The 55,934-nt window shown below is 65.5% G+C and carries 56 protein-coding genes, 1 tRNA gene and 1 pseudogene (1 of these 58 running past the window's edge); 25 read left to right on the plus strand and 33 right to left on the minus strand.

The features are described from left to right. Together AX729_RS29630 and mobB are read right to left on the minus strand one after the other, a co-directional pair. Positions 1-605: molybdopterin molybdotransferase MoeA (locus AX729_RS29630; protein ID WP_502686927.1), on the minus strand; the 605-nt coding region annotated here is incomplete at its 3' end. A gap of 9 nt (positions 606-614) precedes the next feature. Continuing rightward, positions 615-1,142, minus strand: a complete 528-nt coding sequence (gene mobB, locus AX729_RS29635; protein ID WP_061027726.1) for a molybdopterin-guanine dinucleotide biosynthesis protein B — start codon at positions 1,140-1,142, stop codon at positions 615-617. Between the two features lie 207 nt (positions 1,143-1,349). Between mobB and AX729_RS29640 the strand changes: the two genes are divergently transcribed. Both AX729_RS29640 and mobA read left to right on the plus strand, forming a co-directional pair. Next, positions 1,350-2,240, plus strand: a complete 891-nt coding sequence (locus AX729_RS29640) for a formate dehydrogenase accessory sulfurtransferase FdhD (protein WP_061027727.1) — start codon at positions 1,350-1,352, stop codon at positions 2,238-2,240. Then, positions 2,221-2,877 carry a molybdenum cofactor guanylyltransferase MobA gene (mobA, locus tag AX729_RS29645; protein ID WP_156457284.1) on the plus strand — a complete coding sequence of 219 codons (657 nt, stop codon included), beginning with the start codon at positions 2,221-2,223 and terminating at the stop codon, positions 2,875-2,877. Before AX729_RS29640 ends, mobA begins: the two co-directional genes overlap by 20 nt. 5 nt (positions 2,878-2,882) lie before the next feature. Here the strand turns inward: mobA and AX729_RS29650 are convergent, their stop codons facing one another. After that, on the minus strand, positions 2,883-3,182 hold the full coding sequence (locus AX729_RS29650) for a hypothetical protein (RefSeq protein WP_061027778.1): 300 nt from the start codon (positions 3,180-3,182) through the stop codon (positions 2,883-2,885). A gap of 108 nt (positions 3,183-3,290) precedes the next feature. Here AX729_RS29650 and AX729_RS29655 point away from each other — a divergent pair, with 108 nt between their 5' ends. Continuing rightward, a complete protein-coding gene (locus AX729_RS29655) occupies positions 3,291-3,515 on the plus strand; it encodes a hypothetical protein (protein ID WP_061027728.1) in 225 nt (74 codons plus the stop codon). 121 nt (positions 3,516-3,636) lie between these two features. Here the strand turns inward: AX729_RS29655 and AX729_RS41885 are convergent. The 3 genes and pseudogenes from AX729_RS41885 to AX729_RS29670 all read right to left on the minus strand — a co-directional run bounded on the left by AX729_RS41885 (position 3,637) and on the right by AX729_RS29670 (position 7,541). Continuing rightward, positions 3,637-5,539 (minus strand): annotated as a pseudogene (locus AX729_RS41885) (molybdopterin biosynthesis protein). A 13-nt stretch (positions 5,540-5,552) separates the two neighbouring features. Then, the gene (locus AX729_RS29665) at positions 5,553-6,659 is read right to left on the minus strand and encodes a molybdopterin-binding protein (RefSeq protein WP_061027729.1); all 1,107 of its coding nucleotides are present in this window, start codon (positions 6,657-6,659) and stop codon (positions 5,553-5,555) included. 54 nt (positions 6,660-6,713) lie between these two features. Next, the gene (locus AX729_RS29670) at positions 6,714-7,541 is read right to left on the minus strand and encodes an ABC transporter substrate-binding protein (RefSeq protein ID WP_061027730.1); all 828 of its coding nucleotides are present in this window, start codon (positions 7,539-7,541) and stop codon (positions 6,714-6,716) included. 284 nt (positions 7,542-7,825) lie between these two features. Here AX729_RS29670 and AX729_RS29675 point away from each other — a divergent pair, with 284 nt between their 5' ends. After that, positions 7,826-8,719 (plus strand): substrate-binding domain-containing protein, encoded by an 894-nt coding sequence (locus AX729_RS29675; RefSeq protein WP_061027731.1) that lies wholly within the window; start codon positions 7,826-7,828, stop codon positions 8,717-8,719. 97 nt (positions 8,720-8,816) lie between these two features. Then, entirely contained in the window at positions 8,817-10,031 is a 1,215-nt protein-coding gene (locus tag AX729_RS29680; protein ID WP_061027732.1) for an ABC transporter substrate-binding protein, read from the plus strand. Between the two features lie 179 nt (positions 10,032-10,210). On the opposite strand, the gene AX729_RS29685 is transcribed toward AX729_RS29680, so the two are convergent. Beyond that, the gene (locus tag AX729_RS29685; RefSeq protein ID WP_061027733.1) at positions 10,211-11,188 is read right to left on the minus strand and encodes a TAXI family TRAP transporter solute-binding subunit; all 978 of its coding nucleotides are present in this window, start codon (positions 11,186-11,188) and stop codon (positions 10,211-10,213) included. 105 nt (positions 11,189-11,293) lie between these two features. Here AX729_RS29685 and AX729_RS29690 point away from each other — a divergent pair, with 105 nt between their 5' ends. Together AX729_RS29690 and AX729_RS29695 are read left to right on the plus strand one after the other, a co-directional pair. Next, the gene (locus AX729_RS29690; protein ID WP_061027734.1) at positions 11,294-12,268 is read left to right on the plus strand and encodes a Bug family tripartite tricarboxylate transporter substrate binding protein; all 975 of its coding nucleotides are present in this window, start codon (positions 11,294-11,296) and stop codon (positions 12,266-12,268) included. A gap of 415 nt (positions 12,269-12,683) precedes the next feature. Then, positions 12,684-12,759 (plus strand) — tRNA-Ile (locus AX729_RS29695). A 175-nt stretch (positions 12,760-12,934) separates the two neighbouring features. Here the strand turns inward: AX729_RS29695 and AX729_RS29700 are convergent. The 10 genes from AX729_RS29700 to AX729_RS29745 form a co-directional block, all read right to left on the minus strand. Then, positions 12,935-14,254 (minus strand): amidase family protein, encoded by a 1,320-nt coding sequence (locus AX729_RS29700; RefSeq protein ID WP_063817309.1) that lies wholly within the window; start codon positions 14,252-14,254, stop codon positions 12,935-12,937. A gap of 34 nt (positions 14,255-14,288) precedes the next feature. Next, positions 14,289-14,972 (minus strand): DUF2848 domain-containing protein, encoded by a 684-nt coding sequence (locus AX729_RS29705; RefSeq protein WP_061027736.1) that lies wholly within the window; start codon positions 14,970-14,972, stop codon positions 14,289-14,291. Beyond that, positions 14,956-15,648: an ABC transporter ATP-binding protein gene (locus AX729_RS29710; protein WP_061027737.1), complete on the minus strand. Its 693-nt coding sequence runs from the start codon at positions 15,646-15,648 to the stop codon at positions 14,956-14,958. The genes AX729_RS29705 and AX729_RS29710 overlap by 17 nt, the downstream gene beginning before the upstream one ends. After that, the gene (locus AX729_RS29715; RefSeq protein ID WP_061027738.1) at positions 15,648-16,394 is read right to left on the minus strand and encodes an ABC transporter ATP-binding protein; all 747 of its coding nucleotides are present in this window, start codon (positions 16,392-16,394) and stop codon (positions 15,648-15,650) included. The genes AX729_RS29710 and AX729_RS29715 overlap by 1 nt, the downstream gene beginning before the upstream one ends. Beyond that, complete coding sequence (locus tag AX729_RS29720; RefSeq protein WP_061027779.1) at positions 16,391-17,314, minus strand: branched-chain amino acid ABC transporter permease; 924 nt, start codon at positions 17,312-17,314, stop codon at positions 16,391-16,393. Before AX729_RS29720 ends, AX729_RS29715 begins: the two co-directional genes overlap by 4 nt. Continuing rightward, positions 17,314-18,213 (minus strand): branched-chain amino acid ABC transporter permease, encoded by a 900-nt coding sequence (locus AX729_RS29725; RefSeq protein WP_061027739.1) that lies wholly within the window; start codon positions 18,211-18,213, stop codon positions 17,314-17,316. Before AX729_RS29725 ends, AX729_RS29720 begins: the two co-directional genes overlap by 1 nt. Positions 18,214-18,259: 46 nt before the next feature. Beyond that, positions 18,260-19,546, minus strand: a complete 1,287-nt coding sequence (locus AX729_RS29730) for an ABC transporter substrate-binding protein (RefSeq protein ID WP_061027780.1) — start codon at positions 19,544-19,546, stop codon at positions 18,260-18,262. 155 nt (positions 19,547-19,701) lie between these two features. Then, positions 19,702-20,082: a hypothetical protein gene (locus AX729_RS29735; protein WP_061027740.1), complete on the minus strand. Its 381-nt coding sequence runs from the start codon at positions 20,080-20,082 to the stop codon at positions 19,702-19,704. Positions 20,083-20,097: 15 nt separating this feature from the next. Further along, on the minus strand, positions 20,098-21,567 hold the full coding sequence (locus AX729_RS29740) for a 4-hydroxyphenylacetate 3-hydroxylase family protein (protein ID WP_061027741.1): 1,470 nt from the start codon (positions 21,565-21,567) through the stop codon (positions 20,098-20,100). Positions 21,568-21,587: 20 nt separating this feature from the next. Beyond that, a complete protein-coding gene (locus AX729_RS29745) occupies positions 21,588-22,106 on the minus strand; it encodes a flavin reductase family protein (protein ID WP_061027742.1) in 519 nt (172 codons plus the stop codon). A gap of 147 nt (positions 22,107-22,253) precedes the next feature. Here AX729_RS29745 and AX729_RS29750 point away from each other — a divergent pair, with 147 nt between their 5' ends. The 3 genes from AX729_RS29750 (at position 22,254) to AX729_RS29755 (ending at position 24,490) form a co-directional block, all read left to right on the plus strand. Continuing rightward, positions 22,254-22,865 carry a MarR family winged helix-turn-helix transcriptional regulator gene (locus AX729_RS29750; protein WP_061027781.1) on the plus strand — a complete coding sequence of 204 codons (612 nt, stop codon included), beginning with the start codon at positions 22,254-22,256 and terminating at the stop codon, positions 22,863-22,865. A gap of 521 nt (positions 22,866-23,386) precedes the next feature. Continuing rightward, positions 23,387-23,629, plus strand: a complete 243-nt coding sequence (locus AX729_RS39080; RefSeq protein ID WP_082770573.1) for a hypothetical protein — start codon at positions 23,387-23,389, stop codon at positions 23,627-23,629. Positions 23,630-24,007: 378 nt separating this feature from the next. Then, positions 24,008-24,490, plus strand: a complete 483-nt coding sequence (locus tag AX729_RS29755; protein ID WP_245325456.1) for a hypothetical protein — start codon at positions 24,008-24,010, stop codon at positions 24,488-24,490. Between the two features lie 58 nt (positions 24,491-24,548). On the opposite strand, the gene AX729_RS29760 is transcribed toward AX729_RS29755, so the two are convergent. The 5 genes from AX729_RS29760 to AX729_RS29780 form a co-directional block, all read right to left on the minus strand. Further along, positions 24,549-25,841 (minus strand): efflux RND transporter periplasmic adaptor subunit, encoded by a 1,293-nt coding sequence (locus tag AX729_RS29760; RefSeq protein ID WP_061027743.1) that lies wholly within the window; start codon positions 25,839-25,841, stop codon positions 24,549-24,551. Further along, the gene (locus tag AX729_RS29765; RefSeq protein WP_061027782.1) at positions 25,838-29,020 is read right to left on the minus strand and encodes an efflux RND transporter permease subunit; all 3,183 of its coding nucleotides are present in this window, start codon (positions 29,018-29,020) and stop codon (positions 25,838-25,840) included. The genes AX729_RS29760 and AX729_RS29765 overlap by 4 nt, the downstream gene beginning before the upstream one ends. A 140-nt stretch (positions 29,021-29,160) precedes the next feature. Beyond that, complete coding sequence (gene rpoH, locus AX729_RS29770) at positions 29,161-30,126, minus strand: RNA polymerase sigma factor RpoH (RefSeq protein WP_061027784.1); 966 nt, start codon at positions 30,124-30,126, stop codon at positions 29,161-29,163. Positions 30,127-30,377: 251 nt separating this feature from the next. Continuing rightward, positions 30,378-31,724, minus strand: a complete 1,347-nt coding sequence (locus tag AX729_RS29775) for a sensor histidine kinase (RefSeq protein ID WP_245325457.1) — start codon at positions 31,722-31,724, stop codon at positions 30,378-30,380. Positions 31,725-31,749: 25 nt separating this feature from the next. Further along, entirely contained in the window at positions 31,750-32,427 is a 678-nt protein-coding gene (locus AX729_RS29780; protein WP_061027745.1) for a response regulator transcription factor, read from the minus strand. 466 nt (positions 32,428-32,893) lie between these two features. Between AX729_RS29780 and AX729_RS29785 the strand changes: the two genes are divergently transcribed. The 3 genes from AX729_RS29785 to AX729_RS41890 all read left to right on the plus strand — a co-directional run bounded on the left by AX729_RS29785 (position 32,894) and on the right by AX729_RS41890 (position 34,415). After that, complete coding sequence (locus tag AX729_RS29785; RefSeq protein WP_061027746.1) at positions 32,894-33,139, plus strand: hypothetical protein; 246 nt, start codon at positions 32,894-32,896, stop codon at positions 33,137-33,139. A 261-nt stretch (positions 33,140-33,400) separates the two neighbouring features. Then, entirely contained in the window at positions 33,401-33,781 is a 381-nt protein-coding gene (locus AX729_RS29790) for a hypothetical protein (protein ID WP_061027747.1), read from the plus strand. A 52-nt stretch (positions 33,782-33,833) separates the two neighbouring features. Next, positions 33,834-34,415 (plus strand): helix-turn-helix domain-containing protein, encoded by a 582-nt coding sequence (locus tag AX729_RS41890; protein WP_061027748.1) that lies wholly within the window; start codon positions 33,834-33,836, stop codon positions 34,413-34,415. 96 nt (positions 34,416-34,511) lie between these two features. Here the strand turns inward: AX729_RS41890 and AX729_RS29800 are convergent, their stop codons facing one another. Continuing rightward, positions 34,512-35,309, minus strand: a complete 798-nt coding sequence (locus tag AX729_RS29800) for an adenylate/guanylate cyclase domain-containing protein (RefSeq protein ID WP_061027749.1) — start codon at positions 35,307-35,309, stop codon at positions 34,512-34,514. Between the two features lie 167 nt (positions 35,310-35,476). Between AX729_RS29800 and AX729_RS29805 the strand changes: the two genes are divergently transcribed. Together AX729_RS29805 and AX729_RS29810 are read left to right on the plus strand one after the other, a co-directional pair. After that, complete coding sequence (locus tag AX729_RS29805) at positions 35,477-35,845, plus strand: rhodanese-like domain-containing protein (protein ID WP_061027750.1); 369 nt, start codon at positions 35,477-35,479, stop codon at positions 35,843-35,845. 229 nt (positions 35,846-36,074) lie between these two features. Continuing rightward, a complete protein-coding gene (locus tag AX729_RS29810; protein ID WP_061027751.1) occupies positions 36,075-36,254 on the plus strand; it encodes a hypothetical protein in 180 nt (59 codons plus the stop codon). 228 nt (positions 36,255-36,482) lie between these two features. On the opposite strand, the gene AX729_RS29815 is transcribed toward AX729_RS29810, so the two are convergent. The 5 genes from AX729_RS29815 to AX729_RS29835 form a co-directional block, all read right to left on the minus strand. Continuing rightward, complete coding sequence (locus tag AX729_RS29815) at positions 36,483-37,673, minus strand: adenylate/guanylate cyclase domain-containing protein (protein WP_061027752.1); 1,191 nt, start codon at positions 37,671-37,673, stop codon at positions 36,483-36,485. A gap of 116 nt (positions 37,674-37,789) precedes the next feature. Further along, entirely contained in the window at positions 37,790-38,374 is a 585-nt protein-coding gene (locus AX729_RS29820) for a HutD/Ves family protein (protein ID WP_061027753.1), read from the minus strand. After that, entirely contained in the window at positions 38,349-39,305 is a 957-nt protein-coding gene (locus AX729_RS29825; RefSeq protein ID WP_063817310.1) for an alpha/beta fold hydrolase, read from the minus strand. Before AX729_RS29825 ends, AX729_RS29820 begins: the two co-directional genes overlap by 26 nt. Beyond that, positions 39,302-39,871 carry a DUF2087 domain-containing protein gene (locus tag AX729_RS29830; RefSeq protein ID WP_061027754.1) on the minus strand — a complete coding sequence of 190 codons (570 nt, stop codon included), beginning with the start codon at positions 39,869-39,871 and terminating at the stop codon, positions 39,302-39,304. The genes AX729_RS29825 and AX729_RS29830 overlap by 4 nt, the downstream gene beginning before the upstream one ends. A 243-nt stretch (positions 39,872-40,114) precedes the next feature. Then, positions 40,115-42,211 (minus strand): adenylate/guanylate cyclase domain-containing protein, encoded by a 2,097-nt coding sequence (locus tag AX729_RS29835; protein WP_061027755.1) that lies wholly within the window; start codon positions 42,209-42,211, stop codon positions 40,115-40,117. 305 nt (positions 42,212-42,516) lie between these two features. Between AX729_RS29835 and AX729_RS29840 the strand changes: the two genes are divergently transcribed. From AX729_RS29840 to AX729_RS29855, 4 genes are read left to right on the plus strand one after another with little or no spacing between them, the layout of a single operon-like run. Continuing rightward, complete coding sequence (locus AX729_RS29840; protein ID WP_061027785.1) at positions 42,517-42,822, plus strand: BufA1 family periplasmic bufferin-type metallophore; 306 nt, start codon at positions 42,517-42,519, stop codon at positions 42,820-42,822. 43 nt (positions 42,823-42,865) lie between these two features. After that, entirely contained in the window at positions 42,866-43,783 is a 918-nt protein-coding gene (gene bufB, locus AX729_RS29845; RefSeq protein ID WP_061027756.1) for an MNIO family bufferin maturase, read from the plus strand. Next, a complete protein-coding gene (locus tag AX729_RS29850) occupies positions 43,773-44,555 on the plus strand; it encodes an HvfC/BufC N-terminal domain-containing protein (protein WP_061027757.1) in 783 nt (260 codons plus the stop codon). The genes bufB and AX729_RS29850 overlap by 11 nt, the downstream gene beginning before the upstream one ends. Then, entirely contained in the window at positions 44,552-45,061 is a 510-nt protein-coding gene (locus AX729_RS29855; protein ID WP_061027758.1) for a DoxX family protein, read from the plus strand. Before AX729_RS29850 ends, AX729_RS29855 begins: the two co-directional genes overlap by 4 nt. Before the next feature lie 63 nt (positions 45,062-45,124). On the opposite strand, the gene AX729_RS29860 is transcribed toward AX729_RS29855, so the two are convergent. Genes AX729_RS29860 through AX729_RS29870 form a run of 3 tightly spaced genes read right to left on the minus strand, consistent with a single transcriptional unit; the run spans position 45,125 to position 47,205 of the window. After that, a complete protein-coding gene (locus AX729_RS29860) occupies positions 45,125-45,970 on the minus strand; it encodes an SDR family NAD(P)-dependent oxidoreductase (RefSeq protein ID WP_061027759.1) in 846 nt (281 codons plus the stop codon). Between the two features lies 1 nt (position 45,971). After that, positions 45,972-46,532, minus strand: a complete 561-nt coding sequence (locus tag AX729_RS29865) for a carboxymuconolactone decarboxylase family protein (protein ID WP_061027760.1) — start codon at positions 46,530-46,532, stop codon at positions 45,972-45,974. Beyond that, positions 46,510-47,205: a TetR/AcrR family transcriptional regulator gene (locus AX729_RS29870; RefSeq protein WP_061027761.1), complete on the minus strand. Its 696-nt coding sequence runs from the start codon at positions 47,203-47,205 to the stop codon at positions 46,510-46,512. Before AX729_RS29870 ends, AX729_RS29865 begins: the two co-directional genes overlap by 23 nt. 167 nt (positions 47,206-47,372) lie before the next feature. On the opposite strand from AX729_RS29870, the gene AX729_RS29875 reads away from it, so the two are divergent. The 5 genes from AX729_RS29875 (at position 47,373) to AX729_RS29895 (ending at position 52,090) form a co-directional block, all read left to right on the plus strand. Next, entirely contained in the window at positions 47,373-48,584 is a 1,212-nt protein-coding gene (locus AX729_RS29875) for an ABC transporter substrate-binding protein (RefSeq protein ID WP_061027762.1), read from the plus strand. Positions 48,585-48,586: 2 nt separating this feature from the next. Continuing rightward, entirely contained in the window at positions 48,587-49,480 is an 894-nt protein-coding gene (locus AX729_RS29880) for an MBL fold metallo-hydrolase (protein ID WP_061027763.1), read from the plus strand. A 120-nt stretch (positions 49,481-49,600) separates the two neighbouring features. Beyond that, positions 49,601-50,569, plus strand: coding sequence for a Bug family tripartite tricarboxylate transporter substrate binding protein (locus AX729_RS29885; protein ID WP_061027764.1), 969 nt, complete (start codon positions 49,601-49,603; stop codon positions 50,567-50,569). 25 nt (positions 50,570-50,594) lie between these two features. Continuing rightward, complete coding sequence (locus AX729_RS29890) at positions 50,595-51,134, plus strand: VOC family protein (protein ID WP_061027765.1); 540 nt, start codon at positions 50,595-50,597, stop codon at positions 51,132-51,134. Between the two features lie 143 nt (positions 51,135-51,277). After that, positions 51,278-52,090 carry a class I SAM-dependent methyltransferase gene (locus AX729_RS29895; RefSeq protein WP_061027766.1) on the plus strand — a complete coding sequence of 271 codons (813 nt, stop codon included), beginning with the start codon at positions 51,278-51,280 and terminating at the stop codon, positions 52,088-52,090. Positions 52,091-52,117: 27 nt separating this feature from the next. Here the strand turns inward: AX729_RS29895 and AX729_RS29900 are convergent, their stop codons facing one another. Both AX729_RS29900 and AX729_RS29905 read right to left on the minus strand, forming a co-directional pair. Further along, on the minus strand, positions 52,118-53,671 hold the full coding sequence (locus AX729_RS29900) for a L,D-transpeptidase (RefSeq protein ID WP_061027767.1): 1,554 nt from the start codon (positions 53,669-53,671) through the stop codon (positions 52,118-52,120). Positions 53,672-53,948: 277 nt separating this feature from the next. Next, positions 53,949-55,385: a lipopolysaccharide biosynthesis protein gene (locus AX729_RS29905; RefSeq protein ID WP_061027768.1), complete on the minus strand. Its 1,437-nt coding sequence runs from the start codon at positions 55,383-55,385 to the stop codon at positions 53,949-53,951. Between the two features lie 263 nt (positions 55,386-55,648). Between AX729_RS29905 and AX729_RS29910 the strand changes: the two genes are divergently transcribed. After that, positions 55,649-55,934 carry the 5' portion of a glycosyltransferase family protein gene (locus AX729_RS29910; RefSeq protein ID WP_061027769.1) on the plus strand. 803 nt of this gene lie beyond the right edge of the window, so 286 of the gene's 1,089 nt are visible here — the first part of the coding sequence; the start codon lies at positions 55,649-55,651; the stop codon falls past the right edge of the window.

The following is a 55,934-nucleotide window of genomic DNA, read 5'->3' on the forward strand; positions in this document are numbered from 1 at the left end:
GACGCCAATTCGTCGCCGGTCGAGAACACGGCGACACGGATGCGCCTGACGACGTCGAGCCCCGTCAGGCCGAATGCCGCGGCAAGGGCGACATGCTGCGGCCGCAAGCGTTGGCCGGCGCGGAGCGCGACATGGCCTTGCGGAATGTCCTCGCCCGCGGGACGGACATTGGCGCCGGGTTTCAGGCCCGGCGGCAACACGATCTTGCCGGAATCATCGATGCGGACGTCCTCCTGCATGAAGACGGTCCCGGCGCCCGGCGGCATCGGCGCGCCGGTGAAGATGCGCGCGGTGTGACCGGGCTTGATTGGCGCTTGCGCAAGGCCGCCGGCCTGGATGCGGCCGTCGAGCGGGAATGCCTGTTCGGCGCTTGCCGGAAGGTCGGCGTTGCGCACGGCGTAGCCGTCGACGGCGGAGTTGGTGAACGGCGGCAGCGGCAAAGGTGCGGCCACATCGCGCGCCAGCACGCGGCCGTCCGCATCGACCAGCGCCACGGTTTCGAGATCGGCGATCGCATTGACGCGCGTCGTGATGAGACCAACGGCTTCGTCGACCGACATCATCGGGCCGCCGAAGGCAAAGCAATCGTCCGATAGTTGCGCCATGGTGCCTCGTCAGCGTATCGCGGCGCTCTTTGCCACCGCTTCCTCGACCGGCATCGCCGCACGCAGCATCAATGCCGCGGCAGCCGCGATATCGTCGAGATGGACGGTCGGCAGCCGGGTTTCAACCGCAACGTCGGTTGCGATACCGGCAATCCCGGGATCGTCGGGAAACAGCAGCGGCTTGCCGTTGCCGGCACGATGCACCTCGATCTTGCGATGCGGCTCGCGCTTGAACCCCTCGACCACGACGAGATCGACGGCGGAGAGCTTGCTCAGCAGTTCCGGGAGCCGCGGCTCCGCCGCGCCGCGGAGCTCGTGCATCAAGGCCCAGCGCTTCGACGACGCGACCAGGACCTCGGCCGCCCCCGCCTCGCGATGCCGCCAGGAATCCTTGCCGGGAACGTCGACGTCGAACTGGTGATGCGCATGCTTGATGACGGAGACGCACAGGCCTTGCGCGTTGAAATGCGGGATCAGCCGCGTCAACAACGTGGTCTTTCCCGCACCGCTCCAGCCTGCAAGGCCGATGACTTTCATAACCGTTCGATCTCCGCCAACGGCTCGCTGGCCGATGGAACCTCCGGCCTCTCCCGTCATTGCGAGCGCAGCGAAGCAATCCAGACTGCCTCCGTGGAAAGATCCTGGATTGCTTCGCTACGCTCGCAATGACGAACGCAGGCATTTTGTCCATTCCCCGCCATGCATATATCGGCCTGACCCGAATGTCATGCTAACCTCGCCACCATGATGAAGATCGACAAAGCCCCGGTGCCCCTGATCGTCCCCAATCCGGACGACCCGCGCCTGACCCAGAGCGTGACCGGCACGGACCAGACCGGCGCCAGGGTCGAGATCAAGGTGCCGATGGAGCGGCCGCTGACGCTCTACCTGAATTCCCAGGAGATCGTCACCATGATGACGATCGGCGACTATCCGGAATATCTGGCGCTCGGCTACCTGCTGAACCAGAACATGCTGAAATATGACGACGCGGTCACCGAGGTCGAATACGACGACGACCTCCAGGTCGTCGTCGTGCGCACCGAACACCACACCAATTTCGAGGCCAAGCTGAAGAAGCGCACGCAGACCTCGGGCTGCGCGCAAGGAACCGCCTTCGGTGATCTGCTGGAGGCCGTCGAGAGCGTCGCATTGCCCAAAGCCGAGCTGCGCACCTCCTGGCTCTACCAGATGACGCAAACCATCAACACGATGCCCTCGCTCTATCTCGAAGCCGGCGCGATCCATGGCTGCGTGCTGTGCAAGGAAGGCGCCCCGCTCTGCTACACGGAGGACGTCGGCCGCCACAACGCCGTCGACAAGATCGCGGGCTGGATGTACCGCCACGGCGTCGATCCCGGCGACAAGATCCTCTACACCACCGGGCGTCTCACCTCGGAGATGGTGATCAAGACCGTCCGCATGGGCATTCCGATCCTGGTGTCGCGCTCCGGCTTCACCGCATGGGGCGTCGATCTCGCAAGGCAGGTCGGGCTGACGCTGGTGGGACGCACCCGCGGCAAGCGATTCATCGCGCTCGCCGGCGAAGAGCGCATCGTCTACGACCAGAACCTCGCTTACGTCGAGGAGGAGTCGGCCAGGCACAAGCGCAAGGGTGAAGGTGGTGACGACTGACATTTCCGCGGCGAGTGTTCCGTCGACTCTCGGCGTGCTGCTGGCGGGCGGCCTGGCACGGCGCATGGGCGGCGGCGACAAGCCGATGCGCACCATCGGCGGCCGCACCATCCTGGAGCGCGTGATCGCGCGGTTGACGCCGCAATGTAGCGGACTGATTCTCAACGCCAACGGCGACCCCGCACGCTTTGCTGGATTCGGCTTGCAAGTCGTCGCCGACGACGTGCCCGGCTTCCCCGGCCCCCTTGCCGGCATCCTCGCTGCGCTCGACTGGACCGCGGCGAACCGGCCGGAGACCGAATGGGTGCTCAGCGCCGCCGGCGATTGCCCGTTCCTGCCGCGCGATCTCGTCGCCCGCCTGCATGAGGCCCGCGAGCGCAGCAACGCACAGCTTGCGGTTGCCGCATCAGGCGATCAGTCGCATCCGGTGATCGGGCTGTGGCGCGTCGCCTTGCGCGGCGAATTGCGCCACGCCCTGGTCGTCGAGGACCTCCGCAAGATCGACCGCTGGACCGCGCGTTATCCGCTCGCGACGGTGACATGGCCCACGGAGCCGCTCGATCCGTTTTTCAATGCCAACACGGTCGAGGACGTTGCCGAGGCCGAGCGGCTGGCGGCGCTGGATGATGCGCCCTAGCGGCTCTACGATTTCGGAAACTCGTTGAGAAGCTGCGCCCAGATGATCGCGAAGGCGATCAGGCCGCATAGGCCCAGGGCAGTGGTAAATCGCGGCAGACGGCCGATCGCAACCAGCAGCCAGGCCGGCAGGAAGAACGCCCCGAAGACCATGCCTAGCGGAAACACCGCGAGCCATTGAAAGCCGCTGCGGTCTCCCTGCGGGACATTCGCGATGTGATAGAAGGTGTAGAGCCAGAACAACGTTCCGGCCGTCGCGATGAGTGTAGCAAGCTTGCGGAAATTGAAGGGCGTCGGCGCGGTCATGACTTGGCTCATATTCCTTAGTCGTAACGGCGGCCATCCAAGTTCATGACGTCCTGAACCGGACCGGGCACGGGAGCGACCACTGACCGAATCTTACCCGGATGAGCCATGACCGACTCGCTCTTGGATGCCGTATTCGAAGTTGTTGATTTCGCACTCGATCTCTCCGGGACGATCGATTGCACGAGACAGCCAAGCAAGCCGGACAACGTCGACGCCCCACCCGGCCCGAAGCCGTTGCCGCGCGCGGCGCAGCGCATGCCTGCCAAGACCGAGGAGGGCACACGCGAGCAGACCGATCAAGCCGCCAGCGGCTCCGACCGGGCATCCTGACCCGGCTCACGCAGAACGTTCATCGCGGTGCAGCCGAGCGGGACGCCGGCGCCGACGATTCGCAACCGAAAGCGCGCTTGCCATTCTCCTCCACATCGCGCGGCTTGAGCCCCGCGTCTGTCTACGCCGGCCGGAAACCCGCTCGCTCGAGCGCCGCGCGCACGTCATGCGAGCCGAGTGCGTCGAGAAAGGCCTGGACCGCCGGCCGCGCTTTGCGCGCAGTCACCAGCGCGAAATCATAATGCTCCTCTGCGAGCGGAATGAAGCCGAGGCCGGCCGCATGCGCGACCGGCGCAATGGTCATCCCCCAGTCGGCGCGATGCTGAGCGACGGCCGCCGCGACCGCATTATGCGAGCGCGGCTGGTTCCAGTAGCCATCAGGCCGCGCACCGCCGAGCAGGCGATCGATCAGGATACGCGTGCCGGCGCCCTGGTTGCGGTTGACCATGATGCAGGCGGGCCTTCGAAACGCTTGTCGCCTTTGCGGAAGACGATGCCCTGCATCCGCCGCCAGCCCGGCACGAGTTCGAGCCCCTCGACGAGATAGGGCGTGTTGTAGGTCTCGCTTCGATCGTCGAACAGATGGATCGGCGCGAGATCGCATTCGCCACGCTTGGCCGCGGCAAGCCCGCCAAGGCTGCCAACCGCAATCGAGCGCACGGTCAGGCCGGCATGCCCTAGCCGTGCGGTGACGAGATCGAGCCCGGTGCAATGACTGCCGACGACGACGAGATCGGGCACGCGCACATGCGGCGTGAACAACGTCACTTCGGCCTCATTCCCGGCCGGCAGCTGGTCCGCCAGCGCATCGATGCGCAGGAAGCCGTCAGCCTGCGCAAATGACGTGATTGCGCCAGAGCCTTTGCCGGAGGGATAGGCGATCAGGCCGCCCCTGCCCTCGACCAGCGAGACCATGACGAATTCGGTGCGACCGAGCTCGGAGGCGATACGCACCGGCACGGTTGCGTTGACCTTCGCATCGGAACGCGGCGGCAGGCCGGCCATCCTGCGCAGCACCGGCACGATCATGTCATGGAAGGTGAACATCGCCGAGGTCGGAAAGCCCGGCAGGATCACCACCGGCTTGCCATCGCACACCGCAAGGCACAGCGGCTTGCCGGGCTTGAGCGCAACGCCATGCGCGATGATGCCGGGCTGACCGAGCCGGCCGATGATGCGGTGGGAGAGATCGCCCGCGCCTTTCGACGTACCGCCGGACAGAACCAGCATGTCGAACTCCGCAAGCGCGCGGCGCATGGCCGCTTCGAGCCTGGCTTCATCGTCGGGAATGGCACCGAGGAAGACGGCCTCGCCGCCATTCTCGCCGACCGCGGCCGCGACGATGGCGCCGTTGGTGTCGTAGATTTCGGCTGGCCCGAGCGGCTGGCCCGGCTGAACCAGTTCGTCGCCGGTGGAGATCACGGCAACCCGCGGCTTGCGCGCGACACTCACCTCGGCAACGCCGCCAGCATGCCGATCTCGCGCGAGCCGATCAGGGTGCCGGCGCGCAACAGCACCTCGCCGCGCGCGATGTCGGATCCGGCGTACGAGACGAACTGCCCCGGCAGAACGGCGCGACGGACATCGATCGCATCGAGACCTGCCGGCTGGGTGTGCTCGACCATGACCACGGCATCGGCGCCGCGCGGCAGCGGACCGCCGGTAGCGATCGGCGTCGCGGTTCCCGCCACCACCTGCAGCGTCGGCGCGGTGCCGCAATGAATGATCTCGCCATTCAGCGCGAGGCGCACGGGCGCGCCCTCGCCGGCCGGCGCAAGATCCGCGGAGCGCACGGCAAAGCCGTCGACGTTGGACCGGTCGAACGGCGGCACGTCGACCGACGCGACGACGTCTTCGGCGAGTGCCGCGCCGAGCGCAGCGGCGAGCTTGCGCGCTTCGCTCAGAATCCCGCGCGGAAACAACGCCGCCTCGAAGCGCGCCAGTGCCTCCTCGCGCGAGAGGATCTCGAGGAACTGCTCCTGTTCGAGCGCGCTGCGGTCTGGTGATTTCGTCATCATCGTCATGCCAGGACCCATGTCATTCCCGCAACAGATGGGCATCAACCTGCGTCCCTACCGCAAATCCCTCGTGACTGGCGGGAATGAGCAGCCATGCGTCGGCACGGGCGATGGCCTGAAGCGGCCATTCGCCCACGGCAAGCGGCGCCCAGGCGCGATGTTCCTCGGCCAGCAAGGCAATCTCGGCGATGCCGACGCTGGATGCGACCTTCCGTGCGAGCGGCAATGTCACTTGCCGGCGCGGCCGACGCGCCGACAGACAGTCGACGAGCGGCAGCACGAGCGCGAGCCAGACCGCAAGCGCATGATCGGGTGAGCCGGGCAAGGCGACGACGGGAACGTGTCCGAGCCGTCCGACCGCGGCGGTGCGTCCGGGCTGGAGCGCAAGGCCATGCGCCAGCACCTCGCCGCGCCGGGCCAGCGCGGCGACGGCTGCGTCCCGGCGTCCGACGCCGCTGCCGCCGACCGTCAGCAAGAGATCGCAGCAGGACGCATCGAGCGCATCGGCAATCGATGCTTCGTCGCGCGCGCCGGCCTCATGCGTCTCCACATCCAGTCCCGCTGCGTGCGCGAGCGCGGCGATCATCTGCGCCGATGCCGATGCGCCCGGCACGTTGACGATACGCAATCGGGGCCGCCGCACGCCGAGTTTCTGCACGCCCGCAACGCGCGCGATCAGCAGGTCCGCCGCGCCGACGGGATGGCCCGCGATCCCGGCGGTAATGCGCGCGGCGACGTCGGTTCCGGCGCGCCTGACGCCCTGCCCAGGCACGCCCTCTGCCAGCACCTGGGCGAGCGGGCCCGTTAGCTCGACTGCGCCGGCATCGAGCACGCAGTCGCATCCCGCCGGCATCGCGTCACCGGCATCGACCCATGCGGGCGACATTGCCAACGGCAGCGGGGCGTAAGCGGACGCACCGACGAGATCGTTGGCGGACAGCGCCCAGCCGTCTGCGGACGCAGTGTCGCGCGAAGGATAGGCGGCAAACAGGGGAGTGCCTGCCGCAATGCAGCCGATCGTTTCCGCCGCCAGCACCTCCTCCGGCGCGACGGGACCAACGCCTCGCAGCAACGCGGCGAGCGCGGTGTCGAGCGGCGTGAGCGAGGACGGCAGGCGCTGGGTCATGCGCCAAGATGGACCATGCATCGTCCGCTTTGGCAACCGCTGGCGATGCCGGCCTCAGCCGCCCGACCTGTCCGAATTGGGGAAGAACAGCTGCTGCTCGTCGACCTTGTAACCGGCGATCGCCGTCTGCCCCTCCGGCGACGTCAGCCAGTCGATGAAGGTCTGCGCGAGATCCTTCTTCACGTTCGGAAACTTCGCAGGGTTCACCAGCATGACGCCGTACTGATTGAGCAGCCGCCTGTCGCCTTCGACGACGATGTCGAGATCGCCGCGATCCTTGAAGGCGATCCAGCTGCCGCGGTCCGACAGCACATAGGCGTTTGACGCGCGCGCGGTCTCCAGCGCCGCGTCCATGCCCTGCTTGGCCTCGCGATACCAGGGGCCCTTGGCGCTCGCGATATCGATGCCCGCGACGATCCAGAGCGCGAGTTCCGCGGCGTGGGTACCGGATCGATCGCCACGCGTCACGAACGGCGCGCCCTTGGCCTCGATCGCCTTCAGCGCCGTCGCGATGTCCTTGCCCTTCACGCCCGCAGGATCGCTCTTCGGCCCGATCAGCACATAGTCGTTGTACATCACGTCGTAGCGCTTCACGCCGAAACCCTCGGCCACGAATTTCTCCTCCTGAGGCCGCGCATGCATCAGCACGACGTCGACCTCGCCCCGTCGCGGCCCGTCGAGCACCTCGTCGGCGCGCCGCGCGATCACGGTGACCTCGATGCCGGTCTTGTCGCGGAAGATCGGCAGCAAATGATCGAGCAGGCCGGATTCCTGCGTCGCCGTCGTCGAGGCGAGGACGATGCCGCGGTCCTCGGCGGATGATGCCGCAACGCCCGCGGCAAGGCCGCAGACAAGCGCAAATGCGAAGGACAGGCGGGCCATGATCGTGGTTCCCTTGGCTATGACGCCACCATCATGATGATCGATTGCGCCGCACTCGTGACGCGGTTTCGCGCTGCTCCGCCGGGATATTTCGGCAACGCCGCCGAGGTGCCATCACGCGAGCGACCGATCCAGATCGTTCACCAAAGCAGAAATCGCGCGTGCGGACGTGTTGCAAAGCGGCGAGATGATCGGGCATTGTTCCCGCGGACAGAAATGTGAAATGCAGAATTCCACCTGCGTGGGACGTCAAAAAGAAGCAAGAATTTGCATAGGAATGCAGGATGGAATTCCTGACGACCAGCGAGGCCGCCGACTATCTTCGGCTCGGCGAACGCAAGCTCTACGAACTCGTCACCACCGGCGCGATCCCCTGCAGCAAGGTGACCGGGAAATGGCTCTTCCCCCGGCACGAACTCGACCTCTGGGTCCTGTCAGGCCTCGCGCGTCCGGCCGGCATGTTGATCGCCGAGCCGCCGCCGGTCGTCGGCGGCAGCCAGGACGAGCTGCTGGATTGGAGCCTGCGCGAATCCGGCTCTGGCCTGGGATCGATGAGCGAAGGCAGCGCGCGCGGGCTCGAGCGCTTGCAACGCAACGAGGTGATGGCTGCGGCCGTTCACTTCCACGCTCTCGACGCCTCCGACAATCTCGCCAGCGATGCCAACATCGAAGCCCTGCGGGCTGCGCCGGACCTGCACGATACGGTGCTGATCGCATTCGTGCGTCGCGAAGCGGGTCTCGTGCTGCCGCACGGCAATCCCAAGCGGCTGCACGGCCTGACCGACGTGCTCGCGCTCGGCGCCCGGATGGCGATGCGGCAACAGGGAACGGGCGCGCAGATGCTGCTCGACTTGCTCCTGAAGCGCGCTGGCGCCTCGACGCGGGATCTGCGCCGCATCGAAACGCCAGCGCTGACCGGCCCTGATCTCGCCGAACTGGTCCGCGCCGGCCAGGCCGATTGCGGCATCGCGACGCGCGCCGCGGCGCGCTCGGCCGGCCTCGATTTCGTGCCGCTGGTCTGGGAGAACCTCGACCTCGCGATGCGGCAGCGCAGCTATTTCCGCCCCGCCATGCAGTCCCTGCTCCGCTTTCTGAATGAAAGGCGGCTGCGCCAGCGTGCCGAGGAACTGACCGGCTACGATCCCTCGCCCGCAGGACAGATCCGCTTTTCGGCCTGACGTTGACGCCTGCCCCCGAATAGTTGCAAAAGAAACCAATTCAGCCGGGCATACCCGGGCAACGCCGGCCAAAGAGCCGGATCAGGGGAGGACAAGCGTGAATCCAATCAGATTTGGACTGCCGGTCGCGGCCGCCTTGGTGGCGGCATTGCTGCCGGGTGCCGCAATGGCGCAGGTCTCCGACGACGTCGTCAAGATCGGCGTGCTCACCGACATGAACGGCCCCGCCTCCGCGCCGACCGGCCAGGGCTCGGTGACCGCGGCGCAGATGGCGATCGACGATTTCGGCGGCACCGTGCTCGGCAAGCCGATCAGCATCGTGATCGGCGACCACCAGCTCAAGGCCGATATCGGCGCCTCGCTCGCGCGGCGCTGGTACGACATCGAGCAGGTCGACCTGATCGTCGACGTGCCGGTCTCCGCGGTCGGGCTCGCGGTGCAGAACATCGCCAACGAGAAGAAGCGGCTGTTCATCACCCACTCCACCGGCACCGCGGATTTCCACGGCAAGTTCTGCTCGCCCTACGCGATCCAATGGGTGTTCGACACCCGCGCGCTCGCGGTCGGAACCGCGGACGCTGTGGTCAAGCGCGGCGGCGACAGCTGGTTCTTCATCACCGACGACTACGCCTTCGGTCATTCGCTGGAGCGCGACGCCTCCGCCGTCGTCACCGCCAATGGCGGCAAGGTGCTGGGCTCGGTGCGGCCGCCGCTGGCAACGCCCGACCTCTCCTCCTTCGTGCTGCAGGCCCAGGCCTCCAAGGCCAAGATCATCGGCATTGCCGCCGGTCCCCCCAACAACATGAACGAGATCAAGACCGGCGCCGAGTTCGGCGTGTTCAAGGGCGGCCAGCAGATGGCAGCGCTCCTGGCGCTGATCACCGACATCCACGGGCTCGGCCTGCAGGCCGCGCAAGGCCTGCTCCTGACCACGTCGTTCTACTGGGACATGGACGACAAGACCCGCGAATGGTCCAAGCGCTATTTCGCCAAGATGAACAAGATGCCGTCGATGTGGCAAGCCGGCGTCTATTCCAGTGTGATGCACTATCTCAACGCCATCAAGGAGACCGGCACCGACGATCCGCTCAAGGTGGCCGCGAAGATGCGCGAGAAGCCGATCGAGGATTTCTTCGCCCGCAACGGCAAACTGCGCGAGGACAATCTGATGGTGCACGACCTCTGGCTCGTGCAGGTGAAGACGCCGGAGGAGAGCAAATATCCGTGGGACTATTACAAGATCCTCACGACGATCTCGGGCGACAAGGCGTTCGGTCCGCCGGACCCGGCCTGTGCGCTGGTGAAGAAGTGACGGTGTAGCTGCGCTGACGATCCACCCTCGCCCCTTGTGGGAGAGGGTGGCTGCGCGAAGCGCAGCCGGGTGAGGGGTTCTCTCCGCGAGTCGAACTCTCAATTTGTACGCGCGGAGAGAACCCCTCATCCGGCGCTTCGCGCCACTTTCTCCCACAGGGGGAGAAGGAAGTAAGCTCGCTATTTCACCACGCCGATCTCGCGGAAATACTTCATCACGCCCGGATGGATCAGCTCTGGCCTTGGCGCCGCCGCGACCGTGTTCGACGCGGTCGTCTCGCAGGCCTGGGTAAGCTTCCTGCAGAATGTCGCCTCGACGCCGTGCAGCGTCTTGGCAAGCCGATAGGCGACATCGTCGGGCAGATCCTCGCGCGTCAGCACGAAGCTCCACGACCCAAGCGAGGCGATCGGCGCGGTCTGGTTCGGATAGCTGCCAGCCGGCACGAGCAGCGGCTTGAGGAACGCATGCTTGGCGCGGATGCGCGTCATCTCTTCGACATCAGGCGCGATGAAGCGCGCGCCTGACGCGCTCGAGGCGACCGCGGCAAAGCCGGGCCAGCCGATGCCGGCGCCCCACAGCGCGGCAACGCGGCCATCCTCGACCATCGCCGGGCCGTCGCCGGCGCGGTCGAGATAGACCGCCCTGAAGTCCTCGTCCTGCTTCAGGCCGAGCCCGTCCAGCACGTAGCGCGACAGGATCGGCAGGCCCGAGCCCTTCGCGCCGAACGCGACGGGCTGACCGACGAGATCGCGGATCGTCCTGTAGGGACTGTCCGCACGCACCACGAACATGCCGGGGTTGGAATAGATCGCGGTGAGGATCTTCAGCCGCACGGGTGCGCGGCCGATGCCGGCAAAGGCCTCATAGGCCGGCTCGCCCGCGACCAGTGCGAGATCGAGCTCGCCCTTCTCCAGCAGCGGGATGTTCTCGCTGCTGCCCTTGGTGTTGCGGGGTGCGATCGACATTTGCGGATCGGCCGCGTTCATCACCTCGGCAAAGGCGTTGCCATAGAGCGGGAAGCCGCCGCCCGGCGTCGCGGTGCCCAGGCTGATCGTGGGGCTGATCGTTGGGGTCGGAATGGCCGTGCCTCCGGTTTGCGCGGCGGCGGGGCTCGAGAGCAACGCCGCCCCGATGAGGATGGGAATCGCTAATTTCATGATCGCTCCCGATGACCTGCGTCAACACCGACTTGCGACGATGTAGGCAGCGCCCCGATTTTGTGAAAGCATGCAGCCAACGACAATAAATCAACGGGAGGCATCATGTTGCGGACTTTGCGTAACGGTTTGTTCGGGCTCGCAGTTCTCTTTGGTCTTTTCAGCGCCACACCACCCGCCTCCGCCGCCTATCCCGACCGCCCCATACATTGGCTGATCGGCTTCTCCGCCGGAGGCCCGGTCGACATCGTTGCGCGGATCATGGCGCAGTGGCTGTCGGAGCGGCTCGGGCAGCAGGTCATCGTCGAGAACCGCACCGGCTCCGGCGGCAACATCGCCGCCGCCGCCGCGATCTCCTCGCCGCCGGACGGCTACACGCTGCTGTTCGTCGCGCCCAACAACGCGATCTCGACCTCGCTCTACAAGAAGCTGCCGTTCGACTTCCTGCGCGACACCGTGCCGGTCGCGAGCATCATGCAGCTCACCAACATGCTGGTCGTCTCCAACGCGTTTCCCCCCAAGACGGTTCAGGAGTTCATCGACTATTGCAAGGCCAATCCCGGCAAGATCTCCTTTGCCTCGTCCGGCAACGGCACCTCGGTGCACATGTCGGCCGAGCTGTTCAAGGTGATGACGAAGTGCGACATGGTGCACGTGCCCTATCGTGGCTCGGCCGTCGCCTTCCCCGACATCATCTCCAACAAGGTGCAGCTGATTTTCGACAACCTGCCTTCCGCCATGGAGCAGGTGAAAGGCGGCAATGTCCGCGCGCTCGGCGTGACCTCGCCGCAGCGCTGGCCGAGCGTGCCCGACGTGCCCGCGATCGCCGAGACTGTGCCGGGCTTCGAGTCGGTCGGCTTCTACGGCATCTCCGCGCCGAAGGGCACGCCGCCCGAGGTGATCGAGACCCTCAACAAGGCCGTCGGCGAAGCGCTGAAGGATCCCAAGCTGGTGGCAAAGCTCGCCGAGACCGGCGGCATCCCCAAGCCGATGACCCCGGCCGAGTTCGGCAAGCTGGTCGCGAGCGAGACCGAGAAGTGGCGCAAGGTGGTCGAGTTCGCCGGGGTCTCGGTGGACTAGGCAGCGGCCCCTCGGCGGCGGCTGGCGCTCGCCGGCACGACGTTTGAGGGGGCCGAGAGGCCCTCTCAAACCAATATGCGCGAAAACAACCCCATGCACAGTAGAAGACTCGTGCAATCACAGGGGCTTACGGAGTCACCAAAGCGGCACCGGCCGGATGACCGCCGGGCCGTTTTGACTTGTCGGGCAAAACAGTGGCAGAATGCGATTATTCCGAATTCAGTGATCGTCCGCGCGCAGCGTGTTTCGCGCAGCCGCGGCGTTCCGCACGATCAGGCCGCTTTGTTCGGCGCGTTGACTGACGCAACCCGGGACCCCTTCGCCTTGAAAACGCTTGAGGATTGCACCCCCGCCTCAGGCCCTGTAAACGAACCGCGCACCGTTGCCGGCCGCCCCTCGCGGCCGCCTCGCGGCGGGGCCTGTAGCTCAATGGTTAGAGCCGGCCGCTCATAACGGTCTGGTTGCAGGTTCGAGTCCTGCCGGGCCCACCAAAAAAAATCAGCAGGTTATCACATCTCTTTTGCCATTCGTCAGTCCACCGCACCAGAAACGCCTCGCCTGTCGCCATCGACATACATTGGCAATCGGCAAGCTACAGCTTCACAGGCGGCCTGCCACGGCTTCTCCGCGTGATCGTCGATTCGGCGGCCCTTTCGCGAGAAAGGGCTATGCAGTATGCGAATGTCCTCGCAGCAGCGTATCTACACTGGCCGCGATCTCCACCAAGCGCCGGTCGGCGTTTCTACGTCCGATCAGCATTAGGCCGACGGGAAGGCCGTCGAGCGGCAACGGCAGCGAAATCGACGGACAGTCGAGCAAGTTGGCGACGCGCGGATTGCGCAGCAGCAGGCCATTGAGCTCATGGAACGCCGCATCCTCTGCAACGGAGGAAATCAGCGGCGCGCGGATTGGCGTCGTCGGCAGGACGAACACCTCGTTGTTGCCGAAGGACTGTTCGAAGGATCGGATCGCCGCCTGCCGCAGCCGCACCATACGCACATAGTCCGTGCCGAGAATGCGGGCCCCGGCTTCGACGCGTACGCGTGTACGGGAATCGACCTCATCCAGGTCCGAGAACCCCAGACTGCGCAGCGTCGCGCCGACCTCGATCGACGGGAAGGTGCCGATCTTGTCGATCTGGGCAAGATCGTCGAGAGCGGCCTCGATGGTCCCCTCCTTGATCTGCAAGCCGCCGGATCGAAGCCACTCCATGGCCTTCTCGAACGCAGCGAGCACCTCGGGTTCGCATCGATCGAACAGGCGCCCGCGGGCAACCACAAGGCGGAAGGTGCCGGGAGATGCCAGCCGCAGCCGCGACGGCGCGCCTTCACCTGAAAGCACCTGATCAGCCACAAAGCAATCGGCGACGTTCGTGGCGATCGGGCCGATCGTATCGAGGCTCGAGGATAGCGAGAATGCGCCGGTGGTCGGCACGAATCCACTGGTCGGCTTGAAACCGACCGCGCCCGACAACGCAGCTGGAATTCGAAGAGAACCGCCGGCGTCAGTGCCGATGGCGAGATCTGCCATGCCTGCGATCACCGACACCACGGCGCCCGATGAAGAGCCCCCAGGAACGCGGGTGCGATCCCGCGGATTGGGCGGCATCCCGTCATGCGGATTCGTACCCAGCGCAGAGAAGGCGAACTCGGTCATCTGCGTCTTGCCGATAACGATGGCACCCGCAGCCCGCAACCGCTTCACGACCTCGGCATCTTCAATGGCCGGTGCCAAACGACGCAGAACAGCCGACCCGGAGCTCGTGACTGTGCCGGCGACGTCGAACAACGCCTTTACCGAAACGATGCGGCCATCGAGCGGACCGCGGGGCGTTCCGGCGGCGACGCGACGATCCGCCGCCTCGGCCTCCCACCGGGCGCTGTCTGCAAACACAGTCGTGAAGACGTTCTGAGCTTCCGGCGATTGGATGCGCGCAATTGCCCCCTCGAGCCGCGCGACGGCGGAAGGTTGCGATCGATCCTGCATTGCTGATATGGCCTGGCGCTTGAGACGAGGAACGTCAGGAGACGACTGGCAGGACGTCGACGTCGTAGCTATGGGTCAAGGACCGGTTAAGGACCGGATCCCTCAGCTCCATCTCGAAGCGCATCCCCGGCCGAATGCCGCCGATCGCGCCCGGCGTTCCGCAGAACATCAACGTGCCGGCCGCCAGCATGTCGGTCCCGGTGTAGCGACGAATGAGATCTCGCGGTGTCTTGAGCGAGGACACCGAGCTCTCCTGGTAGAGAACCCGTTCCCCATCGACTGTCGCCCACGAACGAAGGACCAGCTCATCCCAATGTCCCTCGACATCTGCATATGCCCAGAGCTGAGGGCCGACCGGCTTGCCGCAGAGCTGTTTCGAAAGAGCAATGCCCGACGCTTCCGCCTTGCGGTCGGTATGATCGGAACCGATGCCGACCCAAAGCCCGTCGGCCATGGCGACAATCACTGGCTCGACCTCGCCGGAACTGTCCGGGCCAAGGACGGTCAGCCGGCTGTCCTGGGTCAAGGTTTGCGCAGCGACGCGATAATAGAGCGGTGTCGTCGACGGGCGCGGAATGCCGAGCGCGGCGAGCTCCTCGATATGGTGCTCGATCGCCGCCGCGTCCCTGCCCGCCCAGCCCGCGATGACGAGGGACTCGATCTCCACAGCAATGCGGTCGGTCCGGTCATTCGCGAGGCGTTCAAATTGCAGCAACATGGAATTCACTATCCTTGGTCGATGTGGTCAGGATTTCGCCGCGCTCGATCTGCAGCGTCCTGTCGGCGATCCGGTCGAGTAGCGCGGGCGACGATTCGGTGATCAGCATGGCCAGCTCGGGCCGATGCTTGCGCAATTCGCCGAGTGTCCGCGCATAGTCGAGCGCAAGGGCCGGCGCCAGACCCTGGAAGGGCTCGTCGAGCAGCAGCACTTTGCGTGCCACCGTCAGCGCACGGCCCAGCGCGACCATCTTCCCCTGCCCTCCGGAAACGCCGCCTGCGAGCCGGGACCGCATCACGTGCAATTCGGGCAGTAACTGGTAGATCTCATCGAGCGTGCGTGCGATCTCGGCACGGTCGAGCTTCAGCGCCAGCGCCGGGAGGCGGATGTTCTCCTCCACGCTCAGCTCCGGAATCAGGCGCCGGTCCTCCGGCGCATATCCAATCCCGGCGCGGGCGCGGGTGTGGGCAGGCCTGCTGCCGAGATCGTCGGCATCGAGGCGGACCAACCCCTCGTCAAGCGCGATGAGGCCCATGATTGCGCGCAGCGTCGTGGTCTTGCCGGCGCCATTGCGCCCGATCAACACCGTGGTCTTGCGCGCGATGATCTCGCAACTGACGCCGCGCAGCACACGAACGCCCTCGATCGAGACGCTGACCTTGTCGAGCCTGAGCATCAGGCGACCCCTACGACACGTTGGCGCACTTGCGCATTGCTGAACACTTCGTCGGGCCGGCCCTCAGCCATGATGTTGCCGGCGTTCCACACCAGGACGCGGCTGGCGTAACGCGCAACCACGTCCATGTCGTGCTCCACGAACAGTGCGGTGATGCGGCGCTGGCGCAGCGCACTCATGAGCGCCTCCATCAGCGGAAATCGTTCGAGAGCGCTCACCCCGCTGGTCGGCTCGTCGAGCAGCAGGAGCCGAGGCTTCAGGGCCAGCGCAACCGCTATGTCCAGCAGCTTGCGATGGCCTTCGGGAAGCGTGCTGCTGATCCGGTCGGCATCGTCGGCGAGCCCGACCAGGTCGAGCAGCGCCCTCGCCTCGTCACGCCGCCTCGCCGTTTCGAGCGGCTGCACCACGCTCCACAGACCATCGGTTGCAGCCAGGGCCAGCATCATGTTGTCGATCACGCGCTGTGCGGAGAAGAGCTGCGGGATCTGGAATGCGCGGGCGACGCCGCGGCGCGCGATCGCGCGTGGGGACAGATGGGTGATATCGTGACCGTCGAGCAAGACGTTGCCCGATCTCGGACGGATATAACCCGTGCAAATGTTGAGTAGCGTCGTCTTGCCCGACCCGTTCGGACCGATGATCGCGAGGAACTCGCCGTCATGGATCGCGATGCTGACGTCGTCGGCGGCCTTGACGCCGTTGAATGCAACTTGAAGGCCCCTGGCTTCCAGGATGGGAGGCGTCATAGGCTCGTCGCCTCCTTGCGCGCGAACAATCCATAGATCCCTTGCGGCATGAACATGATCACGATGATCAGCGTCATGCCCACGATCAAATTCCAGGAATCGGTGACGGTGACCGCGGCGCTGTGCAGCAATTCCAGGAACAAGGCCCCGATGAACGCGCCCGGCACGCCGCCGATGCCGCCGAGCACGGCGATCAGCACGAGGTGGCCGGATGCGGTCCAGAACGCGAAATCCGGGACCACGCGGCCGATTGCAAAGCTGGCGATCGCGCCGCCGAGGCCGGCGAGCGCCGCCGAGACGACATAGGCGATCAGCAGAACCGCCCAGACCGGGATGCCCAGATATTCGAGCCGGATCTCGTTGGTATGGACCGCCGAGAGCGCGTGACCGAGCGGGCTGTTCAGGTAGCGCTGCACGGCCAGACCGACGAGCACCATCAGCACCAGGCTGAGGTAGAACAGCACGCTCTTGAAGGCCGGCTCGCCAAGGACGACGCCAAACACAGCCGGAACCGGCACAGGCATGCCGTCGGTCCCGCCGGTGACGCCGTACAGCTTGGCACACAGCGCGTAAAACACCATAGAGACAGCGAGGTTCAGCATCGCGAAGAAGATTGCGCGATAGCGGACGAGAAACGATCCGACCGCAGCGCCCACGAGCGCCCCGCCCAGCACTGAGAGGATCAGCAGCAGCCCAAGGTCGTCGACGCCGGCACGTGCCAGAAACGCGACCGTATAAGCGCTCGCTGCAAAGAACATCGCATGGCCGATCGATATCAGTCCGGCGCGGAGCAGCACAGCGACGCCGAGCGCCGCAAACCCCTTGGCTATGGCAAGCGTTAGGACGAATTGAAGCCAGGGCGCGGCCAGAGGCAGCAGCGCGAGGACGAGGACCGCCGCGGCGGCAATGATCGTTGGCATCATATCCTCCGCGCCGTCACCGATCCGAACAGGCCGTAGGGACGGATCAGGAGAACGACAAGCATCGCCGCATAAGGCGCGACGGCATCCAGCGACGGCACCAGATAGATCGCCAGCACGCGCGCCAGGCCCACGATCAGCGAGGCCAATGCGGCTCCTTCGATCTGTCCGAGACCGCCTATCGCCGCAACCGCAAAGGCAAGCACCATGGTGTCGGCCCCGAGGCCCGGCGCGATGCCTGACGTCGGCGTCGCCAGCGCGCCACCCAATGCTGCAAGGAACACGCCGAGCGAGAACGCCAGGATGAAGATCCGGTTGGTATCAATGCCGATCGACTGCGCCATTTCGCGGTCGGTGACGACGGCCGTGATCAAGCGGCCCAGCCGGGTGTGATTGATCAGGAGCCTCAGGCCGATGACGACGAGGAGCGCCATGACAATGAGCAGGATCTGGTAGTTGAGATAGACCACGCCACCGATTGAGGTAGTGCCGAGCAGTCGCATCGGCGTGTCTTCGTAGAACGACTGCACGCCAAAGGCCACGCGCTGGAGATCCTCCAGGATGAGGAACAGCCCGAACGTGATTAGGATCTGCACGGCCTCCGACTTGCCATCGGTCCAGCGGATGAGGCCCCGTTCGATCAACGGACCGAATATCGCCGCGACACACACCGCACTGAACAGGAGCGCCAGGAACGACCAATACGGGTTGAGCTGCCGGCTGGCGATGAACAGGCAGATCGAGGCCGCGACATAGCCGCCGATCGAATAGAGGCTGCCATGGGCGACATTGAGAACGCGCAGCACGCTGAAGACGAGCGTCAGGCCGACCGCCGCGAAGAAGATCAACGCGGCGCTCGCCAGGCTGTCCAGCAGCAAGGGGATGACTGCATTCAACATCGGCCTATGCCTTCCGTCATCGAAATCAGGTGAACCTCATCCCGGTCTATTTGTAGCTTCCCGGCTTCGGCAGGCTTTTGGCGAACTCGGGCTTGAGCGTCGCGATCCAGGCCAGCGGATCTTGACCCGCCTGCGGCATCAGGCTGTCACCCTTGTAGCGGACCATGTCGCCAATGACGGGAAATTGCTGTGCCGACGTCTTTACGGTCACGCCGACGATCTGGTCGACCAGCCCGTCATTGTCGGCGCGGGTCTGCGCGCTGCCGGTCAGGGTCTCGACCTTGCTGCCCTTCATGGCGTTGGCGAGTTCGGCACGCGTCGGCCATTTGCCGCCGTTCTTCTGCATCGCGGCGTCATAGGCGGCCTTCACGTAGATCAGCGCGTTGGCCATCTTGATCGACGGGAACACCGGATACTCGCCGAACCGAGCCTTGTAGGCTTCGGCGAATTTTACCGTCTCCGGCTTCGCCTTGGCGTCTGGCGACATCCACCAGCCGTCGCCGAGAACACCGACGATCACGCCGTCAGGAAGCGGTACGCGCTGCAGCACCGTCTCGCCGAGTGCCAGGATCACCTGACTGGAGGTGAAGATCCCGCGCGGTGCGGCCTGACGCACGAAGTTCTCGAGGTCGGCGCCCCAGAGATTGGAGAAAACGACATCGGGGCGCACGGTGGCGAGGCGCGAGATTTCGGTCTGGTAATTCGGCGAACCCAGCTTCGGATAGAGCTCGGCGACGATCTCCACGTCCGGCTTCAGGGCTTTCAGCGCTGCTGTGAATATCTTGGCTGCGTCGTGGCCGAACGCATAGTCCGGGTTGATGATCGCAACCGTCTTCACGTCAGGCTTGCGATCCAGCAGGTAGATCGCGTAGGCGATGAATTCGGGTACGGTGTTGCCGTTCGGGCGGAACACATACTTGCTCTTGCCGTCCATGAGCAACTGGTGGGTATCGCAATTCCAGCCCACGGTGGGAACCTCGAGCTGCTCCGCGAGCGGCGCAAGCGCAAGGCAATTGGCGCTCGACAGGGCGGCGACCATGACTTGGTTCTTCGCGTCCCCGGCGAGCCGGCGATATTCCGCGATCACGCCTTGCGCGCCCTGCGCCTCGTCGACATAGGTCGCGCTGACCGGCACGCCTCCGATGCCGCCCTTTGCATTGATCTCGTCGATCATGAGGTCGGCCGCGTTCTTGCCCGGCATACCGTAGGCCGCGGCAGGACCGGATGCGAACGTGAAGATACCCAGCCCCAACGCGCTCGGCTTCTCCTGCGCAGCAGCCGGCGTGGCGGCGACGACACCGAGCGCGAGCGCCCCGGCGAGTCCATCCACCATCCATCGAACATTGCCCTGCGGCAGGCCGCGATCCAACCTGAAGAGCCGTTCAAGTGACGATAGGCAACGCGCAACTACGATGGAGATACCTCTAAACGTCATGACTTCTTTTCCCCCTGTGCTGGTCGAATGATGTTGTGCGGCAGCGATCCAGATCACACCGGATCGAAATAGTGCATCTCCAGAAGCAGGCAGCCGTTCACCGACTTGAACGGGCCATGCGGCGCATGCGGTGGGCGGCAGGCATAGGTGTTCGGCGGGAAGCCTTTGCCACCCTCGCCCTTCGCATCGTTACCGACGATCAAATCGCCCGAGACCAGATAAACCTCTTCCCAATATTCGTGGGAGAACGGCGCAGTCGTGTAGACGCCGGGCGCGAAGCGGAGCAGCCGCGTCCGCGTCCCGCGCCGGTTCTCCTCATCGAGCCCGCCCGCAATGATCTTCTGTTGGATGCCGGCCGGATAACCCGCCGGCACTTCCCAACCGGTCGTCATGTCGAGCGTGTGAAATTCGTCGTGCTTCTTGTTGACGGGCATGAGCTGTCTCCTGGTTCAGGCGGCTTTGCTGGCGGTCGAGACGCCGTTGAGGTCGTAGGAATCGAGCATGGTCTGGACCAGACGGTCGGCGCCGGCCCAGTCGTATGTGCGATAGGAGTGACCCTTGGTGACGAAGGTCGCGCCGGCGTAGAACATCTCGTACTGCTGATGACGAGAGCCGAACTCCGAGCCGACGGCATCCCAAGCGAGCTTGTAGAACTTCACGCGATCATGCGAATTGGCCTTCGGTGACTGCTGGGTCTTGCCGATGAGGTCCGCGATCTCCGGATTGTCGAAGTCCGCCACCGATGAAGGCAGCATGATCATGCCGCCGCCGGCGAGCTCGCGGAGCGTGTTGATGACGTGCCCATAGAGCTGCTGGGTCAGCACCTGCGCGGAGTAAAGGGTGTGCCGGTCCGGGATGAAATAGGGACCGACCTGCGTGCCCTTGGCTTCCATCGCGGCCACCAGAGCGTCGACCATGCCGGTCTCGGCCGCGAGCTGGCCGAGCATTTCGCGCACCTGCGGGAACTGGGTGACGCCGTTCATGTCGGCGGTGCGATGCGCAAGGCCGGTCAGGAACTTGAGCTTGACGCTCAAGCGGACCATCGCCTGGTAGTTCTGATAGACGTGGCAAGGCGTGGCGTGAAACTGCTTCTGGCACATTTCGACGTTGCCTTCGATGAAGACGCGATCCCAGGGCACCTTCACGTCGTCGAAATAGAGGACCGAGTCGTTCTCGTCGAAACGGCTGGACAAGGGATTGTCGAACACTGCGCCGGCAGCGTCCTCGTAGGACTTGCGCGACAGCATCTTGAGGCCCTTCGTATTCATCGGAATCGCGAAGGACATCGCATAACGCTCTTCGCCGGGACGCATCGGCTGGATGGTCGTGACGAAGACCTCGTCGGCGACCACGCCTCCGGTGGCGAGCATCTTGGCGCCGCGGATCGTGATCCCTTCCGCGTCGCGATCGACGACGCCGGCGGTAAGGAACGGATCGGCCTGTTCGGCCGCCCCCTTCGAACGATCGGCCTGCGGATTGATGATGACGTAGGTGAGATAGAGATCCTTGTCGCGGGCGTGGCGGTAGTAGCTCTCGAGCGCACCGGCGCGGGCGGGATCATAGGCTTTGAAGACGTCAAGCCCCATGTAGAGTCCGGAAATGCAGGACGCCACGTGGTCCGGGGCGCGCCCCATGAAGCCGGCATGCAGCGAGGCCCACGCTTCGATCGCCTTTCGTCGCGTTACGAGTTCGGCATAGGAGGTAGGAAGCTGCCAGATGCGGTTGGCGCGACCTGCACCCATGTCAAAGGTCATCAGCTCCGCGTTTGCCGGCGCGCTCGCGAAGTCGAACAGGCCCGCCATGGAGCCGGCAAGGTTACGGAAGGCATGGTGCGTCGTGACATCGCCGACCGAGGTGCCGTTGATGTAGATGGTGCGGCCGTCTTTCAGGCCTGACAGATATTCCTTTGCGCTGCGCATCGCAGGTCTCCGGTTCAACGCTAGTAGTGAATGGGAAGCGGCCAGGTCGGCTCGCGCTCGGTTTCGTCGACGAGATCGCGGTATCGGCCGCGGAAGAAGATCAGGGGAGCGGCGGCCTCGGCGCGGCTCGCGTGGCGAACAACGCGGACGACGAAGATGACGTGATCGCCGCCCTCGTAGATCGCATAGGGCGCACATTCGAAATGCGCCATCGCGCCCGAGATCAGAGGCGCCTCGGCATGGCCTACTGACGTCTTCACCTGGTCCCATTTGTCGGAAAGAGCGCGCGCGAACTGATTGGAGATCTGCTCCTGATCGCGCGCGAGAATGTTGACGGCGAAACCCTTGGCTTCGAGCATCGCAGGCAGACTGCGCGCCTTGCGGTCGACGCTGAAGAGAACGAGCGGTGGATCGAGTGAGACGGAGTTGAACGAGCTCATGGTCATGCCGATGAGCTCTTTGCCCCTGCCGCGCGCGGTCACCACCGCAACGCCGGTGGCGAATTCGCCGAGAGCACGCCTGAATGCACGATCATCCATGGACACCGCCTCGTCGCCCGGTCCTGATTTATAGTTCCTAGATAGCTTTCTGGCAAAGCTAGTTTGGCCTGTCAAGCCCTCTTGCTGTGCGAACGCATGCATGCTCTTTAGGCACAAACCCCAGCAGACATGCTGTTCTCGGAGAGAATGACCGTGATCGATGCGCTTCTGACGGCGTCAAGGCCGGAGCTACTCGACAAGGATGGAGACAGGACGCTTCGCGGTCTCCTCTACGACTATTTCGCTTTCGGTCGCAGCCTCGAGGCGGCCCGCGAAACCTTTGCGGGCTTTGCCGGCCTGTCGCCCACCCAATATCTGATCCTGATCGCGATCAAGAATTCGACCGCGCAGGAGCCTATGGGCGTCAACCAAGTCGCCGAACGCCTGTATCTCAGCGGCGCATTCGTGACCAATGAGATCAACAAGCTGGTTTCCGACGGGCTGATCGAGAAGAGCCCCCATCCGGAGGACGGCCGACGGGTGCAGCTCGGCCTCACCCAACAGGGTGCAAACTGCCTGGTCCGCCTCGCCGCCTTGCAACGCCCCGTCAACGATGCGTTGTTTGGGATGCTGACGCGCGAGGAATTCAAGATGCTGTCACAGCTGCTGTCCCGACTTGCGTCGAACGCCGATAGCGCGCTGAAGCTTGCCGAGCATGTCCGCGCGAGGCTCAAGTCGGAGGAGGACGAGCGAGCCTCCGCGTCCGGCACCCCAGAGTTCCGCAAGAAGCGGCGCTTGACGCAACGCAACAGACGATAATGCCGATGAGGCGACCGTTTGCCTCGTCTCCCTCCTCCAGTTCGAACGTAGAAGACGCGGAAACAGAGGCCGAAAGCTGAGACTAGCCGCACCAGTTTCGCACCAGAAACGACTCAGCAAAGCGCAACGAACATCGTCGAAGCCAAACGAAACCGCAGCAAAATCAACTAAGCTCGCCGGTATCCCGTCGCTCATAACGGTCTGGTTGCAGGTTCGAGTCCTGCCGGGCCCACCAAAAAAATCCAGTAACTCATCAGGCGCCGTTTCGCTTCATCGGAAGCGGCGCCGTAGTTGACATCCGCGACATAACTCCATGCGACGACGGGCGAGATATTCGTCGGTGAGCTGGGTGCCATGTGTTGCATTCGGCCATTGTCTCGCAACGGTGATGAGCATGCACGGGCTTTGCCGATCGGGCTGCCTACATACTCTGCATAGAAGACGACTTTCGGAAACGCCACAAGAGGAGCAGCGATCCTCGCCAAAGCGAATCTCCGCATCAGATGCAATGGAGAATCGCCATGAATGCACTCAAGATCTTGATCGCCGCGGCGCTGATCTCGACGGCGACGCTGTCGTCAGCCTCCGCCGCATGGTCCTTCGCCGACCAGGAGCCCGCAGCTTTTGCTTCGATGTATCCCAACCGGGATGTCCTCAATGGCGGTGCGTTGACCCCGGCAGGACGAATGGGCATCGAGCGCCCCGGCGGCGCGGCTCCCGTGTTTGCTGCGCCTCATGTTCGCACCCCTCACTGGCGCCGGTGACAGGAAGAGCAAACGAGATGCACCTGCCGGGTGCAACTGATCGTATTCCCTCCGAACGGAGTGCGGCCGCGCGATGCGGCGCACTCCGCGGCGTGGATGTGCATCGCTCCAGCAAGCGAGAAACGATCGCTCGATCGGCAGCTCGGGCTGCCCGCATAAACGTGGCTGACGCCCCATCAAGAGATGCTTGCCAGGCTGGATGAGGCCGTTGCAGAGCTGCCTTGTCAGCAACCGGAGGGCAAGACCGGCGAAACTCCGGGCGTCGGCGCCGCACCTGACGCGTTGGCAGGCAGCACTGTCGCAGGCAACCCCAGGTTCATCGTCATTCCTTCGGTACAGGCCGATGTGTTGGGGCTGGGCGCGACGGCGCCTGGATCAATGCCAGTGCCGACGTCGCCGCTAATGACGGCCGGGATCGTACCCGGAGGCGGCCCGGCCGGCACTTGCGGGATCGAGAGCGGCAAGCTCGTAGCGCTGACCACCGATCCGCCGGGCGTTGAGCTGCACGCCGTCGTCGTCCCGGTCCCGGACGGCGCGATCGGGGCGATCGTCCCGATCGAGCTCCCGCTCTGTCCCTGGACCGGAGCAATCGGAGTGACGCTGCCCGGCGCCGACAGTCCCGGACTCGACACGATCGGGGTCGCCGGCACCGGCATCGGAGCCGTCGAGGGTGGCGCACAGACGACGACCGTACCCGGCGTCGTCGGGTCCATCGCAAGCGGAACGGATGCCAGCGTGGTGTCGGGTGCCCCCGTCAGGGTCGTTGCGGAAAACGGGCCCGGGCTATTGAGCGGCGAGGTGACGATCGCGCCCGGTACGGTCGGAAGATCCATCGCCGTGCTGCCGGTCGTCGCGACCTGAGCCCGGCCGGGAGAGCACCCCAGCAGCAGGGTGGCCAATGCCGCGCACGCGATGCGAATCATGTCTGCGCCTCCCGGCTCGCGTCATTCTTGCGGATCGCGACCCGACTGCCCTCCACCAGATTGACCGGCGGATTGAGCACGACCTGATCGCCGGGCCGAACGCCCTCGCGCACTTCGATCGACGTGCCGAAATCCCGTGCGATCGAGACCTTCTGCAAATGAACGATGCCGTCGCGCACGACTGCGACATGAAGGCCGCTCTGATCGAATACCAGCGCATCGGCCGGAATCGACATCGACGGGGTCTTGCGCGGGATCGACAGCTCCACCGTGCAGTAGATGCCGGGGTTCAAGGCACCGTCCGGATTGGGGACGTCGATCTCGGTCAGCAACGTCCGGCTCCCCGGCTGCAGCGCCGTTGCGATGCGCGTCACCTTCCCGGGAAATGTCCGGTCCGGAATCTCGGGGACGTGGATCTCGGCATCGATGCCAGGCGCGACGCCGAAGGCCTCGTCCTGCGGCACGAAGACTTCGGTGCGGATGACGTTCGAATGCATCAGCGTGAACATGAAGGTCGAACCGGCCTGGACGAGGCTGCCGTTGTCGACGTTACGCTGCGTGATCACGCCGTCGAACGGCGCCACCACGCGCTGATAGGCTTTCTCCTGCTGAAGCACGCGAATCTGCGCCTCCTGCGCCGTGATGTTCGACTGCGCGACGCCAACCGCTCCCTGTTGCGCGCGCAGGGTGAGCCGATCGTTGTCCCCCTGCTGGGCCGTCAGCCACCCCTGCTTGACCAAGTTGCTGTCCCGCGAATTGGTGGTCTCGGCAAGCTCCCGACTCGCCTCGGCCTGTTGCAGCGCGGCCTGGTTCTGCGCCAGCGTCGCTTGTGCCTGAGCGATCTGTTGGTCGAGTTCCGGCGCGGTAATCTCGGCGAGGAGATCGCCCTTCTTCACGCGATCTCCGATGTCGACGTAGCGCTTCTCGATGTAGCCGCTGGCCCGAGCGAAGATGTTCGCGGCTTCGAACGCCGTCGTTGTCGCCGGCAGGGTGACCTTCATTAGGTCGCCGCTGGCACGAACGGTCGCCACCCGAACCTGCGGAACGGCGGTCCTGATCTGCTCTGCAGAAACCGCCAGATCGTGTGCGGCCTGTTGATACCGCCAGCCGCCGACGCCGAGCCCGCCTGCCAGGAGCACGAGCACGGCGCCGCCGAGCCATGCGTTGCCGTGTCGACGTCGCGGCCGCACTTCCTTGCCCTTGCCCGGCAGCTCCACGATGCGGAGGGTTTCCGCCTCAGGCCGCTCGTTCATGCCATCGTTGTCGGTCCGCACGCGAACATCGCTCATTCCGGTTGCTCCTCGAATACGCCGTGGCGGGGCTTGCCGTCATTCCCTTTGCGCAGCCAGGCGAAGAGATAGGGCACGATCAGCAATGTCGTCGGGGTCGCGAACAGCAGCCCGCCGATGACGGCACGCGCGAGCGCCGCGTTCTGCTCCTCCCCCGGGCCTCCGATCGCCATCGGGATCATGCCCACGATCATCGCGGCGGCCGTCATCAGCACGGGGCGTATTCGGGTGCGGCCTGCACTCAGTGCAGCCTCGAACGCGGACTGCCCGTTCAACTGCGCCTCACGCGCGAAGGTCACGAGCAGGATCGAGTTGGCCGACGCGACGCCCACCGCCATGATCGCGCCCATCAGCGAAGGCACGTTCAGTGTCGTGCCGGTGATGAACAGCATCGTCACGATACCGCACAACGTTGCCGGCAACGCCATGATGACGACGAAGGGGTCGCCGAAATTCTGGTAGTTCACGACCATCAGCATGTAGACCAGGATGGCGGCGAACAGCAGCCCGATCCCGAGATCGCGGAACGACTGGTGCATGCTTTCGATCTGTCCCAGCACCTGAATGGAATTTCCCGGCTGGAGTTGCTTGCGAAGCGTCGTCGTCACCTTGTCGATATCGGCCGCGACGCTGCCGAGATCGCGGCCCTGCACGCTCGCATAGACATCGTACACCGGCTGCACATTGGCCTGGTTCAAATTGGTCGGCACAGTGCCGCGCTTGAACGTCGCGACATTGCTGAGCAGACCAGGTACCGTCTGCCCGCTCGCCGCGAGCGAGGTCGAGACCGGCGTGTTTCCCAGCGCGTTGAGCGAGTTATCCCTGTACTCCGGCGTCTGAACGGCGAGATAATAGGGGATGCCCGACGTCGGATCGGTCCAGAAGTTCGGCGAGACCTGGGCCGACGAACCGAGGCTGACATTGATGTTGGTCGCCACCGTGCTGGCATTCAGTCCGAGTTGCGCGGCCCTGGTGCGGTCGATGTCGGCGTAGAATGCGGGAGCGTCGACCTCCTGCTGAAGATGCGCATCGACGATGCCCGGAATGCCCGCCAGGTTCTTCTGCAGTTCCTTCGCCACCGCCAGGTTGTTGGCGCCGTAGCCGACGGTACGCACGTCGATCTGCGCCGGCAGGCCGAAATTCAGGATCTGGGTGACGATATCGGCCGCCTGGAAATAGAAGACGTCCTCGGGAAATGCCGCCGGCAAGACTTGACGCAGCTTCTTGACGTAGTCGGCGGTCGGCTTGTGGCCTTCCTTCAACGATATGAGGATCGTGCCGTCGTTCACCCCGATCGTCGAACCGTCGGTGAATGCCAGATTATAGGAGCGCGCCGGAAGCCCGATATTGTCGACGATCAGCGCCCGGTCCTTTTCCGGAATGACCTTGCGGATCTTGTCCTCGACCGCCTGGAAGATCGCCTCGGTGCTCTCGATGCGCGTCCCGGCTGGCGCCCGCACATGGAGCTGGATCTGACCGCCGTCGATCAGCGGGTAGAAGTCGCGGCCCACGCAGACGAACATCACGCCCCCGAGTGCCAGCACGAACACCGCGACGACCGGCACGATCCTGCGACGCCGGAGCAGGGTCGTCAGAAGCCCGGAATAGCCGTTGCGCAGGCGCTCGAAGCCGCGCTCGAACATGGCTGACGCCCTGGAGAACGCGCCGGACGGCCTCTCGCCGTCGCCATGGCGGCGCTCGCTTTTCAACAGCAGGCCGATCGTGATCGGCGTGAGTGTCCGCGACAGCCCGTACGACGCCAGCATCGCAAACACCACCGCGAGGCCGAGCGGCGTGAAGAGGTACTTGGCCGGTCCTTCGAGGAACACGACGGAAGTGAAGACGCAGCTGATGGCGAGCGTGGAGACCAGCGTCGGCACGGCGATCTCGGCCGCGCCGTGCAGGGTCGCCTCCGACAGCGGCAGCCCCTCCTCGGTCCACAGCCGATGCGTGTTCTCGATCGTCACCGTGGAATCGTCGACCAGGATGCCCACGGCGAGGGCCAGGCCGCCCAGCGTCATCGTGTTGAGCGTCTCGCCCAGGAAATGCAGGACGATCAGCGAAGAGAGCATCGCGAGCGGGATCGAGATCAGGACCACGAGCGTGGAGCGCCAAGACCCCAGGAACACGAGGATCATCAGCGCCGTGAGGCCGGCCGAGATTGCGCCTTCGCGCAGCACGCCGTTGACCGAATGCGTGACGAAGACCGACTGATCGAACAATTCGTTGATCTTCAGTCCGGCCGGGGCGGACGCTCGAATCGACTTCAATGCGTGCTTGACGCCGTTGACAACGGCGAGCGTCGAGGCGTTGCCGTTCTTGATCACGCTGAGCAGAACTGCGCGCTGACCGTCTTCGCGAACGATGTTCTGCTGGACCTGGGACCCGTCGCGGACCTGGGCAACATCCTTCAGCAGGATGGTCGCGCCGTTCGCGAACTTGACCGGGATCATGTTGAGATCCTTGATCGAGGCCGGCGTCGCGTTGGTCAGAACGGCGTACTGGGTATTGCCGATCTTCGCCGTACCGGTCGGCAACGTCAGGTTCTGGGTGTTCACGGCATTGACGATGTCGAGCGGCGTCAACCCGCGCGACAGAAGCTTGTTCGGGTCGATGTCGACCATGATCTGGCGGTACTTGCCGCCCGCAGGCGTCGGCAGCGTCACGCCGGGAACCGGGGCGAGCTGCTGTCGGATCCGGTAGATGCCGAAGTCGTATAATTGCTTCTCGTCGAGCTTGTCGGATTGGAGGCTGAGCTGCAGCACCGGCACGCTCGAGGCGTTGAACTGCACGATGACCGGCGGCTGGATCCCCGGCGGCATCAGGGCGCGGATCGCGTTGGTCGCGGAGACGATCTGCGAGATCGCGAGATCGAGGTTGACGTCCGGCTGGAAATAGATCTTCTGAACCGACAGGCCGTTGAGCGTCTGTGCCTCGATATTCTTGATGCCGCTGACGTTGGCGCTGATCGAGTACTGGCTATACGTGCTGACGCGCTGCTCCATCTCCGGCGTCGACAGGCCGGTATAGCTCCAGATCACAGTGACGACCGGGATGCGGATCTCGGGAAAGATGTCCGTCGGCATCGACCAGACCGCGATGCCGCCGAGAAACAGGATCAGCGCCGCGAGCACATAGAACGTGTGCGGAAAGCGGAGCGCAAAGCGGACAATTCCCATGATGACGACCGATCGGAGCAGGTTGCGCGAGATATCAGGCCAGTTGGCGATCGACGCGCTGCGTTGCAAATGAAAAGGAGTTCAGGCACCCCGAGTCTTTGGGCCGCCTCCCGGTCGAAGCATCGCCGCGTCGCGGGCGTTCAGGGCGCGGCGACCTCCTCGAGCCGCGAGCGCAGGACACGGCCGGGACGGTCGCCCGCCATCGAGGCTCGCGATGCACTCTGCTCTCGTCCGCGAGCGAGCGCCGCAACCTGCGTGGCACGGATGGTCGCCTGCTTCACCTTCGCAAACGCGCGGATCTCGATCTGGCGAACGCGTTCGCTGGAGATCGAAAGCTCGCGGGCGAGCTGATCGAGAGTCGGGGGGCGCTCCGCCAATCTCCTTGCCTCGATCACTCGCCGCTCGCGCCCCGTGAGGCCATTCAGCGCAACGCGCAGGGCGTCGGCCTGACGCTCCATCTGATCCCGATCGGCAAGGACGGTCTCGGCGTCATTCGCCTCATCCACCAGCAGGGCCTCCCACTCGGTACTCTGCTCATCGCCGCCAACCCGCGCATTCAGCGAGAGGTCGCCGTGCAGGCGGCAATCCATTTCGATCACGTCGCGTGCCGAAACTTCAAGGTTCGCGGCGATTACCTCGGCGACATCGGGCGTCAGCCTCGCCGTCCCGTCCCTGTTGACCTTTCTCATCTCGCCGCGAAGACGGAAAAACAGCTTCTTCTGGGCAGCCGTCGTTCCGATCTTGACCAGCGACCAGGAGCGCAGGATGTATTCGTGAATGGCGGCCTTGATCCACCACGTCGCATAGGTGGAAAATCGCGAGTTTCTCCCCGGCTCGAACCGGGACGCGGCAATCACCAACCCGAGATTGGCCTCGGCCGTGAGATCGGCGAAGGGGAGACCGTATCCCCTGTAAGTCCGGGCGACCTTGGCGGCGAGCCGGAGATGGCTGGTGACGAGCGCGTTCGCGGCCTCGCTGTCCCTCGTCTCCTGCCAGCGACGCGCGAGCTCCTGCTCCTGCTCCCGCTCGAGCAGCTGATACCGGCCGATGACGGCGGAATATGCATTGAAAACACCGGCCGCCGTCCGTCGGCCCGGCGCGTCCATATCGATCTTGTTCAAACCCGCTTGGTGCGTTGACATGCTCTGCTCCAACTTTCTCATCGACGAACGGAACGTAAGAGCCTTCCGAAGGCCGGCACCAGTAAATTGGACTTAACAAGCCTGAATTCGCTTTCAGAGAACTCGACGTTCTTTTCGCTTCGCACGTCTCGCGCGCGGCAGCGATGGTCACATCGACGCGAGGCTGGCGTGAAGCAGGCGACGGAGTTGGATGCAGTGGCGTCCCGTTCTGCTTCTCACAGCGGGGCGAGGATCTCCACCCGTCCGCCGGGCGCCGGACAGACGGTCAGGCGGAAGCCGTGCAGCTTGACGATCGCGGCGACGAGGCTCAGCCCCAGTCCGACGCCGGGCGTATTGCGCATCTTGTCGGAACGATAGAACCGCCGCAGCACCGCCTCGCGCTCCCCCTCGCCGATGCCGGGGCCGGTATCGCTCACGCGCACGAGCGCGACCGTCTCCGCAGACACAAGCTCGAGCGTCACTCGCCCGCCCGCAGGAGTGAATTTCACGGCGTTGTCCACCAGATTGGCGATCGCCTCGAACAGCAGATCCCGGTCACCGCGCACCTGGAGCTTGCGATGGATATTGACGCCGAGCGCGATGGCCTTGTCTTCGGCGATCGGCTCGTAGACGTCGCACACCTGCCGCAGGATTTCGTCGAGCGCGACGTCGCCGAAACCGGACGTGCGGCTGCTGCTCTCGATTTCGGCAAGACGCAGCAGCGCGGTGATGATCGCGAGCGACTGGTCGATGCCGGCGATGGCCTTGTCCACGGTGTTCTGAAGGTCCTCCAGCGTGGCCGCGTGCGTCCGGCCGCGCTCCAGCGCGAGGCGAACCCGCGTGAGCGGCGTTCGGAGGTCGTGGGCGATGTCGTTGCCGACGCCGGCAAGCGCGGTGATCGTGGTCTCCATCTCGTCGAGCATGCCGTTGACGATCCCGGCGAGCCGCGCGAACGGATCGTCCGCATCGGCCTGTGGAAGCCGCTCGCGGAGATCGCCGGCCACGATGCGCTGAACGTGCCGGCTCACCTGCTCGACGCGTCGCTGAGCACGGATGCTCAGCCAGGCTCCAGCGAGCAGGCAGAGGCAGAATGCCGGCAGCAGGCCCAGCAACAGCGCCTGCCCGACGACGAGGGATATCTCGCGCGTCTCGTCGACATTCCTCCCCAGCACGAGGATGTGTCCGCTGCCGAGCCGTTTGCCCGCGGCCTTGACGACGGCATCGCCAGCCAACGGCGGCCCGACCCCGGCGAGCCGGACGCTCCGGACGGGCCCGCCGAGATCGAGACGCGGCGGCAATCGCTCGATGTTTCCGACGAGCCGATTGCCGGCCGCATCGAACAGGCCTGCATATTGCACGCCCCTGGAATCCTGCCTGAGATGATCGGAAATCGCGTCATCGAGGCGGCTAGGCGGCAGCTCGGCCATGAAGTCGAGCTGTGTCGCGATCATGCGGTCAGACCGCATGACGAGGTAATCGTCGATCTTCCAGTAGATGAAGGCGAACAGCCCGGCGACGAACAGCGCCAGCGCGACTGCCGCCGCCGCGATCCATAGGAACGTGTTGGAACGAATGAACTCCATCCGACGCATCGATCCGCCTCGGCTTTCAGCGAACCCGCAGGATGAACCCCGATCCGCGAACGTTGTGAATGAGCTGCGCTTCGCCAGGGCCGTCGACCTTGTGCCGGAGACGGCCCATGTGCACGTCGATGAGATTAGTTGTCGCCGGCACGAACTTGTAGTTCCAGACCTCCTCGAGCAGCATCGCGCGCGTCAGCAGCTGATCGCTCCGCCGCATCATGTATTCGAGCAGGCGGAATTCTCGCGGCAGCAGATCGATCTCGCGCTCGCCGCGCCGCGCCGTCCGCTCGATCAGGTCCAGCTCGAGCGGCCCGGCATGCAGCGTGGTCTCGCGGCTGTCGATCGGACGGCGCAGCAGCGCCTCCACCCGCGCGACGAGCTCGATCAGTGCGAACGGCTTGGTGAGATAGTCGTCTCCGCCGACTCGCAATCCGCGCACCCTGTCGTCGACTGCGCCGAGCGCGCTCAGCACCAGCACCGGGGTCCTGACCTGATCCTTGCGCAAGGCCTCGATGACGGTGAGCCCGTCCATTCCGGGCAGCATGCGGTCGACGATCAGCGCGTCGGGAGACGATTCCCGCGCATAGTCGAGTCCCCCGATGCCGTCGGGCGCCCATCGCACCTCGAACCCGTGCTCGGTGAGCTCGGACACGATCGCGTCGGCGGTCTCGGTGTCGTCCTCGATCAGGAGAATTTGCGTCATGGTGCTGGCCCCACGAGCTGCGAGACGAGACCGACGGCGCCGCACGGGTTCGCTGGTCCGGGACGACATGGTCAACGTCTTTCCCGGCGGAACACACAGCGGAGGACCGTCATGCGATGCGCCACAGGCTCGTTACCTAGATAGTCCCGCGCAAGACCGAGCACCATTAAATATCGTGTTAGGAAATCCGGTCGCGCCGCCGGCGGCAGCGGCGCGCAGGCGTCCGGATCTGCCGTTGCCGCGATCATCTCTCGTCTCCCTGCAGCAGGACGCCTTCACACTTATGTAGTTCGCCGCCCGATGGTAGGCGCCGGCATCGCAAACCTTGCGGGTTTGCACGACAACGCCGCAATCACGGGCCGTTGATGACCGGTGAGCATTTCGTGCGTTTGGTTCCCGCGGGGCCGTTCGCACCTCATGTTGCAAGCCGGCATGGACTGGCTGCTGTCATATAAGGAGAATCCCCATGACCACCCTCAAGCTGTTCTCGACCGGACTGATCGCAATCGCGATGCTCGCCGGACCCGCCATGGCGCGTACGAACCACACCGTCGCACGATCATCCGCCATGCAAGCCGAGCCGGTCGCATCCCAGGGGCTCGTCTATCAGGGCGGTAGCGCCTGCGTTCCGGCGCCGCGCGTCGGCGCGTTCGCGACGGCGCCGTGGACCGGCAACAACGTTCCCTGCGAGCCGGGCACCGGCGGCCTCTGATTTCCGACGATGGCGCGGTCGGGCGAACGGCCCGGCCGTCCGCAGCAGGCGGGCCCAATATCGGGCCCGCCTTTTCCTTTTGCGAAGCGCGTCAATTCCAGCCAGATCGTTTCGCTCCTGCGCCGCTCTCCGCGTCTGACATCGAATTCAATGGGATCGTCCCGCGAGGTCCCTATCTCCTTTCATGACGGGGGCTTTCCGACGGCACGAGGCTGCAGCGATGGCAATCGGCCGGGCATACGGACACGAAAGGAATCTCACATGAAACGAGCATTGATGATCCTGGCGACGGCGGCACTTGCATCGGCGCTGACGGTCGGAACGGCCGAGGCTCGCGGCGGTGGCGGCGGCCACGGCGGCTTCGGCGGTGGCGGCTTCGGCGGACATGCGGGCTTTGGCGGCGGCGCACATTTCGGCGGCATGGGACATGCCGGCGGATTCGGCGGCGGCCGGTTCGGCGGTGGCACGCGGTTCGGCGGAGAACACCTCGGCTTCGGCGGCCATGTCGGCGGCCTGCGCCAGCACGCGTTTCACCGCTACGGCGGCTTCGTCCCCGGATATGGTTTCTACGGCGCCTATCCGGATTGCTATGACTGGTACGAGCTGCATCCCGCCCAGCCGCTCCCCCTGAGCTGCAGCTAGGCCCAAGTCGGGCGCGGATCAGATCGTCAGACTGCCGCCCGAGGCTGCCGCATTGCTCGAGACTGCACTCGGCCATCTCCTTCGGGGCGAACGCGTCGCCGTCGTCGCCGAAGATCAAGAACTCAGTCCGAACGACGCGGCAGATATCCTTGGGATCTCCCGGCCTCTCGTCGTGCATCGCATGGACTCTGGCGATCTGCCCTTCCGATATGTCGGCAAGCACCGCCGTACGAAGGTACAGGATGTGTTGACGCTGAAGGCGAAGATGGAGGTCCTTGCTGCCGATGCAGAGGAAAACGAACTGACCGTGAGGAGGTCGACGAAGAGCAACTCCTCCAACCGCGCCTCCGCGCCAAAGAATGTCGATCAACTCGTTCTTGGCACGACCAACGCTCCATACCGCCGGGCGATCACATCCCCTGATCTCGTGGCCCGCCTCAGATCGAGGGACTGGCAAAACTGGATCGCACACGTCGTCACGTTTTTCACGGAGGTGCGACCTGAACTCGTTTTGCAGTTCGCGCGGCTTCACGGCATTCGCATCAAGGATTTGTCTGCCGCCTATCGATCGATGAAGTCGGCCACTGGCGAGACCAGCCCTGCATTGGAGCGCGCACTTGAGCGGCTGGCGTAGGCTCCTTGGTCGAACGCTCGATGGGCTTGCTGGCCTGGCGCGGCAGGGGCGGCCTGTGCCCGACTGGGTCCTGGGTGGTGGCACGGGAGACCACCCTCACCCCACCACCCTATACAGCCTCCACCTCTCCGGCACGCCCTTGAGCCGGTGCACGCCGTGATCCCTCAGGCTGATCGCGGGCTGCGCCTTCACCAGCTCCTTCACCGCGCTCGACACCAGCACCTCTCCCGCGCGCGCCTTTGCGGCAACGCGGGTGCCGATGTGGAAGGCGAGGCCGACCATTTCGCCGCCGCTGATGGTGTATTCGCCGGCGTGCAGGCCGACCCGGATCTCGAGACCCAGCGTGCGCACGGCATTCTGGATCGCGGTCGCGCAAGCGATGCCGGCGGCGGGCTTCCTGAACGTCGCCAGCACGCCGTCGCCGGTGGTCACGACCTCCTTGCCGCCGCACGTCTTCAGCTCCTTGCGGACCGCGGCGTAATAATGGCCCATCACCTTGGTCCAGCGGGCATCGCCGAGCCTGGCCGCTTTCGCGGTCGAGCCGACGATGTCGACGATCAGGATGGTGGCCAGCGCCTGCCTGGGCTCGGTGCCGCGCTCGGCGGGGCGGCGCCGGAACGCGATCGGTCCCGCCAGCGGCTCATAGCGATGGTTGCGGCGCCGCGCGATCGCGGCCTTCGTGTAGTCCTGCGCGCGCTGCGCGGTGCGGCAACGGACGATCTTCTCCTGCGGCAGACGCGACCAGTACACCTTGCGCCCGGCACCAGCGCCATGCACCTCCACCGCGCCCCACTTCAGGAAGACTGCCGAGCCAACACGCCTGACACACCACGCCTTCGAGGTGTATCCCGACACGTTGGACTGAAGGACTCCGATGCGGAGGAATTTGGGCATCAACGCGCGGCCGATTGAAGGACCGTATGGACGATTGACGAAACCTATTCGGACAGCCCTGCATCGGCAATAGGCCTTCGTGCGCCGCTCTGCGTCCTTCGCGTGGACGAGGCGCAGCCCAAATCGATGTGCTATCCTCCCTTGGGGGCGGCAGGAGAGAGAAAACCATGGCAACAAGTGTCAAGCAAATGCTGGAAGCTGCGAACGCGGCGGTGCCGAAGATCTCGTCGGAGCAGGCGGCCGAGATGATCAAGAACGGGGACACGCTCGTGTTGGACGTCCGCGACGCGCCGGAAGTCGCCGCCAGCGGCAAGATCGCGGGCGCCGTGCATGTCTCGCGCGGGATGCTGGAATTTCGCGCCGATCCGGAGTCGCCCTATCACGACAAGGCGTTCGACAAGGCCAAGACCGTGATCCTGTACTGCGCATCCGGCGGCCGATCGGCGCTTGCCGGGAAGGTGCTCAAGGACATGGGCTACGAGAAGGTCTACAACGTCGGCGGCTTCAAGGACTGGTCGGGAGCCGTCGAGAAATAGGCGAAACAGGTGGCGCGGTTCCCGTCCCCGGCGCTGGCGCTCACGGCCCCGCGGAGCGATCGGCCGTCGGGGCCGCGAGCCCCGGCGCCTGACCCTGCTGCGTCGCCCGGCATCTCACCTTCGACGCAACGATCGGCCGTCATGCGCGTTTCCATCCCTAAAGCGCGATGAGATCAGGTTGAATCGTCATCATCATCGCGCTTCAGGTTACTGGACCGTGAGGCGCGCCATGAGCAAGGACGACGAACTGAAGCCCGACGACTTCCCGATCGTAGCCGACAAGGACAAGCTGAGGACCCACAAGGGCGAGCACGTCGCCGAGGCCGAAACCGAGCAGATCGCGCATGAGATCGCCGACCGGCTGAACGAGCACGCGCACCGGGAAGAGCAGGATCGCTGGTCGGCCTGAGTTAGCGGCATCGCGTCGCGGTTGACCAGGGATAGGAACACCGGGGATCCCCGCGCATTGGCCTGCGCCGGGGTCCACCATTCCGGCAAATGGCGGCCTCGGCTCGACCCCCGCCCCCGGACCGCCGAGCCGGGGCCCGCCTGACGCGGAGCGAACGCAAACCTTCGAGACGACCGCCTGCGGCGGACGCTCGGGATGAGGTCTCGTTCGGCGGCTGCCGCTCGCGGCTCACTCCGGATACGCGAACAGATCGATCGGCTCGTTGAAGCCGCGCACCGCGTGCTGGCCGACATGCTCCAGGGCGAACTCTTTCTCCACCAGCTCGGCGAAGGCGCGCGACAGCAGCACCTTCTTGCCGATGGTCTTGGTCAGCGCCTCCAGGCGGGAGGCCATGTTGACGGCCGGGCCGATCACGGTGAAGTCGAGCCGGCTGGTCGATCCGATATTGCCGTACATGACGTCGCCGACGTGGACGCCGATGCCGTAGTTCAGCGGCGCGCGGCCGGTGACGCTGTTCCGTTCGTTGAGCGCGGCCATGGCCTGCCGGGCCTCGGCCACGGCGCGAAGCAGGTTTGCGCAGGCGTCGGGCGCGCTGAGCGGAAAGATGGCGAGCAGTCCGTCTCCGATGAACTTCAGGATCTCGCCGCCGTACCGCGCGATCGGCTCCGACATCGCGTCGAAATAGTCGTTGAGCAGGTCGATGACGTCGTCGCGCGGCCAATTGTCGGAGATCCTGGTGAAATCCCGGAGGTCGCAGATCATGATCGCGGCGCGCACCGTGGTGCCGGTGCCGCGCCTGGTGGCGCCGGCCAGGATCAGCTCGCCGGCATGGGAGCCGACATAGGTCTCCAGCAGGGTCCGCGCCAGGCGGTTCTTGATGCGGATCTCGCTGACCAGCGCCAGCACCGGCAGCAGCTTCTTGAGGCCGGCGATATGCGCATCGTCGAAACCGCCGGGCCGGTCGGTCGCGAAGGTGACGATGTGCCGCTTGCCGAGCGTATGGTAGAGCGGCCAGGCGACATAGTCGGTGAGGCCCTTGGCGCGCATCTCGTCATAGAGGGCGTGCTTGCGGCCGAGCGAGGGATCCTGCTCGAGCCTCTCGCGCAGCTCGGTTGCGCCGTCAGTGATCTCGTGGGCGGCGCTGCCGATATATTCGGGCCGCTCGCGAACTTCATAGTCGACCAGCGCAATCTCAGCCTCGCGGCTCCCGTCGGACCACATCATGCGGGCCCCGAGCCACTGCGGGTGATTGATCAACACGTGAAGCGTCGCCCGCTTCACGGGAATGCCGGCCTGCTGGAGGCGGATGCACATCTGCGCGAAGATGTCGTCGATGAAACGCTCGTCGCGCGTGCCGTTGGTCAGCCAGTCGATGACGCCGTCGGCAGGCGTGGGGGCAAGGTTGTCCGGCGCGTTCATAGTCTGCCCCTCGAGCTGCGGTCTGCTACAGAAGCAGATATCATGCTCCGGGCCGGCGGCGTCAACCTGGCCAGTTGCACGGATTGTGCGCAGCAGGCGACCAGCGCAGCGGCCGCCTAAGCGAGCAGCCGGATCGATCCCAGCACCGCGAGGCCCGACACGAGCGCAAGCATCACCGGCTCCGTCAGCTCGACCTTCAGCGTGCCCTCGTCGGGAATCGTAAAATTCTCGTCATCGAGACGGATGCGGCATTCGCCGCGCGCGGCATAGACGAGATGGGTGCCCGCCGCGAGCGGCCGCTCGCCGGGCTCCCTGAGCGCGAGGAGATCAATCTCCGCCGCACCGCGCCGCGCCATGAGGTTCACGACCTCGACGGGACCGGCTTCGAGCTCGGTCACGATCTCGAGCTCGCCGGTGAAACGCACGGTCGTAAAAGGTTCACGTTCGTCGAATTCCTGCGTCGGCGACTTCAGCACCAGCCCGCGCCCGCCCACGACCATCTGCAAGCGGTCGATACCGGGCATGTAGGAGAAGGGACCGGGCGCCACGATCGGCGTCGAGGCAAAGCGCCAGAGCAGGCTGTCCCAGCTCTTCTGCGGCGCATCGTCCCGATGAGCGTCCGCAATGTCGGTGAAGATGCCGCCGCCGTTCTTCCACGGCGAGCGGGTGTAGTCGTCAGGCTTGAGCAGTGTTGCTTTCATGGAGATCCTCGACACGATCGGGGTGCGATGAAGCGCCGGCGCGCGCTTCCAGAAACGGCTCGGCTTCCTCCCGCACGGCGTCCAAATGCGTGAACAGCGACACGTGGCCGCCATCGGGGAGCGCCAGCAGCCTCGCTTGCGGAATCGCCCGGCAGACATTCTCCGCATGCGAGAACGGCACGACGTTGTCGGCGCGGCCGTGCACGACGAGGGTGGGCGCCGAGATCGCTCCCGCGGGCAACTGTCCCAGCGCGGCAAACCGCGCGATGTCGTTGATGGTCCCTGGAAGCCGCGCCTGCAGATTCCGAAACACGCTCGACTGCAAGGCGCCGAACAGCGGACCCGCCGCCGGATGGCGCAAGGTCCGTTCGCGCATGGCGTCATCGGGGATGGAGCGGCGCGCACCGGCTTGCGGATTTCGTTCTGCCCGCCATCTCAGGAGGCGCGGCAGTCCGGGAAGACGCGCAAGGTGGCGCATCATGCGCAGGCGCGCGGTGATCTCCGGCGGCGTTTGCAGCGTGCCCGTGCAGGCCGAGATCAGCACCAGCGCGCGGCAGCGCGAGGGATGCCGCGCGGCAAATTGCAGCGCCGAGGGGCCGCCGGCGGAGACCGCGACGATCGCCGCGGACGAAATCCCGACCGCGTCGAGCAGCGCGCCGTAGACATCGGCCTGTTCGTCGGGTGACGCGCCAAGCGCGAGGGACGAGCCGAGATAGCCGGGGCGGGACACGGCCACCACCCGCTTGCCCCTGAGCGTCTTCGCGAGGGCGCGCGCCAGCAGCCACGACTGGTCGTGACCGCCCATGCCGCCGTGGACGGCCAGAATGGCCGGCCCCTCGCCCGCGATGGCGCACTGGATCGTGCCGCGGGAGGTCGTCACGAAGACCGGAGCAGGCCCGGCGAGCGGCAATGCGTCTGGATCTGCGGTCATGTCGCGGCTTCCGATCGCCCGGCAGCGCCGGACTTGAGACAGCGCAGAAGCGCGGCAGCCTCCGCCGGCGGCCGACGCTCGATCCGGCGATACGCGCGCCCATCGGAGGTGCGGACGACCAGGCCGTGATCGCACAGCGCGCGGCGAAGCAAGGCATCATCGCCAAAGGCATGCAGGCGATTCAACAGCGTCTTCACTTCCGCCTCGGCCAGACTGCACCGCGACGGGAAGCCGGCCCACAACACCCAGAGGCTCAGCTGCTGCAAATTGTGCCGGGCCGGCCAGCGAAGCAACCTGCCGCGTTCATCGAAATGGCGCGCCGCGCGTTGCACGCGCTTCAGATCGAGCGCCTCGTCTCGGGCCGCCCGCGTCCCGCGGTCATCCACGGGCGTGCCGACCGCACCGGCGCGGAAATGCTGATAGTTCCGGTGTCCCGCCGCGCGCGCAAGAATGTTAAGCAACTCGACGTGCCCCGGTGGCGACGTGCGCTCCAGAAGCTGGGCGCGCAGGGATTTCGCGAGCGCGGAGATGTCGCCCGCAACGAACGCAATGGGTGTTCTGGACATGACCAATCCTCGATGTGCCGATCCACAGGCGGATTGTCGGAGGTCACCGGCTTACGACGCGGCACGAGGTTTGGTGTCGGTTCGATTTAGCCTTGCAGGTTTAGCTTCCCTCGCGGGACGGTGACGCCTGGGTGAACTGCAGACCCGGGCAAACCCTTACTATAGACGCCCGGCGAGCTCAAGGGCCTGACATCGATGCGCGGCACCGTGGTCGGAGCGACGAGCGTCGCGGAGCTGGCGACGCTACTTTGACGTCAATGCCGCTACGGCCCGCCAGCTGGCGTCAGGCGCAGCCGATGTGAGCTGCCGGCAGCGGTCCCGCATCAAGGCGGCCGGACGATCGTGGCTGCGCCGTTGCAACACCGCTTCGAAATCGGCGAGCGCATCGGCAAACCGGCGTGCGCGATAGGAGACGAGGCCGCGCTCGTAATCCGCGATCCAGCCGATCGTGTCGCTATCACCGGCCGTCTCGCCTGCGATCCCGATCAGCTCATGGACGGAGATACCCTCCTCGCGTCCGTAGACCGCGATGCTGTCGACCTCGCGCGTGATGACGACGCCGCGCGCCAGACGTTCGGTCGCCCCGCCAACCAGGATCTGCGTCCCGTAGGATTTGTTGGCGCCTTCGAGCCGGCTGGCGACGTTCACGGCATCGCCGATCACGGTGTAGTTCAGCCGCAGCTCCGAGCCGATATTGCCGACCAGCATGCGGCCGGAATTGATGCCGATGCGGATCTGGAGCGGCTGGCCGAGATCGTCGACGAGGCCCGACTCCTCGATCGCCCCGCGGCAGGCGAGCGCCGCGCGGCAGCATCGCGCGGCGTGATCGTCTTGCGGCTGCGGCGCGCCCCAGAATGCCATCACGGCATCGCCGATGAACTTGTCGATGGTCCCGCCATGGGCGACGATGATCTCCGAGGTGATGTCGAGATAGCGCGACAGCAACGGCACCACGCGATCACCCAGCCGCTCGGACAGCCCGGTGAAGCCGGCAATGTCGATGAACATCACGCTGAGCTCCTGGACGCTGCCGCCGGGCCTCGCCTCGACGCCCTGGCGCAGCAAACCGCGGACGAGATCGGCCGGGATGAACTTGCGGAAGGCGGACAATCCGGCCGCCATCTCGGCGATCGCGCCCGACAGGCTCGCGATTTCCCTGAGCCGCGACGGATGGCGGCGAACCCGCTCCAGCGCGAAGGCCTCGACATGGCGAAGCTCGCCGACGACGCGCGACAGCGGCGCGGCGATGACGGACCGCGCCAGCATCGCCGAGGCCAGCGCCGCAAGCACGGCGCCGATGGCAAGGCCGAGGATCAGGCGCCGCAGCGTCGTCTCGACCGGCCCGAGAAATTCGGCCTCCGGGATCACGGTCGCGAGCGACCAGCCGGGAAACGGCAGCGGCGTCAGCGCGACTTCATAAGCAGCGCCGCCCCATATGAGCCGGTTCCGCCAGGCCTCCTTGCCGCCGGCCTCGCCCGCCTTGCCGAGCGCCAGGCGCGCGAGTGGCAGCAGCGCCGTGTCGCCGCGCGCCGGATGGAGCTCGTCGGCATTCTTGTCCGGCGCCGCGACGAGTTCGCCGCCATCGTCGATGATGAAGGCGGTCCCGGTTCGCCCGACCTCGAGCTGCGACAGGAAGCGCGCGAGCCTGGTGTATTCGATGACGACGGCCAGTACGCCTTGCCGCTCCTGATAGACGTCGATCGGTCCCGCGAAGGCGATCGACGGCCGGACGCCGGTCGCATGGTCCAGCACCCTGAACCATTGCGGATCATCCGCGGTCAGCCCGGCCTTGAACCAGGCCTGGTCGGCGACGTGAAACGAGGTCGGCTCGAAACGGCGGCTGGCGAACTCGATGTCGCCGGGCACCACCTCATACTCGTCGACGCGTCGCTGGCCGGCATGGTCGGTCAGCGAGATCTCCATCATCTCCAGGCGGCGATCGCCGAGCTTGTGCGCGGCGAAGAAGGAGCCGTCGGGCCAACCGAACGCGACCCAGGAGATCGTCGCCTGCGACTGCAATTGCGAGAGAAAAACGAACTCGCGCTTGTCGGCCTCGCGGGTGTCGAGCACGTTCTGGAGGAACAGCGTGCGAATCGCGGTGTGGGCGGCGCGCGCCTCGTCGACGATCGCCGAGACCTCCTTGCGCACGGCCGCGACGATCTGCGCGTTGATGGTCGAGGCGAGCTGCCGGCTGGTCGCCTCCGCCGTGCGCCACCACAACAGGCTGGACAGGGCAGCCGTCAGCAGGATCGCGGCCAGCACCAGCGCGGAGACCGCAAGGCGGATGCTGACCGTCAGCCCTGCGAGCGCGCGAAGCCGCCGTTCGGGATCGACATTCATCGCTGCTCACGCCTCGTTTGCGAGTAACTGGTATTCTCTTACGCGGCCGACGCTCGTTCGTTACCTCTGGCAGGAGCGAGCGCCCGCCGCCAATGCCCGGCGGCTACCGTCTCGATAGAAGCTCGGCATTGGCTTCTGGCCGACGCTTGCCCGCTAATCCCGCTCGAGCGCACCGCCCCGTGCGCCGATCCAATCGGTCTCACGAACTCGTGAGCAGCCCGCCGGTAACGCAGGTCGCGCGCGGAGCGAAGGAGACCATGCGCCATCGCCTGCCAGGCGATGGCATCTCGAACAGGAGAATCTCGATGTCTGCCAAACATGCCGTCACCTCCCTCGTCCTCGCCGGTGCAATGTCGACCGCGCTCGCGACCCTTGCCGCCGCCGGCCCCCTGACCAAGGCCGAAGGCGAGGCGGCCGTCGCCGCCAAGAAGGAGAAGTGCTTCGGCGTCGCGCTGAAGGGCCAGAACGATTGCGCGGCGGGTCCGGGCACGACCTGCCAGGGCACTTCGACCGTCGACTTCCAGGGCAACGCCTGGAAATTCGTGCAGGGCGGCACCTGCACCAGCATCGAGCTGCCGAACGGCAAGAAGGGTTCGCTCAAGCCGGTGTAACGGCCGGCGCGACGTCGCCAGAAAGCACGAACGGAGCAGCACGATGAGCACGGTGACCAAGCCGACCGGATCTGCGGCCGTGCCGCTCCGTTTCGCGACGCCCATCGGCGGCGTTGCCGGGACGAGCTTCAAGCCCGAGCATCTCCCGGCCATCCTCGAAGGCGGACCTCGGCGCGGCTTCTTCGAGGTCCACGCCGAGAACTACATGGGCGCCGGCGGCCCACCGCATCGCGCGCTGGAAGCGATCCGCCGCGACCATCCGCTCTCCCTGCATGGTGTCTGCATGTCGATCGGCGGTCCCCGGCCGCTCGACAAGGCGCATCTGGCGCGCTTCCGTAGCCTGGTCGCGCGCTACCAGCCAGCGCTGGTCTCCGAACATCTCGCCTGGTCGACGCATGAGACCAGCTTCTTCAACGATCTGTTGCCCCTGCCCTATACCGAGGCGACGCTGGCTTGCGTCTGCGATCACATCGACCAGGTGCAGGAGGCGATCCGCCGTCCGCTGCTGCTGGAAAACCCCTCGACCTATCTCGCGTTTCGCGAGTCGTCGATGAGCGAGACCGATTTCATCCGCGCCATTGCGGAGCGCACCGGCTGCGCGCTGTTGCTCGACATCAACAACGTGTTCGTCTCCGCGACAAATCACGGCTTCTCGGCGCTCGATTATCTCGCGGAGTTTCCGCTGTCGCGGGTCGGCGAAATCCACCTCGCCGGCCATGCCGAGCAGGCCGACGACGAGGGTGACCTGTTGTTGATCGACAGCCATGACGGTCCGGTCGCGGACGCCATCTGGAAGCTCTACGAGATCGTGATCCGGCGCCGTGGCGCGGTACCGACGCTTATCGAATGGGACAGCAAGATACCGGACTGGCCGATGCTGGAAGCGGAAGCCTCCGCGGCCCAGGCGATCCTCGACCGTCATCAGTCCGCCGTGCCGGCAGGAGAGCGTCATGCCGCATGACGCCGGCCTGTCCTTCGCCGCCTCGTTCGCGCCGGCGCTGCTGGACCCGGCGCGCCGCACGCCCGAGGGCGTGACCGGCCCGAACGGCAAGGCCGCCGGCCGGCGCTACGACGTCTACCGCAACAACGTCACGGTCAGCCTGATCGACGCGCTGGCCTCGATCTATCCGGCGGTGCAGCGCATCACCGGCGCCGACTTCTTCCGCGCCATAGCGCGTTCCCAGGTCCGGAGCAATCCGCCGACCTCGCCGCTGCTGTTCGAATACGGCCGCGACTTTCCGGAGTTCATCGCACACTATGAGCATGCGCAGGCGATGCCCTGGCTCCCCGACGTCGCCCGTATCGAACGCGCCTGGCTCGATTCCTATCACGCCGCCGACGCGCTCCCGCTGTCGCCGGCCCGGCTGTCGGCGGTGACGCCCGATCGTTTGGCCGATCTGGCGTTCGTTCCGCATCCCGCCGCGCGATGCCTGCGCTCTCAATACGCCGCCGTGACGATCTTTGCCGCCAACCGCGACGATGCACCGGTCATGCGCATCGATGCCTCCACGCCGGAGGATACCCTGATCACGCGACCCGAGTTCGAGGTCACCGTGCGCCGCCTTCCGCCCGGCGGCGCGGTCTTCGCGAACCATCTGATGTCGGGGCGGCCCCTCGGCGCGGCCGCGGCGGCGGCGCTGGAAGATTCAAGCGAATTCGACATCGCTGCGAACATCGCCGGGCTGATCGAGGCCGGCGCCTTCACCTCGCTCGCTTGCGGAGACCCATCATGATCACGGACCAGCATATGACCACCGGCGGCGGCCTGCCGTCGCCCGGAGTGGTCATCGACAAGGCCAACCATCTGGTGCAGTCGCTTGCGACGCCCTCGCTCGTCCAGCTCGTTCTGCGCGTCGCGCTGGCGGTGCCGTTCTGGCGCTCGGGCATGCTGAAATGGGACGGCTTCCTCAGGCTCAACGACACCGCCGTGACGCTGTTCAGCGACGAATTCATGCTGCATCTGCCGGGCGGGCCCTATCACTTTCCGGCACCGACGGTGATGGCCTTCCTGTCGGGTTCGGCCGAGATCATGTTCCCGATCCTGCTCGTGCTGGGACTGGGTACGCGATTCGCAGCGCTAGGCCTGCTGTTCATGACGCTGATCGTGGAGCTCACCGTGCCGGATGGCTGGCCGATCCACCTCACCTGGGCCGCCATGGCGCTGGGCATCATGGCTCACGGACCGGGGCGCATTTCGCTCGATCATCTCATCTGTCGCGCGCGATCGCACACGCGATAGACGCAGGGTTTGCCTAACCACATGCACCGCCGTCAGTGCATGTGGTTGACGCCATCAGGCGTCTCACATCCCGCTCAGGCCGCTATCGACCGCGAGGGTCTGCGCGGTGACGTAGACGCTTTCGTCGGAGAGGAAGAACAGCACGGCATAGGCGATCTCCCATGCAGTTGCCTGGCGGCCGAACGGGACATGGCCCTTGCCGCGCGAGGGGCGGCCGGCACCGGCTTCGCGGCCGTTGGGGGTGTCGACGAGGCCGGGATAGACGAGATTGGCGCGGATGCCGCGGCGCGAACCGAGATGGGCGATGTTGCGCATGAGGCCGCCGAGCGCGGCCTTCGATGAATCATACACCGCCATCTGCGATCCCGCCTTCAGCGCGGCGATGGAGGAGATGAAGACGATGGCGCCGCCATCTTCGAATCTCGGCATTGCGGCGCGGCAGCACAGCATGGGGCCGCGGACGTTGACATCGTAGATCCTGTTCCACTCCTCCGGGCTGACCGCGTCGAGCCCGACCTTGCCGAAGGTGCCGATGTTCAGCACCATGCCGTCGAGCCCGCCCATGGCGCGGTGCGCCTCCTCGACCATGCGAACGACGTCGGCCTCAGAAGTGACGTCGGCGGCGATGGCAAAGGCCTCGCCGCCTTCATCGGTGATGCGCTTGACGGTCTGCTCGGCCGAGCTGCGGTTGAGGTCGGCGACCGCGACCTTCGCACCTTCGCGTGCGCACAGGATGCTCATGGCGCGGCCGTTGCCGATCGGGTCGGTGGCGGCGTCGAAGACGCGCTGGCCGCCGCCGACGATAAGGATGCGGCGCCCTTGCAGGCGCCCTCTGCCCGGCGCCTCGCCCAGCGATTCCGCGCTCGGCGGACGGACGTAACGATCCGGCTTGGTGTCGATCTCCGCCATCTCAGCCGCCTGACTTCTTGCCGCCGTCATATACCTTCATGCCGGCGGCGGGATCGAGATCGGTCTCGGTCGCCTCGGTGAGGCGGGCCATCATCATGTAGAAGCCGAGCGCGACGATGGATTCGACGATCTCCTGGTCGCTGAAGTGTTGTCTCGCGGCAGCGAAGGTCGCCTCGGCCACGCGAACGTTTTCGACCACCTCGCGGCCGAACTTCAGCAGGGCGCGCTCGGCCTCGTTCAAGGCGGCGGCATCGTAATCTGCGCGCTCCACGGCATCGATCTGTCCCTGCGTGCAGCCGACGCCGAGCGCGATCGGCACGTGCTGGCGCCATTCATAGGCGCCGCCTTCGAGCTGGGCGGCCTGGAGGATCAGCAGCTCGCGGTTGACGGAAGAGAGCTTCTGCTTGTGCAGGATCGAATTGCCGAGCCGCATCGCCGGAATCATGTTGGCCTCGGCATGGGCCATCATGCGGAAAATGTTGAGCTTGACCGGCATGCGGTCGAACGAGGCGCGGATGTCGCCGCTCGTCGTCTCCGGATCAATCAGGGGCAGCCTTGCCACGGTTCTCTCCCTTGGGCTTTCGTTTCTTGTTGTCGTCGTTGCCTGCCGCGATCAGCGACAGGAAGAAGGCGAGATAGCGGTCGATCGCCTCGATCACCTTCGGCCGTGGCGATGGCGTCGCGCCCATCACGTAGTGCTCGAGGCGGATGTAGATGAGCCCGGCGGCGAACAGCCGCGCCGTCTCGCGCGGGTCGGGCGTGGATATCAAACCGCCGAGCGCGAAGCCGCGGAAGTAATCCGTCATCAGGCTCTGCTCGCGTGCGTAAAAATGATCGGCGAACTTGGCGCGGATGCCGGGCACCCGGTTGCGCTCGGCGGTGATCACCTTCTGGAACTGGTGCTCGCGCGGATCGGACCATTGCTCGACGAGGTCGAGCGCGAACTGCCGGCAGAACGCGGCGGGCTGTCGCGAGAGCTGCCTGTAGCGCGGCTCCTCCAGCCGGCTGGCCGAGCTGGCCGGGCCGTGCTCGGCAACGATCGCTTCCAGGATCGCGGCCTTGCCGGGGAAATGATTGTAGAGGCTGCTCTCGCGGATGCCGACGCGGCGCGCGAGCTCACGCATCGAGGCGCCGCCATAGCCGCTTTGCGCAAACAGGTTGAGCGCTTCGGAGAGAATGCGCTCGCGGGTCGTGGGCGCAGCCGCGTCCGCCGCGCTGGAGGTGTGGACAGCCATGCGGCTTGACTAACGAACGATCGTTCGCTAGTCAACCGTACGAACGATCGTTCGTTTGCCAGTCTGACGGCGACGGTCGCGGCCCGCAAGTCCGCTTGCAGGCACTGTTCTCGCGTTTCAACTCCGCTCCATCGAGAGGCGGAGAGCAATTTTTGGGAGACGACGTCATGGCTCGCTTTGCCCGCCCTCGGCTGCATGCGGCTTGCATCCTGTTGCCGCTGCTGGCAGCAAGCACCGCCCAGGCGCAGAGCGCGAAATACGATCCCGGCGCCGACGACAAGACCATCAAGATCGGAACCACCGCGCCGCTGAGCGGCCCGGTGTCGGCCTTCGCGCAGATCGCCAAATCGGCCGAGGCCTATTTCCGCAAGGTGAACGACGAGGGCGGCGTGAACGGGCGACGCATCCAGATGATCATCGCGGACGACGCCTACAGCCCGCCGAAGACGGTGGAGCAGACCCGGCGGTTGGTCGAGAGCGAGGAAGTGCTTTTGATCTTCGGCGGCGTCGGTACGCCAACCAACAGCGCCGTGCACAAATATCTCAACGAGCGCAAGGTGCCGCAGCTCTTCCTCGGCTCGGGCGCGGCCAAGTGGGACGACCCGAAGAATTTTCCGTGGACCGTCGGCTGGCAGCCGACCTATCGCGACGAAGCGATCGCCTACGCCAAGTACATCAAGGCAAGCCACGCCAATGCGAAGGTCGGCGTGCTCTACCAGAACGACGATCTCGGCAAGGACTATCTGAAGGCGCTGGAGGAAGGTCTCGGCGGCGGCGAAGCGATCGTCGCGCGGGCGGCTTACGAGACCTCGGCCCCGACCGTCGACACCCAGATCCTGCAATTGAAGACCGCTGGCGCGGATGTCGTGCTCGTCGCGGCGACGCCGAAATTCGCGGCGCAGGCGATCCGCAAGATCGGCGAGATCGGCTGGAAGCCCGTCACCATCATCTCGAACGTCTCGGCCTCGATCAGCGGCGTGCTCGAGCCGGCCGGCAAGGACAATTCCACCGGCGTCATCTCCAGCCAGTATCTGAAGGACGCAACCGACCCAGCGCTGAAGGACGATGCCGGCTACAAGGAGTGGCTGGCGTTCATGGACAAGTACATGCCGGAGGCCAACAAGAGCGACTGGCTCAACGTCTACGGCTATACCATCGCGCAGACGCTTGTGACGGTGCTGAAGGCATCAGGCAATGACCTCACCCGCGCCAACGTCATGAAGCAGGCGACCACCATGAAAGACGTGCGCCTGCCGATGCTGATCAACGGCACCGCCGTGAGCAATTCGCCCGAGCGCTACACGCCGATGACGAGCCTTCAGTTGATCCGTTTTGATGGCGCGCGCTGGGTGCCGTTCGGCGGTCTCCTGAAGAACTGATCATGCGGCAGGTCAGGATCGGCAGCATGCGGGTCGATCTCGTCAGCGAGATTCCTGCGCTCGCGTTCGACAAGAGCTGGCTGTTCGCCAACGTCACCGACGATGTGATCACGGAGAACCGGAGCTGGCTCGACCACCGCTATATCGAGCCCGAGACCGGCCGCCTCATCCTCAGCCACCATTCCTACCTGGTGCGCACGCCGCGCTGGACGGCCATCGTCGACACCTGCTGCGGCAACCACAAGAAGCGGCCGCTTGTGCCGGCGTGGAACGACCTCAACCAGCCCTATCTCGACAACATGCGGGCGCTGGGCGTTGCGCCCGAACAGGTCGACTACGTGATGTGCACGCATCTGCATGTCGACCACGTCGGCTGGAACACGCGGCTTCAGGACGGCCGCTGGGTGCCGACCTTCCCCAACGCGCGTTATCTGATGGGGCGTGACGAGTACCGCCACTTCGAAGCCGCGCACAATGCCGCGCCGAAGAGCCCGGTGAACCACGGTTCGTTCGCGGATTCCGTGCTGCCGGTGGTCGCCGCGGGCCTTGCCGAATTGGTCGAGACCGATCATCGCCTGTTCGATGATCGCGATGCAGCCTTGCGCTTTGCACCGGCGCCCGGCCACACCGCCGGCAACATGCAAATCCACCTCAATGGCGGCCACGATCACGCGGTGATGTCGGGTGACGTCATCCATCATCCAATCCAGTGCGCCGCGCCGTGGCTCTCCAACGCCGCCGACATCGATCCGGCCGCGGCGCTCGCAACGCGAATGGCGCTGCTGGAGGAGCTTGCGGACACGCCGAGCTACCTGCTCGCCGGCCATTTCCCCGCACCGACCGCGGGACGCGTGATCCGGCACGGCGAGGCCTATCGATTCCGTTTCGAGGATTAGACTATGAAGCCGAGCTCGATCGGCAGCCCCGGAGATCACCTTTCCCCAGCGGAGACAGGTGATTCGAGCTCGTGGGCTCGCGTCGATTCAACCAAAACCTATTCTTTCAGGAGATGCCCCATGATGCTGCGCACGGTCACGCTTTCGCTTCTCGCATTGCTATCGGCGGCATTGCCGGCGCGCGCCGAGGATCCGGCCGCCTATCCCACGCGCAAGATCAAGATGCTGCTGCCCTATGCGGCCGGCGGCGGCGGCGACGTGGTCGGGCGGCTGCTCGCCGAGAAGATGGGCAAGACGCTCGGACAGACCATCTATATCGAGAACCACACCGGCGCTGCAGGCACGCTTGGCACGCAGATGGTCGCGACATCCCCGAATGACGGCTACACCATCACCGTCGGCGGCATGACCACGCATGTGCTCGCGCCCGCGATCTATCCCAAGCTGCCCTACGATTCGATCAAGGACTTTACGACGATCGGCCGCGTCGGCACCTCTTCCATCATGCTGGTGGCAACCAAGGGCTTCGCCGCCAACGACATCAAGGGCCTGATCGCGCTCGCCAAGAAGGGCGAGCCGATCCAGTACGGCAGCTGGGGCGTCGGCTCGACCGGGCAATTCTGCGCGGAGATCCTGATGCAGCAGACCGGCATCAAGATGGACCACGTGCCGTTCAACGGCATCGCGAAGCTTGCCGGCGATTTGCTCGGCGGCCATATCTCACTGGCGACGCTCGACGTCGCGACCGCGACACCATTGGTCAAGGACGGTTCGATCAAGGCGCTCGCCGCCTGCGGCGAACGTTCGCCGAGCCTGCCGGATGTCGCCAGCTACAAGGAGCAGGGCGTGGCGTTCGACCGCAGCCTGTCCTGGGCGATGTATGCGCCGGCGGGCCTCGCGCCGCCGATCGCGCAGAAACTGTCGGCGGCTCTGAAGGAGGCGCTCGGTGACGAGGTGGTCAAGCAGAAGCTTCTGGGGCTCGGCATCACGCCGCAATTCGTCCCCGGCGACGAGCAGCGCGACATCAACGCCCGCGATATCGCCGCCTGGAAGCAGGTCGCCAAGGACGCGGGCATCGAAGTCAAGTGATCGAAGTGACGAGAGGAGAGCGGGCATGAGCCGCATCTTCGGCGCGGTGCGCCAGAACGGATATGTAGTGCGGGACATCCACGCCGCGATGAAGCACTGGATCGAGGTGATGGGCGTCGGGCCCTGGTACTACATGGACCGCGTCAAGACCGACTGGTTCCGGCATCGCGGCCAGGAGTCCGCCGTCGAGATGAGCATCGCGCTGGCCAATTCCGGCGATCTCCAGATCGAGCTGATCCAGCAGCGCAATGACGCGCCCTCGCTCTACAAGGAGTTTCTCGACGCGGGCCATGAAGGGCTCCAGCACATGTCGTATTGGAGCCACGACTATCAGGCGCTCTACGACAGGGCGATCCGGCTCGGCTACAGGGTCGGCCATGAGGGCCAGATCGGCGGCGACAAGGGGCGCTTTGCCTATTTCGACACGCAGGCGCATCCGGGAACGGTGATCGAGATCTCCGACATCAGCGGCACCAAGGGACCCTTTTTCGAGAAAGTCCGGCAGGCCGCGATGAGCTGGGACGGCACGCGGCCGATCCGCGAGGTCGGCGGCGCGAAATCGTAAGGCTCGATGACCGACTTTGCCGATGTTCGCCGAGAGCGCGCAACGCCGTGCTGAACCGGCCTACCTGACATCTTCGCCGGCGCGACGACGTAGCGATCCGTGGTAAGGTTGGGCCTCACATCCGAACCTTCAGCGAGGCAAGCATGTCCGACACTGACAAGGTTTTCGCCGGCTCCATCCCAAAACTCTACGATGAGCATCTCGTCCCGATGATCTTCGCCGGTTACGCCGACGACATCGCAAGACGTGTCGCCGCGCTCTCGCCCTCCGCGCTGCTCGAGATCGCGGCTGGCACCGGCGCCGTGACGCGCGCCGTGGCGGCGGCCTTGCCGCGCGACGTCCGCTACGTGGCGACCGACCTCAACGAGCCGATGCTCGCGGTCGCAGCAAAGCGTCAGGCGGGCGATGACCGCATCTCCTGGCGCCAGGCGGATGCGTTGGCTCTTCCGTTCGGCGACGCCGAGTTCGACGTGGTCTGCTGCCAGTTCGGGGCCATGTTCTTTCCGGACCGCGTCAAGGGCTATTCGGAAGCAAGGCGCGTCTTGAAGCCGGGCGGCACCTTTCTCTTCAACGTCTGGGACCGCATCGAGGAGAACGTGTTCGCGGACGATGCAACGACCGCCCTGGGCAGGCTGTTTCCCGACGATCCGCCCCGCTTCATGGCGCGGACACCGCACGGCTATTTCGACCAGGGGCTCATACGGGCCGATCTCGAGCGCGCAGGTTTCGGCAACGTCTCGATCGAAACACTGGCAGCCACCAGCCGCGCACCGACGCCCGACCTCGTGGCGTTCGCCTATTGCCAGGGTACGCCGCTGCGCAGCGAGATCGAGGCGAGAAGCGGCGGCGATCTCCAGGCCGCGACTGACGCGGTCGCCGATGCGATCCGCGCGCGCCATGGACCCGGACCGATCGAAGCCAAGATCCAGGCCCTGGTGATCACGGCGCGGCCGTAGGCCTGCGCCGCAGGCAGGCTCGGCTTCTTACCAAAAGCCCCGCTGCATCGGCTGCGTCGATTGGTAATACTGATACTGGCCGCGCCGGCGCGGATTGGCCGGTTGCACATAGGGATCGCGCGGGAAGAAGAAGCCGAAACCGTTACCGCCGTTGTCCCAGCCGTCATCGCTCGCGATCATCGCAGGCGCGGTCGGCTTGCGCGTGATGAAACCGCCTTGCGGCTCGTTGCTCAGCACCGCGACGAATTCGGTGCGGTAATTGGTCTCGCTGCTCAGGGGCTCGTCCGAGACGACGATCGACGAGCGCGGCAACGCGGTCGGTCCGATGCGATCCCATACCTCCTGCGGAATGGTGATGCGGTCGAGCGCGTTCCTGGCCTCGTCGCCGTTTTCGATCGTGACGACGTTCCAGCGCAGGCCCGTGTCGGTCTTCGCCATCGCCGTGAAGATATGCGTGCCGAGCGGCTGGTCCGGATTGCGGATCGTGACGGGAACCTCGATGCTGGTGTCGAACACCTCGCCACCGCCGTCGGGCGCCGGCTTGTGGGTGTTCCGCCGCACGTAAAGCTTCTGCGTCGCGCGGCTGATGTAGACCGAGACCGGCTCGCCCGCGAGCTTTGCGTCGGTCGCCGCCTTGACGGCGTCGGCTTTCCTGGCCGCGGCCGCCTTCGCTGCTTCCTTCGTGGCGGCCACTGCATCCCGCTTCGGCTGCGCGTCTGCCCGGGCGGCCTCGAGCTGCGTCGCCGCGTCGGCAGCCTTGGCCGCCGCCTTTTGCTGCAACTCCTCGGCCTTGGCGCGGGCCTGATCGGTCTTGGCGTTCGCGAGTGTCTTGTCGGCGAAGGCGAGCTCGGCATCCGCGCGGGCCTTCCGCTGCTCCAGCTTGCGCAGCGCGGCGGGGAGCGAGGCAGCTTCTTTCGCGGCAGCCGAGGCTGCCTTCTTGGCGTCGTCGGCGGCCCTCGTAGCCTCCTCGGCCTCCGCGGCGAGCTTGTCGGCCCGGCCGGGCACCGCCGCGATGGCCTCCGCCTTCGGTACGAACAGCGAGGGATGAGAGAAGTCCGTCGGGACCGTGTCGTGGGGCGAGACGATCACCCGCATGCCGATATAGGTCTTGTCGAACACATTATCGGCAAAGCCGAACGGCATCCGCACGCAGCCGTGCGAGGCGGCATAGCCGGGCAGCGGCCCGCCATGCAGCGCGATGCCGTTCCAGGTGATGCGCTGCATATGCGGCATCCAGGCATCGTCGTACATGCTCGAGCGATGCTCCCGGTTCTTCTCGACGATGGCAAAGACGCCAGCCGGCGTCTCGCGGCCCGTGGTGCCGGTCGAGACCGGCGCACGCATGATCCAGCCGTCGGCATCGTAGAACGTGATCTGCTGGCTCTTGATCGACACGATCGCCATGATCGGCTCGCCGGCCTGGCGCGGCGCCACCGCCTCCGCCGCCTGGCGCGCCTGTTTGGCGCCGCTCGCCGGCGTCGCCGCCGCAACCATCACCAGGCTTGCCAGCGCGAGGATCCCGGCAGGCCCCCGACGCCGCATCGCTACGGTGGATTGCGCCGTCGTCAGTCGGTTTTTCATGCCATCCTCGGTCGAAATGCCAGTGCGCCTGTGCCGATCACGCGTCAGATTGGAATCATTGAATTAAGAAATCGCAGCCGCCTTACGTTCCGTCTGTGGCGAGATTCGGCACGTTCCGGCGACAAATCTCTCATATACGACGGTTCGCGCAGGCGGAAGGCGGCCTCGGCCGAGGTCGGCCCGAAGCTGGCCTCGATCGCTGCGGCAGAATGTCCGGGTAACCTTTTCGTGCGCCATGCGGGCTGGCGCCGGGCGGAGGCACGCCGCCCGATGCTCGCTAGACGCCGAGCGCCTTGCGGTTCAACGTTCGCAGGAAGCGCAGCGACAGCGTTCGCACGTTCGCAACATTCAGCAGCCAGGCCGCGGCGGCATAGGCAAGGCCGCCGGCGAGACTGACGACGACGAGCGACACGAGGCCGGTGCCGCCCGCTTGCGATCGCGCGACCAGGATCGCCGCCGCCATCACCGCTGCGGAGGCGGCAACGCCGGCGAGGCGATTGAGCTCGAACGGGACCGGATGGGCGCGATGCATCAGGACGACGGCAACGAGCAGGCCGATCGCCTCGGTCGCCAGCGTCGCCAGCGCCGCGCCGTAAAGGCCATGGCCGGCGATCAGCGCGAACATCAGGATCACGCTGACCACGAGCGTGAGAAAGGATTGCGCCGCCAGCATGAAGGGCCGTTCGGCGAGCTGAAAGCTGATCTGCACATAAAATTGATTGGCGATGCCGAACAAGCGGGCGAGTACCAATGTCGGCAGCAGCGCCGAGACGCCGGCGCGGAAGTCGATGCCGACCAGCGTGCCGGCGACCTGGTCCGCGGCGAGCGCGAGCCAGACGGCCACGGGCGCAACGACGACGAGCAGCAGCTCGAGGCTTTCGGTCAGCCGCTGGCGTGTCGTTTCGGCGTTTTTCTCGGACAATGACCGGAACACCAGCGGCACGGTCGCCGCGGCGACGCTGGATGCGATCATGACCATGAACTGGCGTGGCAGATCGGCGGCAACGCCGAAGATGCCGGCAGCGTCCTTGCCGAGCAGATAGGCGACAATGAGCCGGTCGCAGGCCGAATAGACGGCAACGGACAGTCCGGCCAGCGTCAGCGGCAGGCCGTAGCGCGCCAGCTGCATGAACTGGCTGCGCTGGAAGCGCGCGATCCTGGTGCGGTCGCCGACGATATTCAGGATGATGCCGGCGAGCGACCCCAGACCAAACGCGGCGAGCAGCCCCACGCCTCCCCAGCCGAGCCAGATGCCGAGCAGACCGAAGCCGACGCTGGAGACGCTGCGCACGATCGAGATCATCGCGAAGCGGTAGGGACGCAACTTGGCGCGTTCGAACTCCTGGCCGACATCGACGGCATTGGCCATGATCGCCACGAACATGCTGGCGAGCAACAGCTCGACGCTCACATCGCTGCGGAGCAGGAAGACCAGCGGTGTGGTGGCGCAGAGCACCGCAGCCGTGAGCGCGAAGGCGACAATCGCCGTGCCGCGAAAATCGACCTCCGCCGACATCGCCTGATAGCGGGAGACCGACAGCTTGATCCAGGCGAAGAAGACCGCGCCCAGAATGCCCGCAAGGCTGATGCCGACGACATAGACGCCGTACTCCGCCGGGCTCAGCAGCCGCGTATAGGCCGTAACAGCGAAGAACCCCACCGCCGCAGGCAGGATGTAGGCGACCAGGTAGATCGAGAAATGGCGGTTCAGCATGCGAGGACGGGACCGTTGGCGGCCATCAGGATTAACGAGACGTTAAGGCAGTTGGACTTTGTTGTGACGATCGGATTGCGGCGCTGGCATCGGCAAAGATAGCCGCATAAGCCTGCAAATCGGATCGCGAATGGAGCGAGCGCGCGGTTATCGCGCGTTAGCGTTAAATTTGCCCTGTCCTTGAAGCGGCCGGCGCGATCACGGAAAAGGAGCAATGATGGCGAAGCGTCGCTCGACTCCTCCGATGCGCTGATGTGACCGACATGGACGTTGCCGAACCAACCCTGGTGAGACCGGCCCCGCTGCCGCGCCGCGGCACCGACGTGCCTGCGGTTCCTCCGGATGTCGGCGCAGGAGGCCGCGACAGGATGGTCCTCAACCTCTTTTTCGAAGAACGGGACGACCGCTGGTTCCCCGGCGACCGTCATCTCCGGCCGCTGCTGCGACGCTTGCTGCTGGGCAAGTCCTTCGTCAGCGGACAGCGGCGCGTCCTGCTCAATCTGTGCGCGGGCCTCGATCGGCTCGGCATCCGCTATCGCGTCAACGACT

It is taken from the genome of Bradyrhizobium sp. CCH5-F6, from assembly GCF_001556045.1.
GTDB lineage: Bacteria > Pseudomonadota > Alphaproteobacteria > Rhizobiales > Xanthobacteraceae > Bradyrhizobium.

Coding starts and splice junctions, on each gene's coding strand:
- mobB (WP_061027726.1), bottom strand. CDS start 1,142: ATGAAAGTCATCGGCCTTGCAGGCTGGAGCGGTGCGGGAAAGACCACG.
- AX729_RS29640 (WP_061027727.1), top strand. CDS start 1,350: ATGATGAAGATCGACAAAGCCCCGGTGCCCCTGATCGTCCCCAATCCG.
- AX729_RS29650 (WP_061027778.1), bottom strand. CDS start 3,182: ATGACCGCGCCGACGCCCTTCAATTTCCGCAAGCTTGCTACACTCATC.
- AX729_RS29655 (WP_061027728.1), top strand. CDS start 3,291: ATGACCGACTCGCTCTTGGATGCCGTATTCGAAGTTGTTGATTTCGCA.
- AX729_RS29665 (WP_061027729.1), bottom strand. CDS start 6,659: ATGACCCAGCGCCTGCCGTCCTCGCTCACGCCGCTCGACACCGCGCTC.
- AX729_RS29670 (WP_061027730.1), bottom strand. CDS start 7,541: ATGGCCCGCCTGTCCTTCGCATTTGCGCTTGTCTGCGGCCTTGCCGCG.
- AX729_RS29675 (WP_061027731.1), top strand. CDS start 7,826: ATGGAATTCCTGACGACCAGCGAGGCCGCCGACTATCTTCGGCTCGGC.
- AX729_RS29685 (WP_061027733.1), bottom strand. CDS start 11,188: ATGAAATTAGCGATTCCCATCCTCATCGGGGCGGCGTTGCTCTCGAGC.
- AX729_RS29690 (WP_061027734.1), top strand. CDS start 11,294: ATGTTGCGGACTTTGCGTAACGGTTTGTTCGGGCTCGCAGTTCTCTTT.
- AX729_RS29700 (WP_063817309.1), bottom strand. CDS start 14,254: ATGCAGGATCGATCGCAACCTTCCGCCGTCGCGCGGCTCGAGGGGGCA.
- AX729_RS29705 (WP_061027736.1), bottom strand. CDS start 14,972: ATGTTGCTGCAATTTGAACGCCTCGCGAATGACCGGACCGACCGCATT.
- AX729_RS29710 (WP_061027737.1), bottom strand. CDS start 15,648: ATGCTCAGGCTCGACAAGGTCAGCGTCTCGATCGAGGGCGTTCGTGTG.
- AX729_RS29715 (WP_061027738.1), bottom strand. CDS start 16,394: ATGACGCCTCCCATCCTGGAAGCCAGGGGCCTTCAAGTTGCATTCAAC.
- AX729_RS29720 (WP_061027779.1), bottom strand. CDS start 17,314: ATGCCAACGATCATTGCCGCCGCGGCGGTCCTCGTCCTCGCGCTGCTG.
- AX729_RS29725 (WP_061027739.1), bottom strand. CDS start 18,213: ATGTTGAATGCAGTCATCCCCTTGCTGCTGGACAGCCTGGCGAGCGCC.
- AX729_RS29730 (WP_061027780.1), bottom strand. CDS start 19,546: ATGGTGGATGGACTCGCCGGGGCGCTCGCGCTCGGTGTCGTCGCCGCC.
- AX729_RS29735 (WP_061027740.1), bottom strand. CDS start 20,082: ATGCCCGTCAACAAGAAGCACGACGAATTTCACACGCTCGACATGACG.
- AX729_RS29740 (WP_061027741.1), bottom strand. CDS start 21,567: ATGCGCAGCGCAAAGGAATATCTGTCAGGCCTGAAAGACGGCCGCACC.
- AX729_RS29745 (WP_061027742.1), bottom strand. CDS start 22,106: ATGGATGATCGTGCATTCAGGCGTGCTCTCGGCGAATTCGCCACCGGC.
- AX729_RS29750 (WP_061027781.1), top strand. CDS start 22,254: ATGACCGTGATCGATGCGCTTCTGACGGCGTCAAGGCCGGAGCTACTC.
- AX729_RS39080 (WP_082770573.1), top strand. CDS start 23,387: ATGAATGCACTCAAGATCTTGATCGCCGCGGCGCTGATCTCGACGGCG.
- AX729_RS29755 (WP_245325456.1), top strand. CDS start 24,008: ATGCCAGTGCCGACGTCGCCGCTAATGACGGCCGGGATCGTACCCGGA.
- AX729_RS29760 (WP_061027743.1), bottom strand. CDS start 25,841: ATGAGCGATGTTCGCGTGCGGACCGACAACGATGGCATGAACGAGCGG.
- AX729_RS29765 (WP_061027782.1), bottom strand. CDS start 29,020: ATGGGAATTGTCCGCTTTGCGCTCCGCTTTCCGCACACGTTCTATGTG.
- rpoH (WP_061027784.1), bottom strand. CDS start 30,126: ATGGACGCGCCGGGCCGACGGACGGCGGCCGGTGTTTTCAATGCATAT.
- AX729_RS29775 (WP_245325457.1), bottom strand. CDS start 31,724: ATGGAGTTCATTCGTTCCAACACGTTCCTATGGATCGCGGCGGCGGCA.
- AX729_RS29780 (WP_061027745.1), bottom strand. CDS start 32,427: ATGACGCAAATTCTCCTGATCGAGGACGACACCGAGACCGCCGACGCG.
- AX729_RS29785 (WP_061027746.1), top strand. CDS start 32,894: ATGACCACCCTCAAGCTGTTCTCGACCGGACTGATCGCAATCGCGATG.
- AX729_RS29790 (WP_061027747.1), top strand. CDS start 33,401: ATGAAACGAGCATTGATGATCCTGGCGACGGCGGCACTTGCATCGGCG.
- AX729_RS29800 (WP_061027749.1), bottom strand. CDS start 35,309: ATGCCCAAATTCCTCCGCATCGGAGTCCTTCAGTCCAACGTGTCGGGA.
- AX729_RS29805 (WP_061027750.1), top strand. CDS start 35,477: ATGGCAACAAGTGTCAAGCAAATGCTGGAAGCTGCGAACGCGGCGGTG.
- AX729_RS29810 (WP_061027751.1), top strand. CDS start 36,075: ATGAGCAAGGACGACGAACTGAAGCCCGACGACTTCCCGATCGTAGCC.
- AX729_RS29815 (WP_061027752.1), bottom strand. CDS start 37,673: ATGAACGCGCCGGACAACCTTGCCCCCACGCCTGCCGACGGCGTCATC.
- AX729_RS29820 (WP_061027753.1), bottom strand. CDS start 38,374: ATGAAAGCAACACTGCTCAAGCCTGACGACTACACCCGCTCGCCGTGG.
- AX729_RS29825 (WP_063817310.1), bottom strand. CDS start 39,305: ATGACCGCAGATCCAGACGCATTGCCGCTCGCCGGGCCTGCTCCGGTC.
- AX729_RS29830 (WP_061027754.1), bottom strand. CDS start 39,871: ATGTCCAGAACACCCATTGCGTTCGTTGCGGGCGACATCTCCGCGCTC.
- AX729_RS29835 (WP_061027755.1), bottom strand. CDS start 42,211: ATGAATGTCGATCCCGAACGGCGGCTTCGCGCGCTCGCAGGGCTGACG.
- AX729_RS29840 (WP_061027785.1), top strand. CDS start 42,517: ATGTCTGCCAAACATGCCGTCACCTCCCTCGTCCTCGCCGGTGCAATG.
- bufB (WP_061027756.1), top strand. CDS start 42,866: ATGAGCACGGTGACCAAGCCGACCGGATCTGCGGCCGTGCCGCTCCGT.
- AX729_RS29850 (WP_061027757.1), top strand. CDS start 43,773: ATGCCGCATGACGCCGGCCTGTCCTTCGCCGCCTCGTTCGCGCCGGCG.
- AX729_RS29855 (WP_061027758.1), top strand. CDS start 44,552: ATGATCACGGACCAGCATATGACCACCGGCGGCGGCCTGCCGTCGCCC.
- AX729_RS29860 (WP_061027759.1), bottom strand. CDS start 45,970: ATGGCGGAGATCGACACCAAGCCGGATCGTTACGTCCGTCCGCCGAGC.
- AX729_RS29870 (WP_061027761.1), bottom strand. CDS start 47,205: ATGGCTGTCCACACCTCCAGCGCGGCGGACGCGGCTGCGCCCACGACC.
- AX729_RS29875 (WP_061027762.1), top strand. CDS start 47,373: ATGGCTCGCTTTGCCCGCCCTCGGCTGCATGCGGCTTGCATCCTGTTG.
- AX729_RS29880 (WP_061027763.1), top strand. CDS start 48,587: ATGCGGCAGGTCAGGATCGGCAGCATGCGGGTCGATCTCGTCAGCGAG.
- AX729_RS29885 (WP_061027764.1), top strand. CDS start 49,601: ATGATGCTGCGCACGGTCACGCTTTCGCTTCTCGCATTGCTATCGGCG.
- AX729_RS29890 (WP_061027765.1), top strand. CDS start 50,595: ATGAGCCGCATCTTCGGCGCGGTGCGCCAGAACGGATATGTAGTGCGG.
- AX729_RS29895 (WP_061027766.1), top strand. CDS start 51,278: ATGTCCGACACTGACAAGGTTTTCGCCGGCTCCATCCCAAAACTCTAC.
- AX729_RS29900 (WP_061027767.1), bottom strand. CDS start 53,671: ATGAAAAACCGACTGACGACGGCGCAATCCACCGTAGCGATGCGGCGT.
- AX729_RS29905 (WP_061027768.1), bottom strand. CDS start 55,385: ATGCTGAACCGCCATTTCTCGATCTACCTGGTCGCCTACATCCTGCCT.